Below are 56,639 nucleotides of genomic sequence, written 5' to 3'. Positions count from 1 at the left end.
CGCCAGCACCATAATCACGATATACGGCACGCCGCACAGCGCGCCGGTGAGCTGCCACTTCGGCACGTCCAGAAGCGATGTCGCATGCGGCGGCTCAAAAAAGAAAATCAGCAGCGCGCAGACCAGCGCCCCCACCGAGAATGTCAGAAAGGCGCAGCGGAACACGCCGACTTTGCCGCCGAGCTGGCCGTTGATCGCCGCCTGAATACTCAGCAGCGCGCCGCCAAGAATGGCGAGAATAATCATGATTGTCGTCATTATGGTTCCTTAGCTTTGCGCGACCAGCGCCAGGGCGGCGAGAATAAACACCAGCGCCAGCAGGCGCAGTTTATCTATCGGGCGGCGCTCAACGCCGAACAGCCCGAAATGGTCGATAATCAGACTCTTGAAGACCTGCCCCGCCAGAATGCCAATCATGGTCATGGCGATGCCGATAACCGGCGTGGCGACGGTAAGAATGACCACATACCCCGCGCCAAGCAGGCCGCCGGTAAGCTGCCAGCCGGGCTGGGCGAAAAACGACGGGCTGTTGCGCGGGCTGTAAAACAGCATCAGCAGAAAGGTAAGCGCCGCGCCGACGCCGAAAATGCTGAACGCCGCCCAGAAATCGCCGACTTCACCGCCAAGCGGCCCCAGCAGGCCCGCCTCAACCGAAAGCCCCATCCCGCCCGCAATCACGAGCGCAATTAATAAAAGCTGCATGATAATCCTTAAAAAAATGCCAGGCGGCGCAGTGTAGTGGAGCGCGGTGCGTTAAAAAACGCTACGATCGACGAAACACCTTTGCAGGAATCGCACAAATGAACGAGAGCGGGGCAGTGAATATCCGCGCACTTCAGCTTTTTATCAGCGTCTTTGACGGGCAGAGTTTTTCGGCGGTGGCGCGCCGGGAGGGCGTGTCGGCGTCGATGATTTCGCGCACCGTCCGCCAGCTTGAAGAGGCGCTTGGCCAGCAGCTTTTCTACCGCAACACCCGCGCGGTGATCCCAACCGAAGCAGGGCGGCTGTTCGCGCAGTACGCGCGCGGCATTACCGAGCAGTTCAGCGAGGCGCGGCGCGAGCTTCAGGACCGCTCGCTTGAGCCGTCCGGGCTGCTGCGCATCAACGCGCCGGTGTTCTTCGGGCAACGGCATATCGCGCCCTGGCTGACCGGGCTTGCGGAGCGCTACCCGCGCCTGCAACTGGCATTAACCCAGACGGACGATTACGTCGACCCGCACCGCGACGCCACCGATCTTATCGTGCGTATCGGCACGCTCACCGATTCGAGCTTTCACGCCCGCGTGTTCTGCGAGCAGCGCTACTACTTCGCCGCCGCGCCGCGCTATCTGGCGCGTTACGGCGCGCCCGCCTCGCCCGAGGAGCTTCAAGCGCACCAGTGCCTGGTGTACAGCGGCTCCTCGGGGCCGAACCGCTGGCTGGCGCGCAAACCCGGCGAGCCGTGGGTGCATTACCCGGTGAACGCGCGGCTGGTGTCAAACAACGCCCATTCGCTGCTGACCGCTGCGCTCGACGGCATGGGGCTGGTGCTGTTCCCGGACTGGATGACAGGCGAGTGGCTGGCGCAGGGGAAACTGGTGAAAGTGCTGCCGGAGTATGAGGCGGCGATCAACACCGAGGCGCAGCACATCGCGGCCATCTACCCGAACGCGCGTCACCCGCCGCTCAACGTGCGCGCGGCGATCGACTACTTTGTGGAGGTGTTCGGCAAGCCTGTCTACTGGCAGCGCGACTGACTCGCGCCCATAAAAAAGGCCGCGCGGGGCGGCCTTTTGATGTTTACGCGCGGTTACGGCAGCGCGTAGGCAATCACGTAATCCCCGCGATCCGGCGACTGGCGCGCGCCGCCTGCGGAGATAAGCACATACTGCTTGCCGGTTTTCGGCGAAACATAGCTCATCGGGCCGCCCTGGCTGCCGACCGGCAGACGCGCTTTCCACACCTCTTTACCGGTCGAGGAATCAAAGGCGCGCAGGTAGTAATCCTGAGTACCGGCGATAAACACCAGTCCGCCCTGCGTCGCCAGCGTACCGCCAAGCGTCGGCATGCCCACCGGCATCGGCGCGCGCATTTTGATCCCGAACGGGCCGGTATCCTGCACGGTGCCGACCGGCACCTGCCAGACGATTTTCTGTGTTTTCAGGTCGATGGCCGAGAGCGTGCCAAACGGCGGTGCCTGGCATGGGATGCCGAGCGGCGACATAAAGCGGTTTTTATTTACCGCGTACGGGGTGCCTTTGAGCGGCACCGCGCCCATGCCGGTATTGATCGCCTCGCCGCCGTTGCTGCCGCGATCGATGGCATCGGTATTCGCCGGGATCATCTGCACCCACAGGCCAAGACGCATGTCGTTGACGAAGAGGTAATGATTATTCGGGTCGGTGGAGAGGCTGCCCCAGTTCATCCCGCCGAGCGATCCGGGGAAGCTCAGGGATTTATCGGTGCCAGGCACGGTAAACAGGCCGTCGTAACGCATACCTTTGAAGGCGATGCGGCAGGCGAGCTGATCGAACGGCGTCGCACCCCACATATCTGATTCCGTCAGGGTCTGCGCGCCAATCTGCGGCATACCGACCGAATGCGGCTGCGTTTTGGTGTACTGCTCATTCGGGATATCGCCAGGCTTCATGGGCAGCTCTTTGACTTCTGTCAGCGGCTTGCCGGTCAGGCGATCGAGAACGAAAATCTGCCCCGCTTTGGTGCCGAACACCACGGCAGGCGTGGTTTTACCGTCTTTTTGCGGGAAATCCACCAGGCTCGGTTGCATCGGGATGTCGAAATCCCACAGATCGTTATGGACGGTCTGATACACCCATTTCTCTTTGCCGGTGGTGGCGTCCAGCGCCAGCACCGACGCGCCATATTTATGATCGAGCGGCGTGCGGTTCGCGCCCCACAGATCCACCGAGGAGCTGCCCATCGGGATAAACACGGTGTTCATCGCCGGATCGTATGACATCGGCGCCCACGAGTTCGGCGTGCTGCGCGCATAGTGCTGGCCCGGTTGCAGGCGGGCGTTCGGATCCTCATTACCCGGATCGAACGCCCAGCGCATCTCGCCTGTGATCACATCAAAACCGCGCAGTACGCCGCCTGGCATATCAGTCTGCACGTTATCCGCCACGCGGCCACCGACAACCACCGTCGTCCCGGCCATCGTCGGGGCGGAGGTGAGCTGATATTTCGGATCCTGCGCCTCGCCAAGCCCCGCTTTCAGATCCACCACGCCGTGGTTGCCGAAGCCTTCACAGAATTCGCCGTTATCGGCATTAAGCGCAATCAGGCGCGCGTCGATGGTATTCATCAGAATGCGACGCTGGCAGGCGGCACCCGCGGCAAGCGAAGGCGCTGGCACCGGTGTGGCACCCGGCAGGGTGGGTTGCACGACAGGTTTAGTCGCGTCGAAATACGCAAGGCCACGGCAGCGGTTCCAGACTTCCGCTTTGGCGTTGATTTCGCGCTTCCAGATCTGCTTACCGCTGTCTGCCTCTACCGCAATGACGTTGTTGTGCGGCGTGCAGAGATAAAGCGTATTGCCGATTTGCAGCGGCGTCTGCTGATCTTCCGCGCCGTTGCCGGTCGGGCTGTCGGGAATATCGCCGGTGTGGAACGTCCAGGCGACTTTCAAATCTTTAACGTTATCGCGGTTAATCTGATCCAGCGCGACGAAGCGGCTGCCGCCCGGCGTATTGCCGTAATTCGTCCAGTCTTTTTGAGCATTCTCTTTATCGACCGGTTTTAGCGGTAGCGGCTCGCCTTTAAACGCGACCGTCGGGTGCGGCTGGAACATCTGGATAAGCGTCACCACCATGCCGACGGCAATAACGGCGCTGAACGCGTAAGAGAGTTTCGCCAGCGGCGCTTTGCCTTCGCGACGGCGCAAAGAAGGCCAGGTGAGAAACGCCAACAGCATCATGCCCGCAGGCACCATCAGGCGCGACACCAGCCCCCAGAACGACAGGCCCGTGTCATACAGCGCCCAGATAAGTGTGCCGACAAACACCAGAATAAACAGCGGCACGGCGGAGGCGCGACGGCGCAAAAACTGAATGGCCGACAGCAGTGTGACTACCCCGGCAATCAGAAAGTAGGCGCTGCCGCCAAGCGACACCAGCTTGCCGCCGCCGATAACAAAAAAGAGGCCGATAGCAAGCAATACCAGCCCCAGTAATACAGACCAGATGGCCAGCCCCTTAGAGCCGCCGGTCTTGTTTTCCGTCATACCATTACTCTCCCGAAAAGATGCAAACCCGCGCGTGGCGGGTACAAAAACGCATCATACAGAATATATGATGCGTAAAATTCGCACAAAAAAGCCTTTCGAGTGTAACATCGGACAGCTTTGAATGGGGCGTTAATGCCGCCCCGGTGTTCTAAACCGCACTTTTTTCAAACTCTTCAGGCGGTTTCATCCTCGCTTTTTTCAGGCAACGCGCGCGTGCGTCCTGGCCCTGCGGAGAACGTGTTCCAGCAGGTAACAAAGAGCGCGGCGATAAGCGGGCCGACCACAAAGCCGTTAATGCCGTAGACTTCCAGCCCGCCGAGTGTCGAGAGCAGAATCAGCCAGTCGGGCATACGGATATCTTTACCCACCAGCAGCGGGCGCAGCAGGTTATCGGCAAGGCCCACCACCACCACGAAAAAGGCGGTCAGCAGAACGGCTTTAATAATCGCCCCGGTGGTGAAAAGATAAATCACCGCCGGCACCCAGATAAGCGCGGCGCCGACTGCAGGCACCAGTGACAGAAATGCCATCAGCGAGCCCCAGAGAATGCTCGCGCCTATCCCCGCGAAGTAAAACGCCACGCCGCCCAGAATGCCCTGGACCACCGCCACCACGACGGTGCCTTTCACGGTGGCGCGCGCCACGGCGGCAAAGCGGCGGAACAGCCGCTGTTTGACTTTATCCGAGAGCGGCACCGCGCTCAGCACCACCGATACCAGCCGTGAGCCATCCTTCAGCAGGAAAAACAGCAGGTAAAGCATGATGCCGAAGCCAATCACCACGCTGAACGTGTTGCGGCTGATAAGGAAAATACTGCCCGCCACATACTGGCTGCCCTTGAGCGCCACGCCGGAGATTTTCTGCTGAATGGCGGCCGCGTTATCGAGCTGGTTTTCCGCCAGCATCCGTTGCGCCCAGTCCGGCAGGATACGCACCACATCGGCCAGCAGCGTGGGAAGCGTGGTGTTATTGGCCTGCACATCGCTGTAAACGGCGTTGAACTCGCTCACCAGTGACGACGCCACCACGGCCAGCGGCACGAAGACCAGCAGGCAGATAAGCACCACGGTTAAAAGCGAGGCGATGTTGTTGCGCCCGTTCATCATGTGGCAAAGCCTGCGCTTTATCGGATAGAAGATGACGGCCAGGATCACCGCCCACAGCACGGCGGAGAGATACGGTTTTACCAGGTTAAAAAAGAGGATCGAAACGATAAACAGGATCAGGATAAAAAAGGCCCTGGACATCTCTTTCGAGTTCATGATGCGTCCTTATTGTCATTAAAAGCAGCCGGATACTACAGCGTCGCGGCATCGGCTTCATCCCGGAGAGTCTTATAAACGTAGCTGAAGGGCGCAAAAAGTGGCGAAGAGGAAGGGCGGGGGCCGGCAAAAAGGCCCCCGGCAGGGTCAGGTCACCGGCCACTGCGTGAGGCGGATGCCGCGCTGCGGCGCATTCTGCGCAAAGTCGCTCAGGACGGCTTTCACATCCGGGTCGAAGTAGTCGGCGTTGTCATGCTCGGCAATCACCACGCTCTTCTCCGGGATTTTATCCAGCAGCGCCTGTAAGCGCGGGTTATGCATAAACGTCAGGTTCTGGTGGATGCGCAGCACATAGTGATCGTCATAGCGCGCCAGTTGCAGTGCGTTGCGGTGGCTGTGCCACAGGCTCAGCGCTATCTGGGCGATAAGCCCGATGCCGATCCCGGCGAGCATGCCGAACGCGATAATCCCGATAATGGTGGCGAGAAACGGCACATATTGCTGCGCGCCCGCGCGGAACTGCTCGACGAACAGGCGCGGCGTGGCGAGTTTATAGCCGGTGTAGAGCAGCACCGCCGCGAGGCTCGCCAGTGGGATCGTCATCAGCACGTCGCGAAACCACAGCACGCAGATAAGCAGCAGCGCGCCGTGAATGAAAATCGAGAGCTTGGTCTGCGCGCCGGTACTGACGTTCACTGAACTCCTGACAATCACCGCCGTGATCGGCATCGCCCCCACGAGACCGGCCAGCAAATTGCCCGCGCCCTGCGCCAGCATTTCACGGTTCGGCGACGGTGGCGGGTTTTGCGGGCGCAGCTTTTTCAGCGCCTCCTGGCTCAGCAGCGTTTCCAGGCTCGCCACCAGCGCCAGCGTGACGGCGACGATATAGACCGACGGATTGGTAAACGCCTGCCAGGCGGGGGATTCCAGCTCAGAGACCAGCGCGCCCAGGCTTGCGAACTCCGGCAGCGTGATAAGCGGCAGGCGTTCAAGCTGGGCGGGCGACATGCGGCTTAGCACAAGCGTCGTGACGCAACCCACCAGCACCGCCACCAGCGGGCCGGGCATCCACGCGAGGCTTTTCACGCGCCGGATGGCGGGCGAGCCCCAGAGCGCCATCAGCAGCAGCCCGGCGGCGGCCACCGCGATGGAGACCGGTGAAAACGTGAAGCCCTCGCGAAAGACCGCCAGCAGGCTGTTTTCATCTGCCGAACCCAGCGCCACCGGGATCTGCTGCATAATCAGCAGCAGGCCGATCGCCGCCAGCATCCCTTTAATGACGCTGCCCGGCACCAGCGAAATAAACCGTCCGGCGCGGATAAGCCCGAGCACGATTTGCAGGACGCCCGCCAGCACCAGCGCCAGTAGAAACGCGGAAAACGAGCCGAGCGTTTCAATGGAGGCCACCACAATGGTCACGAGACCCGCGGCCGGGCCGCTGACCGCGAAGCGCGACGGACTTAAGGCCGTGACCAGCAGCCCGCCGATAATACCCGTCAGCAGGCCGACAAAGGGCGGCAGGCCGCTCGCCTGGGCGATGCCGAGGCAGAGCGGCAGCGCCACGAGAAAGACAACCACCCCCGCCAGGCTATCCTGGCGCAGCGTATTCATATTCATACGGCTTCCTCCCCGGTTTGTTCCGTCAGCATTTCAAGATGGCCGGACGCCAGGTCATAGACGCAGCCGTAGACATTCAGCTCCTGGCCGCTGCGCCAGATATTGCGCACCGTGCGGGTCTGCACCAGGCGGTTAAACTGCGCGATGACGTTGGCTTCCACCAGTTGATTGAGCGTTTGCGCATCCGGCGGCGACGCGTCGCGCCCGGCGATGTGCTCTGAGAGCGCCTCGCGCAGGTGGCTGATGCGCCGCGCGAGCGATGAGGATTCCTGCGCGAGCGACATCTGCGGCAGCGTCAGCGCCGCCTGCACGCCGCCGCAGCCGTAATGGCCGCACACCACGATGCGTTTCACCTTCAGGTAATGGAGCGCGTATTGCAGCACGCTCATAAAATTGTCGTCGTCGGGGTCAATCATATTGGCGATATTGCGATGCACGAACAGCTCGCCAGGGTGGGAGCCTGTCAGCACCTCTGCCGGAACGCGGCTGTCGGAGCAGCCAATCCATAGCGAGTGCGGCTGCTGCTGGTCAAGGTGTTTGCCAAAGTAATCCGGGTCCCGTTGAAGACGCTGTTGCGCCCAGCTACGGTTTTTGGCCAGAAGAGGTTTTAAGGTGGTCAAAATGCGGTCTCCATGAGGGATCCAACGAGCCAAATATTGACTGCCGGTAAAGGCGTTTTCCGTGGACTCGTTACGACGAAATTAATAAGTAGCACTCTTCGGCGATATTTATGCCTCAGGAAAATCCTATAAGATAAATTAAAGTTTAAAGGTTTATCAGCTTTGTAAAGTTTTAAAAATTATGGGTAAGTAAATGCGAGTGGCGATAATAGAAACAGAAAGATAATAAAGAATGAAATGATTAGCGCGATGATAATTATTGCTGGTAACACATTGTTTTAAATCGGATAACAATAAAAAGGCGTATTGATCTTCTCATAAACGCTATGGCGCACGCTGACGATGATTCGCTCTTTTTATCCCGGCAGAGTGAGCACTCCGAATAATCACATTTGCTTATATTTAAACGGCCGAAAACATTTTTTCTCATGAGTCGCCGTGGAGTGACTGGTCTTAGGCTTCCATGACATCACGCGGTGAATATGCGAAGGTAGACAGATAAATTACGGTGAAACAGGGACAATACCGATGGCAGGGAATCTCCTCCTCTGGCTGATATCATCAGCAATGCTGCTGGCCTATTTCTGGTTTGTGACGCTCAGAAAACCGTTTAAAACGGTGAGTAGGCACTTTCTTATTCTGCTCGGCGTCCATGTGGCGCTCAGTATCGCCGCCATTCAGTTAAAAAAATCAGGTCATTTTTTGCCGGATGAATATCGCACCGCGGGGCTGTGGTTTATCAAAGGCTATATGGCGGTGATTGTGGTGTTAATGATTAACTTTTTCGCGGCGCTGGTCGAGCGTGGTGTTGCGAAAATGGCCGGATTTCATGAAAAATATAATGCGGCGAATCTGCACCGCCAGCCGCTGCGCGCGTTTATGCGCCATCAGTCCGCTGTCGTCTGGGGCTACCGGGTGCTCCTTCTCACGGGCGGTATCTACATGCTCTGGGCGATGTGCTTTCGGATGGGACTGTAGGCCGGGAGCGAACCCGCTTAAATTTCGCGGGTTCTCAGCGCATTTTTTTAAGAAATTAAAATAAAAGTTTATTACCACTAAAAAAGATCGTAGCGAAAGTAACCGATTATTTTGGCAAGTTGAATGAAAAAGCGGCGATATCTGCCGCTCACTGCGCTGACCAGAATCCCTGAATAAGATAAAACTTAACCATCATCATAATTTTTCATAAAATCCGCGCTAAAAATGTCTGCGTGCCGTGAGGTTCAGCGTAAACTGCGTTTTCGCCAGGGATGCTACGTAAATACCAGACTGGAGGTGAATATGTATTCCTTTATCGCCAGGCAGCCCATCTTTGACGCCGCGCTAAATACTGTCGCGTATGAGCTGCTTTATCGCAATGGACTGACTAATACGTTTCCGCTGGTGACGGAAGAATACGCCACCAACCATCTGCTGGCGGAGCAGTTCCTTGTCACCCCGCTGCAGCGCCTGGTGGGACAACATACGTCGTATATTAATTTTCCGCATGAGATGATCGTCAACGGCCTGGCGCAAACGCTGCCGGCGGAAAAAGTCGTCATCGAAATTCACCAGAATGCGGCCCCGGAACCTGAGCTGTTAAAAATGGTGCGGGAGATGTACTACAAAGGGTTTCGTTTCGCGCTGGATAACTTTCGCCTTAGCGACGCGTGGGCCAATTTCCTGCCCTATGTGACGGTCATTAAGTTCGATATTCAGGCGTCAACACCACAGGAAATTGCCGCCTTTATCCGCGCGAATAATATCAGCCAGCGGAAATTACTGGCGGAAAAAGTCGAAACTCGCGAGCAGTTTACTCTCTACAAAGAGATGGGGTTCCAGCGTTTCCAGGGCTATTTTTATGGCGAACCGGAAATGATTAAAACCCGAAAACTGCCGGAGCAGCAGATGTTTATTCTGCAACTGCTCAATGAAGTGGTCTCGGCTGACCCGGATATGCGCAAAATAGAAGAGTTGATCAGCCGCGATGTGGCGATTACGTATAAGTTGATGCGCTATGTTAATAACATCAAATATAAGATAAATCACCACGCCAACGCGGATGTACTGCCGTTTCGCAGTATTCTCTATTTCTTAGGCTTAAGCGAGCTGCGCCGGTTTATCGCGATACTGGCGGTCACTCACAGCAGCGAACCGGCCGTGACGGAGCTGTTTAACTACAGCCTCGCCTGTGGGCGCTTCTGCGAAAAAGCCGTGGCGCACACGGGGGCCGATATTAATGAAAACGATGCCTTTATTGCCGGGCTGTTTTCGCGGCTGGATATTATCCTCGGCGTACCGATGGCGGTACTGATTGAGCAAATCACCGTGCCTGCGGTGGTGCGCGAGGCGCTCTTAAACCGCGGTGGCACGCTCGGCGCGCTGCTGAATCTTTATGAAGGCTATGAGCAGAACCACTGGCAGGGGGTTTCGCAGGGCATGAAGCAGCTTAATTTGAGCGAAGCGCAGGTGACGAAACTCTTCCTCGATGCGGTGGAGTGGGGCGATCGGATAATCTAACGCTGGCACCGCTGCCGGTTTTTGCCCGGTTGTGGTGCCAGATGTGCAATATCGTGCATTATCCCTGCGGTACGTCCGCCAGCGAAAAGTAAACCTCAAGCCCGTGCTCGCGGGCGATTTCCACATCACGGTCAGCCTCCGAGAACGCGCCCGGCAGACGCAGCACCGCGTCGCATTTCGCCACCAGACGGTGCGCGACCGGGTATAAAAAACGCTCGCTTATCGCATCGCCCGGCTTTTCGCTGCCCGCGGCCTGGGCGAGCGGCAGCGCAAGCCATTCGCCAATCACCGGCACGTGGCCGCGCTCAAACAGGGCGAGCGCCGCCTGCTCAAGCCGCGTCAGGTTCTGGCGCATCAGGGTTTCATCGCCGTTGGTGCCGCTGCGCCACGGGCCCGCGACCAGGATCATTTTGCTCATGGTTTTCTCCTTACACTATCGCGTTCAGCGCCGCGTATTGCAGCAGCATGATGGTTTTGGCATCGACAATCTCGCCGTCACGCACCGCGCGCAGGGCGTCATCGATGGGCATTTTGACCACTTCGATATCTTCGCCTTCTTGCGCGACGCCGCCGCCCGCGCCGCGCCGCCGCGCCGGATCGTATTCGCCGATGAAGAAATAGAGTTTTTCGGTGACGGAGCCGGGGCTCATATAGGCTTCAAACACTTTCTCGACGTTATCCACCAGATAACCGGTCTCTTCTTCGGCTTCGGACCGAATACGCACTTCCGGTTCCGCTTCATCCAGCAGGCCCGCCGCCGTTTCGGTCAGTACGTTGTCGTAGCCGTTAAGAAAGACCGGCAGGCGAAACTGGCGGGTAAGAATGACGCAGCGCTCGGCGCGGTTATAGAGCAGAATCGTCGCGCCGTTGCCGCGGTCGTAGGCTTCGCGGCTCTGGCGCTGCCACTGGCCGTCTCGGCGCAGATAATCAAAGGTATATTTTTTCAGCACATACCAGTCGTCAGACAGGGTTTGCGTTTCGACAATGCGTACTTTTTCACGAACAGATGGCATGATGACGTCTCCACAGGTAGAATTGGCAACATAGCGTGCATATTCGTGCATGGTCAAGAAAATTCGTGCAACAGGAAACCGGTATGCTGACGTCACAACGTAAGAAGCTCATTCTGGAAAAGCTTGCGGCGGAAGGGCAGGTGCAGTCCCGCGCGCTCAGCGAGTGGTTTAACGTCTCCGAAGATACGATCCGCCGCGATCTGCGCGAGCTTTCTGCCGAAGGCCGCCTGCAGCGCGTCCACGGCGGGGCGTTGCCCGCTTCGGCGGCGGTGGTGGATTACGCCGGGCGCAGCCAGCTTTCGATAGACTCCAAGCGGGCGGTCGCGCGCCGCGCCGCCGCGCTGATTGAACCGGGGCAGATCGTGATGCTCGATGGCGGCACCACGACGGGCGAGCTGGTGAAATGCCTGCCGCCGGACCTCGCCATTACGGTGATCACCCACAGCCCCGGCATCGCGCTGCAACTGGTGGAGCATCCGCGCATTGAGGTGATCCTCATCGGCGGGCGGCTGTTTAAACATTCCATAGTCTCGGTGGGGGCGGCGGCCATTGAAGCCATGAGCCATCTGCGCGCCGACCTGTTCTTTTTGGGTGTCACCGGCGTACACGCCGAAGCGGGCCTCAGCACCGGCGATTACGAAGAGGCGTGCGTGAAGCGCGCGCTGGCCTCGCGCGCGGCGGAAACGGTCGTGATGGCCTCGCGGGAAAAGCTGAACGCCGCCTCGGCGTTCTGCATTGGCGATATGTCGCTGGTAAACACGCTGGTTGTCGAGGGCGATACTGCTGACAGCCTGCTCGCGCCTTTTGAAAACCTGGGCGTGACGGTTGTCAGGGCGTAGCCCGTCGGCGTCACCAGAACGAACCCGACGGAAACTGCGCATGATCGGCCAAAGCTGTCTATCCTGAGAATATGAGCATATGAAAACGGTTATGCGGATAATTTCAGGAGGGGTAGTATGAAGTTTTTCTATTTCATTTCACTTATCGCTGCGGCCAGTTATCTGTTTGCCTTTTTACCGAGGGCAAAAAGTGACCGCGAGCCGCTCGCGTACTGGGGGTGCTGGATTTATCTGGGCGCCTCTGCGATTTACTGGGCGATTTATGGTTTAAAGCACTACTTTTAATCAAACTCAACGCGCGCCGGGAAATAATACCCGGCGGTAAGGAATATTTCGTTTAAAAAGTAAATAGCGACAGTAATAATCCTAAAAAGTTTCTTTTTACCTTACCTCCATAATTCCATCGCATTCTTTACAAAATTACGCTATCTTTCCGCGCGCAAAAGCCTCACTCTGATGCTTAGCCTCATTACTGTGGTTAAAACTACCCGGATCAACGCCGTGTTGTGTGAATAATTGCATTAAACACAAGGTAATGCAGGATTCTGGTTGCAGACTCATCTGATGGCCGGAACGAATTTTCGTTAATGAAGGCTGTTATTATTAGTGGGATAATCTTTTTAATGACAGCGTTATGGCGCTGTTGTTGTCAGGAAATGTCGAATAATACGACGGAATGTTTCAGCGTTTATGGAAAGACCACTTTTTATTCACATCCTGAAACGGCTGTAATTAAAACCGAAAGCCTCACCGGCACGGGTTTATTTTTTTCCTCCATATTATTAGGTAGCAGGAAGGCTGTATCCCTGCTGAATGATTGTCTGTCTGGTTTGTACCGCTTACGGAACGGCTTCTTTATGCGATACATCTCTGTGCATAAAGGGGCTTTATGAATCACGTCACGCCTTTTTCCCGTGCGCTGCTGCATCCGCGCTACTGGTTTACCTGGTTTGGTCTTGGCCTGCTGTGGCTGCTGGTACAAATGCCGCACCCGCTGCTGATGCGCCTTGGCGCATTCCTTGGCCGCAACTCGCGCCGCTTTCTGAAGCGTCGTGAGAAAATCCTGCGCCGCAATCTCGAACTCTGTTTCCCGAATTTCAGCGAGGCGCAAAAAGAGCAGCTGATTCAGGAAAACTTCCTGTCGCTCGGCATGGCTTTGCTGGAAACCGGCATGGCCTGGTTCTGGTCGGACGCGCGCATTAAAAAATGGTTTAACGTCGAAGGGCTGCATCACCTGCATCAGGCGAGCGCGCAGGGGCGCGGCGTTATCGTGATTGGCGTGCACTTTATGTCGCTGGAGCTTGGCGGGCGCGTGATGGGCCTGTGCAAGCCGATGATGGCGATGTACCGACCGCACAACAATAAAGCGATGGAGTGGGCGCAGACCAAAGGGCGTATGCGCTCTAACAAAGCGATGATTGACCGTAAAGATCTCAAAGGCATGGTCAACGCGCTGAAGCAGGGCGAAGCGGTCTGGTTTGCGCCGGACCAGGATTACGGCCCGCGCGGCAGCACCTTCGCGCCGCTGTTTGCGGTAAACGACGCCGCCACCACGCGCGGAACGTATGTGCTCTCACGCCTGAGCAACGCGGCGATGCTGACCATTGTGATGATCCGCAACCCCGATGCCAGCGGCTATAAACTGATTATTCAGCCGGAGCTTCAGGGCTACCCGCGTGAAGATGAAGCCGCCGCGGCGTGCTACATGAACAAAGTGATTGAGCGCGAAATCCTGCGCGCGCCGGAGCAGTATCTCTGGATACACCGCCGCTTCAAAACCCGCCCGGCGGGCGAAGCGTCGCTCTATACCTGATACGCGTTTCTACAGAAAGCCCCGCGCCGTGCGGGGCTTTTTTTTGCGTATCTTTATGAGATTGTGCGGCGTTTTTTGAAAAAACACGCGGAGTGTGGGTTAATAACATTTTGTTTACATATGGAGCTGCCGCGATGGCCCGGATTGCCGCCCCTTTTTCGTTTCGCGAAACCATGCAAATGCTGGCACAGCGAAAAGCGCTGCGCCTTGATGGCGACCAGACGCGGCTTATCAGCGAGCTCGATAGCCTCGCCGCGCCGCTGCTGGCGGGCCACGCGCGGTTTGCCGGGTTGTATGTCTGGGGCAGGCCGGGGCGTGGCAAAAGCTTTATTGTCGATAACTTCTTTGCCTCGCTGCCGCTCGCGGCGAAAAAACGCGCGCACTTCCATGATTTCTTTCGCGAACTCCATCAGCGCATGGTGGATAAATCGCTGGAGCAGGCGCTGCGCGCGCAGTTAGGCGACGCGCGGTTGCTCTGCTTTGACGAATTCCACCTGCACGATCCGGGCGATGCGATGCTCGCCAAAAAGCTTTTAGAGGTGGCGCAGGCGATGAATATCACGCTGATCCTGACCTCCAATTATTCGCCGCGAGAGTTGCTTTCACACCCGCTCTACCATGAGCTGTTTGTGCCTTCCATCGCGCTTATCGAGCGAGAGATGACGATTTTCGCCCTTAACGGCGAGCGCGATTACCGCCTTGAGGCGGGCAGCGACGCCGGGCTGTTCAGCAAGGGCGCGTGGCTGCAGCCAGGCACGCCTGACCAGCGTGCGGCGCACGGGCTTGCGGTGGCGCACGGTGAATTTGCGGTCACGGCCGGTTATCACACCTTTTATGCCGCATCACCGCCGGGCCATCTGCTGCATTTCACCTTTGCGGGAATATGTGAAGCGCCGACGGCGGTCATGGATTATTTAACGCTGTGTGAAACGTATTCCTGCTGGCTTATCGATAATGTGCCGCGGCTTTCCCGCGTCAGCCCGGCGGCGGCGCAGCGGTTTATTAATCTTATTGATGTGCTTTATGATAAGCAGCGGCAGTTATTTATTTCGAGCACGTATTCGGTCGCTGAAATTACGGATGCCGTTGGGCTTGACGATATTGGACGCACCGCCAGCCGTCTGGCGCAATTACGGGTAATACAAGATCCTGTTACCGGCTAATAGAATTAATACGCGTCAGTAAATAATAAATAAGGGTGCCTGAAGGCATAAATCCGCCAGTCAAATCGCGGGGATGGCTCCCCGCGTCAGACGCTTACTCTCTGGGTTTACAAGCCAGTGAAGCGACAATCTCCATCCCCGCGCCCCGCAAGCGCAGCTCGCAAAGCGTTTCCCGTGAAAGGGTGGTGAACATTATTACCGTCACACAAACAATAATAATGCACCAGATAAAAGTATTGTCCTTCATAGCCATTCTCCTTGCCGAAAGGCGAGTAAGAGGCTAACATATGAACTGTTCGGGTTCATGTGTCGGCCTCGGGTTAAGGTAATTAACTCGGGGCCTTCATCTTTCCAGAACCTGCATAATGCCTGAAACCAGAAAGCCTCAGGCACCCGCCGCGAATAATACGCTTCTTTTACATCCGTAAAATCTTTTCTTTTTCGCTGTTTATTAAAATGAGCCAAAGTGAATATTCACTTCTTTTGTTTGCCGCGACAATTCTCATTAATGCTTCCTGTTATTCTTTTTCTTATTTATGCCGCCGGGAATGGCGCTCCTCTTCCCGCGCGGCGTGGATCTTGCCGCGAAACACCCAGAACCCCCAGCTGTTATAGATAAGCGTGATGGGCACAAAGACGCCAAAAGCGATAAGCATCAGCTTCTGCGTGGCGGGCGGCGCTGCAGCCTGAATAAGCAACAGATTCGGCGGCAGAATAAACGGAAAAACGGCCAGCAGCATCCCACCGAACGCCGTGATAAACAGTAAGAGTGTCATCGCGAGCGGCAGGAAATCGCGCCGCTGGCGCAGCGTCAGTATCACGCCCAAAAACGCCAGCAAACCCACCGCCACCAGCGGCCCGCTCCAGCGCCACAGTTGCAGATGCAGCCGGTAGGTCTCATTGAGCTGCACCGTCCAGACCAGCAGGCCGGCCAGCAGCGCGGCGGTGAGAAGGGCAAGCCACATGGCCTGACGCCGCGCCCACGCGTTGAGTTCCCCTTCGCAGCGCCAGATAAGCCAGCACGCGCCGAGCAGCGCATAGCCGACGCTGAGCGCCATCGCGCAGAAGACCGAAAAGGGCGACAACCAGTCCATCGGGCCGCCGGTAAATGTCGCGCCGTTATGGGTAATGCCTTCAACCCACGCGCCCATCGTCGCGCCCTGGCTTAACGACGTCAGCCAGGAGCCTGCGATAAACAGCGCGTCGAACAGTCGCGGGCGCAGGTGACGGTACTCAATCGCCACGCCGCGCACAATCATCGCCAGCAGCATGATATAGACCGGCAGGTAGAGCGCGCTGTAGAGAATGCTGAAGGCGACGGGGAACATCGCCAGCAGCGCGCCTGCGGTCAGCACCAGCCAGGTTTCGTTGCCGTCCCAGACCGGCAGCAGCGAAATGTTCATCTGCTGGCGCGCCTGCGGCGACTGAAACGGCGCGAGCAGCCCCACGCCGAGATCCGCGCCGTCGAGCAACACGTAAATCAACACGCCTGCGGCGAGCGCCCCGGCGCAGAGCAGCGTTAACAGCGGCAGAGAAAGCAGTAGTTCAGTCATCTGAATGCCCCCGCAGGCTGTGCGGCGTCACGCCGCTGCCGGTTTGCGCCGCCACGGACGGGTTGGCATCCGGCGTGTCGTCGCCCGGTGGTTTCGCGAGCAGGCGCAGCATAAAGCCCATGCCGAGTGCGAAAATCAGCAGATAGACCACCACAATCGCGACAAACGAGCCGAGCACCAGCGAGGGCGCGATGGGCGAGGCGCTCTCGCGGGTCAGCAGCTGCCCGTAGACGGTCCACGGCTGGCGGCCCGTCTCGGTGACGACCCAGCCCGCGAGCATCGCGATAACGCCCGCCGGTGCCATCGCCACCATGCCGCGCTGCAGCCAGCGTGCCTTCCACAACCGACCACGCAGCCGCACCACCAGCCCGGCGACGCCAACGAAAATCATCAGAAAGCCGAGCCCGACCATTGCGCGAAACGCGAAGAAGACGCCGGGCACCCAGGGCAGTTCGTCCGGCGGATACTGATTCAGGCTATGAATGGTGCCGGTGAGGTTATGGCGCAGATAGAGCGAGCCGACGGACGGGATCGCCACTTCAACGTGGTTGCGCCGCGCCTCCATATCCGGGATCGCGAACAGCCGCAGCGGCTCGCCTTCGCCGGGCGGCGGCGGGTTCCAGCTGCCTTCCATCGCCGCCAGTTTAACCGGCTGGTGGTCACGGGTGTTTTCGCCATGCAGATCGCCCACCACCGCCTGAAGGGGCGCAAGCGCGAGCAATACCCACAGCCCCCAGGAGAACATTCGCCGCGCGCCCGGCTGTTGCGGATGCTTGAGCAGGTGCCACGCGCCGACCGCCGCCACCAGGCACGCGGTGGCGAGCAGCGCGGCGATGGACATATGTATCAGCCGGTACGGAAAGGACGGGTTGAAAATCACCGCCCACCAGTCAACGGGCTGAAAGCGGCCATCGGGCCCGATGATGAAGCCCGCGGGCGTCTGCATCCAGGAGTTCGCCGACAATATCCAGAAGGCGCTGAACAGCGAGCCTGCCGCCACCACGCAGGTGGCGACAAAATGCACCCATGGACGCACTTTGCCCATGCCGAACAGCACCACGCCCATAAAGCCCGCTTCGAGGAAAAACGCCACCAGCACTTCCATGTACATCAGCGGCCCCATCACGGCGCCAGCGCGGCTGGAAAGCTCGCCCCAGTTGGCACCGAACTGGAATTCCATCAGCACGCCGGTGACGACGCCGACTGCGACGTTCAGGGCAAAGATCTTGCTCCAGTATTTATAGAGATCGAGATAAATGCGCTGCCTGCGCCACAGCCACAAGCCCTCCAGCAGCATCAGCCACTGCGCGAGGCCTATCGTCAGCGCCGCCAGCACGATGTGAAACCCGATGGTGAAGGCGAACTGGCTGCGCGCCAAAAGCAGCGCGGTTTCCGGGCTAATCATTATCAGGCGTCGCTCGGCTTGCCGGTAAACGAGGAGATGGGTTTATCCACCTCCTCTTCCATCCGGCGGGAGAAGGCTTTCAAACCGTTCAGCAGCGGCGTCAAAGAGCGCCACAGCTCATCGTCATGCAGCATTTTCCATGCCCCGCGCGCGCCTGGCGCGTCGGCCTGTTCGCTTTCCGGGCGCGCTTCTTCGCGGCTCAGTTCCGCGGCGAAATCACGCACGCCGAAGGCGAGCTTATACATCCGCTCCGGCGGAATGGTGGAGAGCGCCATCAGCAGCACAGAGATATTCTGGATAACGTTCAGCGAACCTTTGCGGCTCAGGCCGTCGATGATGACCTTGATCCACTCGTTGTTAGACGCCACCAGATCGTTGGTCAGGCGCAACACGCCATGCTCATGCAGCGTCTGGAGCAGGCGTTGCAGCTCTTCGTCCGCCGTCGGGCCGATACGTGGCGGCTCGGGCTGATAGTCAATCGCTTTAGCCATTAAAATTTCTCCGGGTGAGGTTCCTGTTCGGGCGGCAGACGGTAATCGTCACGCTGCCATTTCTCTTCGACCGGCACGCCCGCCATCGGCGTGCGGGCACCATAGCGGAAGTTGTGCCGCGGCAGCGGGGACGGGTGCGGCGCGCGGGAGAGTTTCTCCAGTTTTACCGCGAGCTCTTTATACGCTGGCGTGTTGACGTCAGGGTCGTGGTGCTCGCCGGTGAGCGCGTTAATGCCGGGTTTGCCCTGATGAATAGAGATAAAGAGCGACTGGCCCGCCACGCGATCGGTGATGACCACCGGCACCTCCAGCGAGCTGCGTCGCGAGGTGAGTTTCACCCAGTCGCCCTCTAAAAGCCCACGCTCAGCGGCAAGCTGCGGGCTGATTTCCACAAACCAGTCGGGCGACAGCGACATTGTACGCCCGCCGCGTCCGCTCTGGTTGGTCGACTGGAAATGCTCCAGCATGCGCCCGTTATTGAGCGCCAGATCGTATTCGTCATCCGGCGCTTCGGCGGGCGGTTGCCACTTCAGCGGGTAGAGCACGGCGCGGCCATCCGGGAAGTTAAACCCGTCGGTGTAGAGCAGCGGCGTGCTTTCGCCGTCAGGCTTCACCGGCCAGAGCTGGGAGTTCCAGCCTTCAAGACGCTCATAGCTGACGCCCGCGAACAGCATGGCGATACTCGCCGCCTCCGCCATGATTTGCGAGGGGTGCGTGTAGCCCCAGTCGTGGCCCATGCGTGCGGCAAGCTCGGTCAGAATGCGCCAGTCCGGGCGGCTGTCACCGAGCGGCGGCATGGCTTCATAGAAGCGCTGAATGCGTCGCTCGGTATTCACATAGGTGCCGTCTTTTTCAATGCTCGGGCAGGCGGGCAGCACCACATCGGCGAACTGCGCGGTGCGGCTTAAGAAGAGATCCTGCACCACCAGAAAATCGAGATCGGTAAAGCCCTCGTGCACGTTAGTGCTGTCAGCGTCGGAAAACGCCGTCTCTTCGCCAATGACATACATGGCGCGAATCTGTTTCGTGCGCGCGTGCTCCACCATCTCGAAGTTATCCGAGCCTGTCTCCAGAGACAGTTTTTCCGGCGCCACGCCCCAGGCTTTCGCCCATTTGGCGCGCACGGTTTCATCGCTCACCGATTCATAGCCGGGGTAGTAGTTTTTCAGGCAGCCGAAATCGCTCGCGCCCTGCACGTTATTATGCCCGCGCATCGGGTAGCCGCCTGTGCCGGGGCGACCGTAGTTGCCGGTGACCAGCAGCAGGTTGGAGAGCGCGGTACTGGTGTCCGCGCCGTGGCTGTGCTGGGTCACGCCCATCGCCCAGACGATGCAGACGGACGGCGCGTTGCCGATAAGCTCGGCGGCGGCGGTCAGCTCCTCCACCGTAAGCCCGGTCATGTCGGCGGCGAAGTCCAGCGTGAACGGCGCGAGCGACTGGCGGTATTCGTCCACCTGGTTGACGTGCGCTGCGAGAAACGCCTCGTCGGCGTAGCCGTGGTCAAACATATAGCGCGCCATCGCCGAGGCCCAGACCATATCGGTGCCGGGGCGAATGCGCAGGTAACGGTCGGCGCGCTCGGCCATTTCGTGACGGCGCGGATCCACCACCAGAAGCTGCTGCCCGTGATGTTTTTTCGCGGCTTTCATGCGCGCGGCGATCACCGGATGGTTCTCCGCGGTGTTGCTGCCGACAATCACAATCAGCGACGCCTTATGCAGATCCTCAATGGTGCCCGCGTCGCCGCCGTAACCGACGGTGCGGAACAGTCCTTTGGTGGCCGGGTTCTGGCAGTAGCGCGATGAGTTATCGACGCTGTTGGTGCCAATAATAAGACGCGCGATTTTCTGCGTCAGGTAGGCCTCTTCGTTGCTGCCCTTGCTGGAGCCGATAAAACCGATGGCCTGCGGCCCGTACTGATCGCGGATCGCCAGCAGACGGCGCGCCACCAGTTCCAGCGCCTCGTCCCAGCTCGCTTCACGGAAGCGGTCGTTCTCGCGGATAAGCGGTGTGGTGAGGCGTGCTTTATCGTTAAGGAAATCCCAGGCAAATTTGCCCTTCACGCAGGTGGAGATGCCGTTGGCAGGCGCGTCGGCGACAGGCTGCACTTTCAGCACGTGGCGGTCGCGCGTCCAGATCTCGAAGCTGCACCCGACGCCGCAGTAGGTACAGACCGTTTTGGTGCGTTTGATTTCCGGCTGCCGCCAGTGCATGTCCATCACCGAAATGCCGGTAATGATCTCAGCGCCCGTGGTGTTTTCGATGGCTTTCACCAGATCTATCATCGGGCGCTTGAGCGTCTGCTTCATGCTGGTAAATGGCCCGGCGTCCGGCTGCATGGTTTTCTCAAGCAGCGCGTTGCAGGGACAGACGGTGACGCAATGCCCACAGCTCACGCAGCTGGAGCCGGCGATAGTCTCGCCGCCGTCCCAGAGTACGCGCGGGTGGGCCATGGTGTAATCGATGCTCAGCGTCTCGTTGACCTCGACGTTCTGGCACGCCTCCACGCAGCGCCCGCACAGAATGCACTGGTCCGGATCGTAGGTGTAAAACGGGTTGGAGTGGTCTTTAACGTAGGGTTTGCGCTGGTATTCGTAGCGCTGAATCGGAATATGCATATCCGCCACGGCATTATGCAGCGTGCAGTCGCCGGTGTTGTGTTCGCAGACGGTACAGTAGAGTTCATGTTTGGCGAGCAGCCTGTCCATGCCTTCGTGCTGCGCCGCCTGCGCCTCAGGCGTGCGGCTGGCAATTTCCATGCCCTGCGCGCTTTTCAGCGTACAGCCGCGCACCAGCTCGCCCTGATACTCCACCCAGCAGACATCGCAGGTTTGCATCGGCTCAAGCGCGGGGTGGTAACAGACGTGCGGGAGCTTGACATCGCAGGCCGTCAGAAAATCGATAAGCGGGATATTCGCGGGGCCAGTCAGCGGCCTCCCGTCATAAAACAGGGTACAGAGCGACTCTTGCATAGTGCTTCCTCAAACGTGCCTTGCCAGTGCCGCGAACGTGCGCCGCAGCGAAGAAGAGCGGCTTCTCCGCGGGGAGGCGCTCTCGTTATAGTGACTTAAAGGTAGTAACCGACCCCTGGCTTCGCCAGCGAAGGGTGTTGCGAAGTATGTATGCGGTGAATAATCAGGCGAGGGCAGTTGCGCATAAGTGGCTGAGCGCACGACGGCTTTTGCATTTCGCACCGCTTCCCGGTATAACGTTCAGTTATGGATGTTTAGACGTCTGAACGTATAGAAGGGTTTATGCAGGAATCGCAGCAGCTACAACGCACCATGAAGGCCCGTCATCTGGTGATGCTCTCACTGGGGGGCGTTATCGGCACCGGGCTGTTCTTTAATACCGGCTATATTATTTCCACGACCGGGGCGGCGGGCACGCTGCTGGCGTATCTTATCGGCGCGCTGGTGGTCTGGCTGGTGATGCAGTGCCTCGGCGAGCTGGCCGTCGCCATGCCGGAAACCGGCGCGTTTCACGTCTACGCGGCGCGCTATCTGGGCCCGGCGACCGGCTATACCGTCGCCTGGCTCTACTGGCTCACCTGGACCGTGGCGCTCGGCTCAAGCTTTACCGCCGCCGGGTTCTGTATGCAGTACTGGTTTCCGCAGGTGCCGGTGTGGGTCTGGTGTCTGGTCTTCTGCGTGGTGATTTTCGGGCTGAATGTTTTCTCCACGCGGCTGTTCGCCGAGGGAGAATTCTGGTTTTCGCTTATCAAAGTCATCACTATCGTGGCGTTTATCGTGCTGGGCGGGGCGGCGATGTTCGGCATTCTGCCGATGAAAGATGGCTCGCCCGCGCCGCTGTTCCATAACCTGACCGCCGCGGGCTGGTTCCCCGCCGGAACGCTGCCGATCCTGATGACGATGGTGGCGGTGAACTTCGCGTTTTCCGGCACCGAGCTTATCGGCATCGCGGCCGGTGAAACCGAAAACCCGCAGCAGGTGGTGCCGGTTGCGATTCGCACGACCATCGTGCGGCTGGTGATTTTCTTCCTTGGCACCGTGCTGGTGCTGGCGGCGCTGATCCCGATGGATCAGGCGGGCGTGGTGAAAAGCCCGTTCGTGCTGGTGTTTGAGAAAATCGGCATTCCGTACGCCGCCGATATCATTAACTTCGTGATCCTCACCGCGATTTTGTCCGCGGCGAATTCGGGGCTTTACGCCTCCGGGCGGATGCTCTGGTCGCTTGCCAACGAGCGCACGCTGCCGCGCGGTTTTTCGCGCCTCACGCGTCGCGGCGTGCCGCTGACGGCGCTGTCGGTGAGTATGCTGGGCGGCGTGCTGGCGCTGTTTTCCAGCATCGTGGCGCCGGATACGGTCTTTGTGGCGCTCTCGGCGATTTCCGGTTTCGCGGTGGTGGCGGTTTGGCTCAGCATTTGCGCCGCGCATTTTATGTTCCGTCGCCGTCATCTGGCCGAGGGCCGGGCGCTCAACGAATTACATTACCGCGCGCCCTGGTACCCGCTGACGCCGGTGCTGGGCTTCGCGCTCTGTTTTATCGCCTGCGTCGGGCTGGCGTTCGATCCGGGCCAGCGCATCGCGCTCTGGTGCGGGCTGCCGTTTGTGGCGTTCTGCTACGGCGCGTATTATCTGACGCAATTTTTCCGCACGCGCCGCACCGAGGAGCCTCGCCATGTTGCTGAATAACCCGTTAACCCCGCTCTTAAGCCAGCAGCCGTTTGTGGTGCTGGACGGCGCGCTCGCAACCGAACTGGAAGCGCGCGGCTGTAATCTCGCTGACAGTTTATGGTCGGCGAAAGTCCTGATGGAGCAGCCGGAGCTGATTTACGCGGTGCATCTTGATTACTTCCGCGCCGGGGCGCAGTGCGCCATTACCGCCAGCTACCAGGCGACGCCAGCCGGTTTTGCCGCGCGCGGGCTGGATGAGGCGCAGTCACGGGCGCTGATTGCGCGAAGCGTCGAACTGGCGCGTCAGGCGCGTGACGATTATTACCACGAACAGCCGGATGCCGGACCGCTGCTGGTGGCAGGCTCCGTCGGGCCGTATGGCGCGTACCTGGCGGACGGCTCGGAATACCGCGGCGACTATGCGCTTTCGGCGGCGGAGTTTGCGGATTTCCATCGTCCGCGCGTGGAGGCGCTCCTTGAGGCGGGCGTGGATCTGCTGGCCTGCGAAACGCTGCCGTCGCTCCCGGAAGCGCTGGCGCTCGCCGCGCTGCTGGAAAGCTACCCGCAGGCGCGCGCGTGGTTTACCTTTACGCTTCGCGACAGCGACCACATCAGCGACGGCACGCCGCTTAGTGATGTGGCGGCCGCGCTCGCGCCGTATACGCAGATTGTGGCGCTCGGCATCAACTGCGTGGCGCTGGAGAAAACCACTGCCGCGCTGGCGCGTCTGCATGACGCCACCCGGCTGCCGCTGGTAGTGTACCCGAACTCCGGCGAGCAGTATGACGCGGTGAGCAAAACCTGGCGTCACGACGGGCACGCCTGCCAGACGCTGGCGCATTATCTGGGGGAGTGGCGCGCGGCGGGCGCGGCGCTGATTGGCGGTTGTTGCCGCACCACGCCTGCGGATATCGCGGCGCTGCGCGCGCAGCGTTAAGGGAAATGCCGGGTGCGCTTCGCTTACCCGGCCTACATAACCTGGGCATCTATTTTGTAGGGCGGGTAAGCGAAGCCGCACCCGCCGTTTTTTTTACCAGAAGATGACCTGAATTGTAGGGCGGGTAAGCGAAGCGCACCCGCCAGTTAGGGAGCGGGGCGCATAGGGAAGGCCGGTGAAATCGTTCCGTTCGCCATCACGTCATTTCCCTCTGTGCCGTTCTCTCACGCGAACGTGCAAAGGGGGCTCGCCGCCGACCCCTTTGCAATCCCGGCTCCCGGCGGAAATCGGCCCGGAGGGCCGATTTTTTTAGCCGGAGTAAAACCATCCACCTTGCCGTCCGCGTTGTGGCCGGGCGGAAAAACGGTGGGTGCGCTTCGCTTACTCACCCTACGATGAAATGGGAGAGCGCCACGCACCCGGCATCCCAATCCTCACTCCTGCACCTCTTCCCATCGCACAAAATTAACTAATCTTTGCCGGTTTTTTTCTAAAAACGATTCGGTATTAGCGATGCTTTTTTATTCCTTCAACTGATGTCCCGCAGCGGAAATACTGCCCGTATAACAAGAGACTACAGGGGCAGACAGTATGGCAATCACATCGCGTATTACGCTCATCGGCGCGCTGGCGCTGTGGGCATTTCAGGCGCAGGCGGTAAATGTCACCGTCGCGTATCAGACCTCCGCCGAACCCGCCAAAGTGGCGCAGGCGGATAACACCTTCGCTAAAGAGAGCGGCGCGACGGTCGAGTGGCGTAAATTCGACAGCGGGGCCAGCGTGGTGCGCGCGCTCGCCTCGGGCGACGTGCAGATAGGCAATATCGGCTCCAGCCCGCTCGCCGTCGCGGCAAGCCAGAATGTCCCCATTGAAGTGTTTCTGCTCGCCTCACAGCTTGGCAACTCCGAGGCGCTGGTGGTGAAAAAATCGATTCGCACACCGCAGGATCTCATCGGCAAACGCATCGCGGTGCCGTTTATCTCCACCACCCACTACAGCCTGCTGGCGGCGCTGAAACACTGGGGCATTCGACCGGATCAACTGAGCATCGTTAACCTTCAGCCGCCGGCGATCATCGCCGCCTGGCAGCGGGGCGATATCGACGGCGCTTACGTCTGGGCACCGGCCGTTAACGCGCTGGAAAAAGAGGGTACGGTGCTGACCGACTCCTCGCAGGTGGGGAAGTGGGGCTCGCCGACGCTGGATGTCTGGGTGGTGCGTAAAGACTTCGCCGAAAAACACCCGGAAGTGGTCACCGCCTTTGCCCGCAGCGCGCTGGCGGCCCAGCGCGGGTATCTCGACAACCCCGACGGCTGGCTTACGCAGCCGGATCATCTTGAGAAGCTCGCGCGCTTAAGCGGCGTGCCGCAGGGCGATGTGCCGGGGCTGGTGAAGGGCAATACCTATCTTCCCGCCAGCCAGCAGGTGGAGCAGCTTAACGGGCCGGTTAATCAGGCGATTGTCGACACCGCCGCGTTTTTAAAAGCGCAGGGCAAAGTGGCGCAGGCCGGGCAGGATTACCGCGCGTTCGTCACCGATCGCTTTGTGAAGCCGCTGGCTCAGCCGTAAGGGGGCGCGATGCTACAGGTCTCTCACCTTCACGCGAGTTTCGACGGCAAGCCCGCGCTTGCCGATATCAGCCTGACGCTTAATGACGGCGAGCTGCTGGTGGTGCTCGGCCCGTCCGGCTGCGGCAAAACCACGCTGCTGAATCTCATCGCGGGTTTTTTACCGGTGGAAACGGGCAACATTACGCTCGATGGCCGCGCCGTCACCGGGCCAGGCGCCGATCGCGGCGTGGTGTTTCAGCATGAGGGGCTGCTGCCGTGGCGCAGCGTGCTCGATAACGTCGCGTTCGGGTTACAGCTTCAGGGCGTCGGTCGTGAAGAACGCCGCGCGCTGGCGCGCCAGATGCTTGCGAAAGTAGGGCTTGAGGGCGCGGAAAACCGCTTTATCTGGCAGCTTTCCGGTGGGCAGCGGCAGCGTGTCGGCATCGCCCGCGCGCTGGCGGCCGACCCGCAACTGCTGCTGCTGGATGAACCCTTCGGCGCGCTGGACGCCTTTACCCGCGAGCAGATGCAGACGCTGCTGCTGCGCCTGTGGGCGATAAGCGGCAAAAAGGTTCTGCTCATTACCCATGACATCGAAGAAGCCGTGTTTATGGCGACCGATCTCGTGCTGCTGTCGCCGGGGCCAGGGCGCGTGCAGGAGCGGCTGAGCCTTGATTTTGCGAGGCGGTTTGTCGCGGGCGAACCGGCGCGCGCCATTAAATCCGATCCGGCATTTATCGCCCGTCGCGAATATGTTCTGAGCCGGGTCTTTGAATTACGGGAGAGCGTCTATGAGCGTACTGATTAACGATAACGCGGCGCGCACGCCGGTGCGCCGCCGCCGTGTGGCCGTACGCCCGGTGACGATAAGCCTCGCCACGCTCGGCGCGCTGCTGGCGCTCTGGTGGGCGGCGACGGCGCTGCAACTGGTGAGCCCGCTGTTTCTGCCCGCGCCGCAGCAGGTGCTGCGCCAGCTCATTACCATTGCCGGGCCGCAGGGCTTTATGGACGCCACGCTCTGGGCGCATCTGGGCGCGAGCCTGGGCCGCATGCTGACCGCGCTGCTGGCCGCGGCGCTTATCGGCATTCCGGTGGGCATCGCCATGGGGCTTAACCCGACGCTGCGCGCCATTCTCGACCCGCTGATTGAACTGTACCGGCCCATTCCGCCGCTCGCCTATCTGCCGCTAATGGTTATCTGGTTCGGCATCGGCGAAACCTCCAAAGTGTTGCTGATCTATCTGGCGATTTTCGCGCCGGTGGCGATGTCGGCGCTGGCGGGCGTGAAGAGCGCGCAGCAGGTGCGTATCCGCGCGGCGCAGTCCTTAGGCGCGAGCCGCTGGCAGCTGCTGTGGCATGTGATTCTGCCCGGCGCGCTGCCGGAGATTTTAACCGGCCTGCGCATCGGGCTTGGGGTCGGCTGGTCGACGCTGGTCGCCGCCGAGCTTATCGCCGCCACGCGCGGGCTTGGGTTTATGGTGCAGTCCGCCGGTGAGTTCCTGGCGACAGATGTCGTGCTGGCGGGCATCGCGGTGATAGCCCTGGTGGCTTTTATTTTAGAACTGGGGCTGCGCGCGCTGACGCGCCGTCTGACGCCCTGGCATGGAGAAACGCAATGAGCGAACGCATAACCATCACGCCGCTGGGGCCGTATATCGGCGCCCTGGTTTCCGATATCAACCTGGCGCGACCGCTGAGCGACAGTCAGTTCGAGCAGCTGTATCACGCGCTCATCCGCCATCAGGTGTTGTTCGTGCGCGATCAGCCGATTACCCCGCAGCAGCAGCGGGCGCTGGCGATGCGCTTTGGCGATCTGCATATCCACCCGGTCTACCCGCATGCGGAAGGCGTGGAGGAGATTATCGTGCTGGATACGCATAACGATAACCCGCCGGATAACGATAACTGGCATACCGACGTGACCTTTATCGACACGCCGCCCGCGGGCGCAATCCTGGCGGCGAAAGCGCTGCCGCCCACCGGCGGCGATACGCTCTGGACGAGCGGCATCGCGGCGTTTGAGGCGCTCTCCGCCCCGTTTCAGCAGTTGTTAAGCGGCCTGCGCGCCGAGCACGATTTCCGTAAGTCGTTCCCGGAGTGGAAGCATACGAAAACAGAGGAAGAGCATCAGCGCTGGATCACGGCGGTGGAGAAAAACCCGCCGCTGCTGCACCCGGTGGTGCGCACGCATCCGGTGAGCGGCAAGCAGGCGCTGTTTGTGAACGAAGGCTTTACGACGCGCATTGTCGATGTGTCGCCCAAAGAGAGCGATGCGCTGCTGAATTTTCTTTTCGCGCATATTACAAAGCCGGAATTCCAGGTGCGCTGGCGCTGGCAGGAAAACGACGTGGCGCTGTGGGATAACCGCGTGACGCAGCACTACGCCAACGCCGATTATCTCCCCGCCCGGCGCGTGATGCACCGCGCGACTATCCTTGGCGACAAGCCCTTTTACCGGGCCGGTTAAACCGAGGGCGCTGCGGCGCCCTTTCTTTTGCGTAGCGCTTGTACATTCGGTTACACGCCGATACCAATCACTCACTGAAGCGGCGGCACGGGTTCTCTATAGTGATTTCCAGAGCCCCGACGCGGGGTAACTAAAAGCCAATTCGAGGGTATAGAGATGAAAAAAGTATTAGCGCTGGTTGTTGCCGCCACTATGGGTCTGTCTGCTGCTGCGTTCGCTGCTGATAACACTGCTGCACCGGCTCCGGCTGCTGCTGCAACCACTACCACCACTGCTGCACCGGCTAAAGCGCCTGCTGCAAAAACGCATCACAAAAAATCGCATAAAAAAGCCGTAGAGCAGAAAGCTCAGGCTGCGAAAAAGCACCACAAGAAAGCCGCTGAGCAGAAACCGGCTGCTGAGCAGAAAGCTCAGGCTGCCAAAAAGCACCACAAAAAAGCAGCCGCTCAGAAACCGGCTGTAGAGCAGAAAGCTCAGGCTGCGAAAAAGCACCACAAAAAAGCAGTGAAACACGATGCTGCTAAACCGGCTGCCCAGCCTGCTGCATAAGTTTTACGATTCCCCCAGTAAATCAAACCCCCGGCTTGCCGGGGGTTTTTTTATGGGCGGCGTGCGGGCTGAATGGTGGGTGCGCTTTGCTTACCCACCCTACGATGAGAATGGTGTTGTTTGTAGGGCGGGTAAGCGAAGCGCACCCGCCGTTCGGGGTTTCTCGATCTCGTTCAGAAAGAGCGTCGGTATGAGGGAATATATACCAGGGCGGTGAATAGGTTCCGTTCGCCATAAAGTCGCCTTCATGTGGGCGCTTTGCTCACGCGAACGTGCAAAGGGGGCTCGCCGCCGCCCCCTTTGCAATCCCGGCTCCCGGCGGAAATCGGCCCTGAGGGGCCGATTTTTTTTAGCCGGAGCAAAACCATCCACCTTACCAACCGATTAACGCCCGGGCGGAAAAAAGGTGGGTGCGCTTCGCTTACCCACCCTACGATTAGCGTAACGTAACGTGATTTGTAGGGCGGGTAAGCGAAGCGCACCCGCCAACAACACCGATTAGGGTGATTCAACCGCCGGCGCGGGCGTGCCGATATATCGCTCACGACGTGACGCTTTAAGGCGCGTTAAATCCACTAACACCAGCCCGTCCACACAATCATTAAACGCCGGATCGCTGCCAAAATCGATAAACTGCACGCCGCCCGGCTCGCACAACTCTGAATATTGCTTGTAAAGCGGCGGAATACCGCAACCCAGATTCCCCAGCAGCGACTTCAGACGCGTTAAATCTTCCTGATAACTTTCGCCGCCAAACTGCGCCAGCGCCTCCGGCAGTGACACCGGGTAAGGGCGACGCGAGGCGGCGAGTGGGTGCTGCGCCGGGAACCAGAGCCGGTAAAACGCGACCAGCAGATCCCGCGCGGCAGGCGGCAGGCCGCCGGAGATAGACACCGGCCCGAAGAGATAACGGTATTGCGGGTAGCGCGCCAGATACGCGCCGATGCCCGACCATAAATAATCAAGCCCGCGGCGTCCCCAGTATTGCGGCTGGATAAAGCTGCGGCCAAGCTCAATCCCCTGGCTTAAAATATCTTCCATCCGCTCGTCGTAATGAAACAGACTGTAGCTGTAAAGCCCCTGCGGGCCACGCTGCGCCACCTGTTGCGCTGTCGGGATAAACCGGTACGCGCCGACAATCTCCAGCGCCGCGTCGTCCCATAACACCAGATGCCAGTAGTCGTCGTCGTAGGCGTCGGTATCGCGCCGCTTGCCGCTGCCTTCGCCCACGGCGCGAAAGGCGATTTCACGAAGCCGCCCCAGCTCGCGCAGCACCGGCGCTTCTTCCATCCCGTTGCGTCGCCACAGATAAATGGTTTTGCCGTCCGGCGTCTCGCCCAGCGTCTCCGCCTGGGCCAGCGCCCGGCGCAGCACGGCCCGGTCTTCCGGGCGCGCGATGCCGCATTCGGTTTTAAAGCAGCCCGGCTGTCCTTTGCCCAGCCGTGAAACATGCTGGCGAAAACGCGCCGCCGCGTCACGCGGATGTGCGTTTGCATCATGCCAGGCGCTCCACGGGATACGCTCGCCAATATTGACTGGCAGCGTCGTGCCGCGCTTGCGAAACATTTCGCGAATAAGCATCAGCATGGCGAGCGGCGGGGCGACCAGCGCCGCGCCGTAAAACGCGAGACTGTTGCGCCCGGCGATATGCACCGGCAGCACCGGCGCGCGGTATCGGCTTGCGAGCTTCACAAAACCGGCGTTCCAGACGCCGTCCTGGATACCGTCAGGGCCAGGGCGCGACACCTCGCCTGCGGGAAAGAAAATCAGCGCGCCGCCGCGTTCAAGATGCGCCTCCATCTCTTTAATGGCGGTTTTGCGGGTGCGGTTGCCGATGTTATCCACGGCGATAAAGAGCGACGACAGCGGCTCCAGATGGCTCAGCATCCGGTTCGCCACCACGCGCACGTCGCGCCGCACGCGGGAAATGGCGTAGAGCAGCGCCAGCCCGTCGGCGGTGCCGGTCGGGTGGTTGGCGACAATCACCAGCGGCCCGTTATCCGGGATCTGCTCAAGCGAGCGGGCTGGCAGATCGCAGCGAATATCGAGATGCTCCAGCACCTGCTCGACCATATCGAGCCCTTTGAGATGGCGATGGCGGGCGGCGAATTGCTGAAACTCTTGTTCATACAGCAGGCGTTTGAGCGTTTTTTTCAGCCACGGGGCGGGGGTTTTCTGGGGGTAAAGATCGTCAAGAACGTTGTCGATGCTGAACACGGTTGTGTCTCCTCGGGAACCGTCTGCGAACAGTGATAGACCCGGAAGATGACGGCCGCATGTCAGGGGCGTGAAGGAACGGTCACAGCGTGTTAAGAAGGAGAAAACGCGGCGGACAGAACGCCCGCCGCGACAGGTCAGAGGATGTTTTTCTCGGCCAGATCGAGCGCGAAGTAGCTGAAGATAAGATCCGCGCCCGCGCGCTTGATAGCGCCGAGGCTTTCCAGGATCACTTTCTCTTCGTCAATCGCGCCCGCCTGGGCGGCGAATTTGATCATCGCGTATTCGCCGCTCACCTGATAAGCGCCAAGCGGCAGGCTGGTGCGCTCGCGCACGTCGCGCAGGATGTCGAGATAAGCGCCCGCCGGTTTGACCATCAGCGCGTCCGCGCCTTCGGCTTCATCCAGCAGCGATTCGCGGATCGCTTCGCGGCGGTTCATCGGGCTCATCTGATAAGTTTTACGATCGCCTTTCAGCGCGGTGCCCGCCGCTTCGCGGAACGGGCCGTAGAACGACGACGCGAATTTTGTGGAGTAGGAGAAGATAGCCGTATCCGTGAAGCCCGCGGCGTCGAGCGCCTGACGGATGGCTTTCACCTGGCCGTCCATCGCGGCGGAAGGCGCGATAAAATCGGCACCTGCAGCGGCAGCAACCACTGCCTGACGGCCCAGGTTGACCAGGGTCGCGTCGTTGTCCACGCCGTGTTCGCACAGCACGCCGCAGTGGCCGTGGCTGGTATATTCGCAAAAGCAGGTGTCAGACATCACGACCATTTCCGGCACGGCGTCTTTGGCGATACGCGACATACGCGCCACCAGACCGTTTTCATTCCAGGTGTCGCTACCGCACTCATCGGTGTGGTGCGAAATCCCGAAGGTCATCACGGAGCGGATGCCCGCTTTCGCAATACGCTCAATTTCACGGGCGAGGTATCTTTCCGGGATGCGCATTACGCCCGGCATGGCGGCGATCGGTTTGTAGTCGTCCAGCTCTTCCTCAACGAAAATCGGCAGTACCAGATCGTTGCGGCTTAACGAGGTTTCTTCAAACATGGCGCGCAGCGAGGCGTTCTGACGCAGGCGGCGCGGGCGGGAACTCAATGAAAAATCGGCCATAATTGCTTCTTATCAGAGAAATGGGACAGGCTTTATTTTAACCCGAAACAGGAAGGGATGTTTGACGATTGTGGGCGCTAAATCACGCGCGCCCGCAACGGACAAGGCCTGCCGGGGCGTTTTCACGGCAGACCCTGGCGCGCGCATTATGAAACGCGTTCTTTAAGCAGTTCAATAAGGCGCTCCAGCGCGAAGACCGCCGCCTGATCGATAACGGTTTTCGGATCGCCATTGAAATGACGCTTTTCCGCTACGGTTTCCTCGCCCGGCATGCCCCAGCCAAACCACACGGTGCCTGGCGGCGTGCCGTCTTCACCGCCGGATGGCCCGGCATAACCACTCACCGCGAGGCTGACATCCTCGCCCGAACGCTCGCGGGCGCCCGCCGCCATCTCATGCACCGTCTGTTCGCTGACGGCGGTATAGAGGCGCAGCGTCTCTTCTTTCACGCCTAACATGCGCTGCTTGGCTTCATTGGTGTAAGTGATAAAACCGCTCGAATAAAAGGCGGTGGTGTCTTCGGTGGCGCACAGGGTGTACGTAATAAGCCCACCGGTACAGGATTCGGCCGTCGCCAGTCGTAGCCCGTGTTGATTCAGCCAGATACCGGCCTGTTTTGCGGCGTGCTGAAGTTTTTCATTCATTAGATTCACTTTCTCCATGCCATTAAGATATTCATATTATAGATGAGTATCGTCAGGGGAAGCGTAAAAGCCCGGGCAACGAAACGGCAGGGAAGTGTTATAACTGAGGGCTATTTTATTTTTAAAGCCAATATTCCAGGAGTGGATATTTAAATAAACAATATTTTGGCGATAATCAAAATGAAGGGTTTTTCGTCTGATAAGGTATAAAGGGATAACGAGAGAGAAACCGGTTTTATTCCTAAATAATAAAAGAGTGCGGATTCGTACAATTGGTAAAGAAGAATTGAACCTTTAATTTTTCAGCGTGCATAATTTTATCGTTAATACATCACGCTTGTATTACGGCAAACCATTTGATGGACCAACTTTGTGACGTCCCTGAGGAGGGATGATAAATGCACTCCTGGAAAAAGAAACTTGTAGTCTCACAATTAGCCGTGGCCTGCACGATGGCTATCGCTTCTCAGGCCTCCGCTGCCACGGATATTTCAGGCAAAAGCTACGACACGTTTTATTATGACGGCGGTATTATGTATCAGGGCTATGTCGGTTACGATTACGGCTCTGATTATTATAATGGCAATATTTATCCGCAAATTTCCGGCGCGCATGTCGATGGCGTTATTTCCACCTGGTATCTTGATGAGGGCACCAGTAATAATACCAACCCTAACGCGCTGACCATTAAAGACAGCACTATCCACGGGATGATTACCTCACAATGCATGACGGAAAACTGCGATAACCGCACCGGGGATTATCTCTATAACCGTCTCGCATTAACCGTCGATAATTCCACTATTGACGATGACTTTGAGCACTATACCTATTATAACGCCGATGATAAAACGACGGCGTCTATGGATGTTTTTGATCTCGGCACGGCAATTACGCTCGATCAGGAAACCGATCTGGTTATTCAAAATAATTCTCATGTTGCGGGTATTACGCTGACGCAGGGATATGAATGGGAAGATAATCAGGATGTGACATCGCCGACTGGCTCAAATAGCGGTGAAATTTTTAATAACAGCATTGTGGTAAAAGATTCTGTGCTGAGCTCCGGCTCATGGACGGATGAAGGCACCAGTGGTTTTTATGGCCACACGGGTAAAGCCAGTGATTACGATAACGCCATTACTGCGGATGATATCGCGCTTGCGGTGATTGCTAATCCGGCTGCTGATAACTCAATGCAGACGACGGCCTCTTTCGACAGATCAACCATTAACGGCGACATCTATTTCGAAAGCTCCTTTGATGAAAACTTTGGCGGGTATGACCGCGTTACGCTGGATCAAGACGGCAACCCGGTCATCACGCACGTTGATGCCTATGACGTGAACGGCGACGGTACGCTGGATTCTAACGGCTGGGATAATACCGACCGCCTGGACGTGACGCTCACCAACGGCAGCAAATGGGTGGGTGCGGCGATTTCTAATGTCGAAGCGACCGCCGAGCTGTATGACTATCAGCCAAACAGCATCTGGCCTGGCTCCACGTATGGCATCGAAAACAGCGATACCGCGTTTAACGAAGCGGGCCACGTGACGGGCAATGAAGTCTATCAGAGCGGTATTTTCAACGTGACGCTGACAAACGGCTCCGAATGGGATACCCGTAAAGTGTCTAATATCGACGCGCTGGTGGTGGATAATCATTCACAGGTTAACGTTGAAAGCTCATCGCTGCTGGCGGATTCCATCACGCTGACCAATGCTTCGACGCTGAACATCGGCGATGATGGCGCGGTGGCGACCGATTCCCTGACGCTGGACAGCGGTAGTCAGGCGACGCTCACGGAAGAAACCGCGTCGCTGTACGCCAACACGCTCACCGTTGCTAACGGCGCGCAGCTTAATCTGGGCCTCGGTCAGGTGGATGCGGATAACGTCGTGCTGACCGACGACGGCGTGCTTAACGTCGCAAGCCGTGACTATGTGCTTGATGCATCACTGAATAACGCGCGTTACGTCACCAACGATCCGCATCAGAAAGACTATGACGAGGGCGTGATTGCGCTCAACTCAGATGGTCATCTGGCGGTAAACGGCGATGTGGCGGGCAACTACCGGGTGCGTATCGATAACGCCACTGGCGCGGGCTCGATTGCTGATTATAAAGGCAACGAAGTGATACGGGTGTATGACGATAACGACGCGACATCCGCGCGCTTTACCGCCGCCAACAAAGCGGATCTGGGCGCGTACACCTACGAGGCGCAGCAGCAGGGCGACACCGTAGTGTTGAAACAGCGTGAGCTGACCGACTACGCCAACATGGCGCTGAGCATTCCTTCCGCCAATACCAATATCTGGAATCTGGAACAGGATGTGCTGAGCACGCGTCTTGCGCAGGGCCGTCATACGCCAGGGGATAACGGTGGCGCATGGGTGACCTACTTTGGCGGTAACTTCAACGGCGATAACGGCGAGCTGAGCTACAACCAGGATGTCAACGGCCTGATGGTTGGTCTCGATAAACTGGTGGAAGGCAACTACGCCAAATGGATGATCGGCGCGGCAGCGGGCTTTGCGAAAGGGGATATGGACGATCACAGCGGCAGCGTTGATCAGGACAGCCAGTCCGCGCGTCTCTATTCTTCCGCGCAGTTCGCCAACAATGTCTTCCTGGATACCACCCTGAGCTACAGCCATTACAGCAACGATTTGAGCGCCGTGATGAGCAACGGCCAGGCGGTCTCCGGTGATGCGTCCTCCGATGCCTGGGGCTTTGGCCTGAAACTGGGCTATGACTGGCAGTTCAATACGCAGGGTTATCTGACCCCGTACGCCAGCATCTCTGGCCTGTTCCAGGATGGCGACGGCTATCAGCTGAGCAACGATATGCGCGTCAACAGCCAGTCTTACGACAGCCTGCGTTATGAACTGGGCGCAGATCTGGGTTACACCTTCAACTACGGCAACGATCAGTCCTTCACGCCGTATGCCAAACTGGCCTATGTCTATGACGATGCCAGCGGTAACGACGCCGATGTCAACGGCGACAATATCGATAACGGCATGGAAGGCTCCGCAGTACGCGCAGGGCTTGGCGGTAAGTTCAGCTTCACCAAAAACTTCAGCGCCTATGCCGATGCGAACTACCTCGGCGGTGGCGATGTGGACCAGGACTGGGCCGCGAACGTTGGCGTCAAATACACCTGGTAATTTCTGCAGTTAGCGTCAAAAGCTGCCTGTCCCATGTGGACAGGCAGTTCCTCCCCAACACACCTGAAATGGATATCTCGCGTGTTAGATCTGGTAAAACCCCTACATCATCTCGACGCTCTTCAGCGTCATCTGGCCCCATCAGGAACGCCGTTTGATATTGACGCCCATTGCGAACTCTCGTTTATCAACGAGCAGGGCGAGCAACAGTGCTGGTTTTTTAAGGAAGGGAGCCTCAATGTCTGGCGTGAAGAGAACCATATTCACGTCGATTTAATGACTTCGCCGCTCTATTTAAGCTTTTCTGATGCGGTGATCCCGGAGCCGCTTCGCTATACCCTGATAACGGAAACCCCCTGTCGCGGCTTTCGAATGCCGGTTCGCCGGGCAATTGAAATCATCGAACATCGCCAGCTGTGGAAGTCATTCTGTCACTGGCAGACCTGGCTGATGCGCTGGTTTGAGTGGCGCGACGCGCACTTTATCGGCACGACGACCTATTCACAGATCCGTTCCACGCTGTTAACGATGGCGGCCTGGAGCCCCGAAGTGCGCGCGCAGGTGGGCGTTATTCACCATATTCAGAACCATACCCATATTTCCCGTTCGGTCATCGCTGAGATACTCGCGGAGTTGCGAAAAGGCAAATACATTGAAATGCAGAAAGGCAAGCTGGTGGCGGTCAACAAACTGCCGCTCAACTACTGAAACATAACGGCGCCGCACAGGCGCCGTTATTGCTTTACAGGGCAGGCGTTTGGAGCGGTTTGTTGCCGCTCAGTTCCGTCACCAGATCGTTTATCCCGTCGCTCATATTAGTAAAGCGCGTCAGCGGCGAGCGGGTCACTACCACGAAAGCGCCAATATTGCTCTGCGGGATCATCGCCATGTAGGTGATAAAGCCGCCGCCGCCCCCGGTTTTCTGAATGATGCCAGGACGCCCGTCTTTCGGTGCCATGTACACCCAGCCGAGCCCCAGCGCGTCCGCTTTACCCGGCACGTCCATGCCGACGACGCGGGTTAACTGCGTACGTTGATAAATCAGCGTCTGCATCCGGTCCGCCTGCGAGCTGCGGCGATGGAAATCGGATGCCAGGAACTGCTGCATCCAACGCATCATGTCGTCCGGCGTGGAGTAAACGCCGCCGCTGCCGATGGCCGCCAGCGTGTTGTTGCACGGGCTCGCGCCTTTTTCCGCGATCATCAGGCGTTTGCACTGATCCGGCGACGGCGTGAAGGTGGTGTCTTTCATGCCAAGCGGGCGGGTTATCTGCTCTTCAAAGAGTTGGGTATAAGGCTTGCCCGCGGCGTTGGCCAGCGCATCGGCCAGCAGATCGAACGCGAGGTTGGAATAAGACGCCGTGGCGCCAGGTGCCGCTTTTAACGATGCGGTGGAGAGCCACTGCCAGCGCTGCTCGCGCGTGGGCCAGACAAACACCGGGCGCTTCGCCGCGCCGCCGGGCTGCTCGCGGGGCAGGCCGCTCGTATGCGTGGCGAGATTCACCAGTCGAATTGGCTCGCCCTGATAGGTCGGCACGCGCGCACCGGGCGGCGCGTAGCGGCTCAGCGGATCGTTAAGCTTCACCACGCCCTGATCGAGCATTTTCACCAGCATTTCGCTGGTCATCAGTTTGGTGAGCGAGGCGATGCGGATAACCGAGTCGAGCTGCGGGCGCACGTTATTGCCGGGGCGCGTTTCGCCGAAGCTTCGGAACACGCGCTGATTGCCATCAATCACGACAATCGCCATGCCGGTGGCGCCGCTGCCGTAGAAAATATGGTTGGCGTAACGGTCAACGATATCAGACGCGAAGACCGGGTCAGGCGAGGTTTGCGCGGCCTGGGCCGCAGAAAAAGCTGCGCTTATCAGCAGGGCGCAGGAGAGCAGACAACGTTTCAACGAAGCAATCCATTCAGTGAGCGGGAACAGAGGGTATTTATACTACTGCGCGCGGATCTGCAAAGGCCCGAAAAGCGTGCCAGCCCCTGAAAAAACGTAACGATGCGTAACAGCTCGTTTTTTTTGCGCAAAATTTTTCCGACGGTGCCGCGTGCGTTGCCTGTGATAATCTCCTGCTTTCCCTGAGAAGGAGTGCATGATGTCTGTACCACGGGTTGTGATGGTTATCGATATGCAAAACGGCGTTTTCGCCACGCCGCGTTTTGACCGCGACGGGCGCGTCGCCCGCATTAACCAACTGATGGCGGGCGCGGAGCAGGTCATCATCATTCAGCATACGGAGCCAGGCGGGCTGGAAGAAGACTCGCCAGGGTTCGCGTTTCTGCCGGAGCTCAACGTGCCGCAAAACGCCCTGCGCGTGACCAAAACCGCCTGCGACGCCTTTTACCGCACGCCGCTTGAGGCGCTGCTGCGCGAGCATCACATTGACGCGTTCGTGGTATGCGGCTGCGCCAGCGATTACTGCGTCGATACCACGCTCAAACAGGCGGCGAGCCGCGGGTTTCAGGTGACGGTCGCAGGCGACGCCCATACCACCGCCGATCGCCGCGCGGCTGCCGCCCCGGTGCTTATCGATCACTACAACGACGTGTGGAGCACGCTGACCGTACCCGGTAACCCGCTGCGCGTACTGAATACGGATGTGATTCTGGACGCCTGGCAGGCGAACTAAACGGCGCGGGGTTTGTCTCATGACGGCGCGGGTAACTGGCGCGCCGTTACACTTTTGGAAACACGCCGGGCGGCGTAGCCGTTGCCTGCCGCGTTACACTCAGTACCCCCTGCCGCACGCGCAGGGCACAGGCTATACAGCAACAGCAAAAACAAAAATATTTGCAGGAGCGATTGATGTTTAAATCCTTTTTCCCTCGTCCCGGCGCTTTTTTTCTTTCGGCGCTGATCTGGGCGATGCTGGCCTTCGTCGTCTGGCAGATGGGCGGCGGCTGGCTTGCCGAACGGTTCGGCGTGGCGGGCGAACTGCCCATCAGCGCGGCCCGTTTCTGGTCAGGCAACTTTATTCTTTTCTATGCCTACTACGCGCTTTGCGTGGGGCTGTTCGCCGCCTTCTGGCGCGTCTATTGCCCGCACCGCTGGCAGCGCTGGTCGGTGCTGGGTTCGGCGCTGCTGATTTTCGTCACCTGGTTTATGGTGGAACTTACGGTCACCATTAACGCCTGGTATGCGCCGTTCTTTGACCTGATCCAGACCGCGCTCGGCGCGCCCAACAAAGTCAAAATCGGCCAGTTTTACAGCGGGCTCATGGTGTTCCTAGGCATTGCGCTTATCTACGTCACCGTGGGCGTGTTGAACTATTTTTTCATCAGCCACTACATCTTCCGCTGGCGTACCGCCATGAACGAATATTACATGGAACACTGGCCGCGGCTGCGCCATATCGAAGGCGCCGCGCAGCGTGTGCAGGAAGACACCATGCGTTTCGCCTCCACGGTTGAAGATATGGGCGTGTCGCTGTTGAAAGCCGTGATGACGCTGATTGCCTTTCTGCCGGTGCTGGTGGCGCTCTCGCCGCACGTGAAAGAACTGCCGGTAGTGGGCGAGGTGCCTTACGGGCTGGTTATCGCCGCAATCGTCTGGGCGCTGATGGGCACCGGTCTGCTGGCGCTGGTCGGCATTAAGCTGCCGGGCCTGGAGTTTCGCAATCAGCGCGTTGAGGCGGCCTATCGTAAAGAGCTGGTTTATGGCGAAGACGATCCGACGCGCGCCGATCCGCAAACGGTGCAAGCGCTGTTCAGCAACGTGCGCTTTAACTATTTCCGGCTCTATTTCCACTACACCTATTTCAACATCGTCCGCATTCTCTACCTCCAGGTGGATGCGATTTTCGGTCTGTTCCTGATGTTCCCGTCCATTGCGGCAGGGTCGATTACGCTTGGGCTGATGACGCAGATAAGCAACGTGTTTGGCGAAGTGCGCGGCGCGTTCCAGTATCTGATTAGCTCCTGGACCACGCTTGTTGAGCTGATGTCTATCTACAAACGTCTGCGCAGCTTTGAGCGCACGCTGAACGATAAACCCGACCCCGAACCCGAGGCGCAGGAAGCGCTGTAAGGACGGTTTGCCGCTGCGTCTTCGGAGCGATCCGCTTTTCGCGGCGGCAAAAACGTGGCAGGGTAAACGCCCTGAACCCAGCCAGACAGGATTATCATGGCCGCCACGTTTGCCTTGCCCACCCGTTTTCGTCTTCTGACGCTTACCGCGCTGCTCACGCTTGCGGGGTGTACCAGCCAGACCACGACCACTGAAAAGGGCGCGAAACCGCTCGACGTGCGCGCCGTAGTGAAGCAAAAAATGCCGGCGAGTGTGAAAGATCGCGACGGCTGGGCGCGCGACATCGCCCGCGCGTTTGAGACGCAGAAAATCCCGGCAACCGAAGAGAACATCTGTTCGGTGCTGGCGGTGGCGGAGCAGGAGTCCAATTATCAGGCTGACCCTCAGGTGCCGGGGCTTGGCAAGATAGCCTGGAAGGAGATCGAGCGCCGCGCCGGTAAGCTGCACATTCCCGCCTTTGTGGTGCACACCGCGCTGCTTATCAAATCCCCGAACGGTAAAAGCTACAGCGAGCGGCTCGATAACGTGAAATCCGAGCGCGAACTGAGCGCCATTTTTGATGATTTCATCGGCATGGTGCCGCTTGGACAGACGCTGTTCGGCAACTTAAACCCGGTGCACACCGGCGGGCCGATGCAGGTCAGCATTGCGTTCGCCGAACAGCACGCGCGCGGCTATCCGTATGACATCGACGGCACGCTGCGCCAGGAGGTCTTTACCCGTCGAGGCGGGCTGTGGTTTGGTATTTATCATCTGCTGAACTATCCGGTGGACTATTCACGTCCGCTCTATCGCTTCGCGGATTTCAACGCGGGCTGGTATGCGAGCCGCAATGCGGCGTTCCAGAATGCCGTCAGTAAGGCGAGTGGTGTGAAACTGGCGCTTGACGGCGATCTTATTCGCTATGACAACAGCGAGCCGGGTGCGACCGAAAACGCGGTGCGCAAACTGGCCGGCCAGCTTGATATGAGCGATAGCGAGATCCATCGGGCGCTGGCGAAAGGGGATAGCGAGGATTTCAGCGACAGCGAAATTTATAAGAAGGTTTTCGCGCTCGCGGATAAACGCGCGGGCCGAACGCTGCCACGAGAAATACTGCCTGGCATTCAACTGGAAAGCCCGAAGATCACGCGTCAGCTCACCACGGCGTGGTTTGCGAAGCGTGTGGACGACCGTCGGGCACGCTGTATGAGTAAAGGTTAAAAGCGACGACGTCGCAGGCGGAAGAAAAACGCCATGACCATCGCAAAGACGCAGCCTGCGAGAAACGGCACCAGCGCAAAGATGGTGCCGACAGCCAGCCCCATTTTGATTTGCGGACGGCCGCTCTCCTGCATCTGCATGAGATTATCCAGAACGCCCGGTGCATGTACCACGACATTCAGGAGTTGCGCGCCAACCCAGAAAGAGAACAGCACAAACAGCGCGTAAGCAATGTTGCCAAGCGCGGTGGATCTTCCTGGTTTCCCGGCGATTATGGGTTTGGGTAACGATATCTCAGCCATACAGACCTCCGGGGTTTTACCTTCGTACTGACGTAACGCCAGGGTGCTACAGGGGGAAGTTTGGCAGGAGATTTTATTTGTCAATATCGGATTCGTGGTAATTTGGCGGGCAGATTACTCCTGAATGTCAAAATTATGTCGATTCTCACATTTCTGTAACTGCGTTAATAATTGGTTAACATTCAGACTTTTCTTGCCTGATAACGGGCAATTACCGCTGCGCTGACAAGCGTTTTTTGACGCTTTTAAACGTCTTTACGCGTAACCGTAACGCGCGTCACACCGCGCGACGCGGGCCACAGACAGCCATGACGCGATGTGCGAAGATGCTTTTTTTGACGCTTTCGGAGCAACCATGCAACTCTCTGCCAAAATTCGCCGTGACTGGCACTTTTATGCGGTCGCACTGGGCCTGATTTTTATTATGAACGGCGTGATTGGCCTGCTGGGATTTGAGGCGAAAGGGTGGCAAACCTATGCGGTGGGGCTGGTGACGTGGATTATCTGTTTCTGGATTGCGGGTTTTATTATCCGCCGTCGCCCGGAAGAATCGAACGCGGCGGAAGAGTAACGCTTACGGCTTAGCCGGTGATGGAGCTTTTCAGCGCCGCATCGGCCTGGTGGCGCTCCAGCGCCAGTTCAATCAGGCGGGTAATCAATTCCTGGTAACCAATGCCGCTCGCCTGCCACAGCTTCGGATACATGCTGATATTGGTAAAGCCTGGCAGGGTGTTGATCTCATTGATGATCACTTCGTTGTCCGGCGTCAGGAACACGTCAACACGCGCGAGCCCGGCGCACTCCAGCGCCTGAAACGCGCGAATCGCGATAGCGCGGATCTTCTCATTCACGTCAGGCGCAATATCCGCAGGCACCACCACGCGGGCGGCCTGATCGTCGATGTATTTGATGTCGTAAGAGTAAAACTCGCTGCTCACCACGATTTCGCCGCAGGTGCTCGCTTGCGGTGAATCATTGCCGAGCACCGCGCACTCGATCTCACGGCCTTTGATGCCGGTTTCCACCACCACTTTATGGTCGAATTCAAATGCCAGCGCGACGGCGGCGTGATACTGCGCTTCGTCATTCACTTTACTGACGCCGACGGAAGATCCCTGGTTCGCGGGCTTCACGAACAGCGGCAGGCCGAGCTGCGCTTTCACGTCTTCAAAAGTGATGCGCTGGCGGTTGGCGCGGGTCAGCGTGATAAAAGGCGCGACCGCAAGACCGGCATCGCGCAGCAGGCGTTTGGCGACGTCTTTATCCATGCTCACCGCCGAGCCGAGCACGCCGGAGCCGACAAACGGAATGTTCGCCATGCGCAGCATGCCCTGCAGCGAGCCGTCTTCGCCGAGCGTGCCGTGAACAATCGGGAAAATCACATCCAGCTGCGGCAGCGCCTGGCGGTTGTCTGATTCGATGAGTTGCTGCTCGCTGAGCCCTGGGATCAGCGCGACATTTTTCTCGGAGCGGTGCAGGGCGATGCGCGCCGGATCTTCCGCGTTCAGCAGATAACGGGACGCGTCGTTCACATGCCACTGGCCCTGTTTATCAATGCCCAGCAGCACGACGTCGAATTTTTCTTTATCAATCGCATCGACGATATTCTTCGCCGACTGAAGCGACACCTCGTGCTCCGCTGATTTTCCGCCAAACACAATGCCCACGCGCAGTTTTGCCATTTTTACAACCCATCCTTAAAGCAGACGAAAGTCCACAACATAGCACGCCCGGCAGGCGGATTCATGTGGTTCGTGGCGGGCAACGGCGTCGTGCGGCGCACAGCGGTTATACTTTGATTTTGTGTCTGGTTTTCTGGCGGTGGCATGGCGAAAAAAGGGATAGCGATGGTGACAACCCTGGCGTTAACGGCGCTCGCAGGCGTCTGGCTTTATGACTCTCTGCCGGCCTGGTATAACCCGTTCGCGCCGCTCTCGCCGCTTGACCCGCCGACGATGGTGACGCGCTATAAACTGCGCCAGATGGCGAATAACCCGCAGGCGTGTCTGGCGCTGCTCGATGAAGCCCGTAAGCGGGACATGATCCAGTACCGCGTCCAGACGCCCACCCAGGGCGACTGCCCGCTGGCGGCCCCCGTGCGGGTGCTACGCTTCGGCGAGGTTAAACTCAGCAGTTCGTTTCTTGCCAGCTGCCCGCTGGCGCTCAGCAGCGCCATGTATGTGCAGCAGCAGGCGAAACCGATTAGCGCGTCGATGATGGGCAGCCCGCTGGTGCGCATCGATCACTATGGCAGTTACGCCTGCCGCAATATTTATCACCGCGCCAATGCGCGCTTAAGCGAGCACGCGACGGCGGACGCGCTGGACGTCAGCGCGTTTCGCTTCGCCAACGGCCAGCAGATAAGCGTGCTGAAAGGCTGGAAGGAGAGCGGCACGCGCGGCGAGACGCTGCGCGCGCTGTTTGGTCAGAGCTGTCTTTACTTTGGTAATGCGCTCGGGCCGGACTACAACGCCGCTCACGCCAACCATTTTCACTTAGGGATGCGCGGTTTTGGCATTTGCCGCTAAGGAGAATCGTCGGCGCAGGACGCGCTTTGGTGTGATAAATGTCACAAATGATTTTATATTAATAATAAGCGTCCAAAATATTACAGGCCGCACGCTTATGCACTAACACCGCGGCATATCCTGATACCCTGAGACATCATTGACTTAGACATAGCGCGCGTATGGAATCCTGGAAGGTTAACCTTATCTCCGTCTGGTTTGGCTGCTTTTTCACGGGCCTGGCTATCAGCCAAATCCTTCCGTTTCTGCCGCTTTATGTCGCTGAACTCGGTGTGCAGTCGCACGAGGCGCTGTCGCTCTGGTCGGGCCTTACCTTCAGCGTCACTTTCCTGGTTTCCGCTATCGTCTCGCCGCTCTGGGGCAGCCTTGCCGACCGCAAAGGCCGCAAGCTGATGCTGCTGCGTGCCTCACTCGGTATGGCGGTGGCGATTTTATTGCAGGCGTTTGCCACCAGCGTCTGGCAGCTTTTCGCGCTGCGCGCGCTGATGGGGCTGACCTCCGGCTATATTCCCAACGCGATGGCGCTGGTCGCCTCGCAGGTGCCGCGCGATCGCAGCGGCTGGGCGCTCAGCACGCTCTCTACCGCGCAGATAAGCGGCGTGATCCTGGGGCCGCTGATGGGCGGTTTTCTCGCCGACAGCGTCGGGCTGCGCCCGGTATTTTTGATTACCGCGCTGCTGCTGATGATAAGTTTCGCGGTCACGCTGTTTCTGATTAAAGAGGGCGTGCGGCCCGCGCTTGCCAGAGGTGAACAATTGAGCGGCAAAGCGGTGTTCGCAAGCCTGCCAGCGCCGTGGCTGGTGCTGAGCCTGTTTATCACGACGATGGTTATCCAGCTCTCTAACGGTTCCATCAGCCCGATTCTGGCGCTGTTTATTAAGGAACTGACGCCCGACAGCAGCAATATCGCGTTTTTAAGCGGCATGATCGCGGCGGTGCCGGGCGTGTCGGCATTGCTGAGTGCGCCACGCCTCGGGCGCCTGGGCGATCGCATTGGCACCGCGCGGGTGTTGATGGCAACGCTCATTCTGGCGGTGGTGCTGTTTTTCGCGATGTCGTTTGTCACCTCGCCGATGCAGCTCGCGGTGCTGCGCTTTTTGCTCGGTTTCGCCGATGGCGCGATGTTCCCGGCGGTGCAGACGCTGCTGGTGAAATACTCCTCGGATAACGTCACCGGGCGTATCTTTGGCTATAACCAGTCGTTTATGTATCTCGGTAACGTGCTGGGGCCGCTGATGGGGGCCGGGATCTCCGCCGCGGCGGGCTATCGCTGGGTATTTATCGCCACGGCGCTGGTACTGTTAATTAACGTCTGGCAATTCGGTACGGCATTAAGGAAAAACGCACGCCGTTAATAATAACGTGGCTGTTATCAGCGTCATTAATTCCTGTTATCGCGGCGGCCAGCGATTATTCTCTGGGCCGCCGCTTTATTTTGCTGGTAAAACGTTTCGCTGACGGCGATTTTTTGTCGCGCCGCACAAATCCGCGATGACAGAAAAAAAAGCGCGGGCGAGCACTAGGCAACCTCAAAAGGGAATGATAACGTCGTGGCAACAACTTCACGGGAAGACAGTTATGAAAAATCTTATAGCTGAACTACTGGTCAAGCTTGCTGAAAAGGAAGAAGAATCCAAAGAGTTAGTGGCCCAGGTCGAGGCGCTGGAAATCGTCGTGACCGCGTTACTGCGTCATCTGGATCCCAATACCCAGCAGACGCTGATTGCCAGTGTGGAAGGGGCGCTCGAAGGCGTTCAGCCTGAAAGCAACGTGCCGCAACGTGACACCGAATTGCTTCAGCAATACGTAAAGAAGCTGCTGCGGCACCCCAGAACCTGAGCGTATAACGGGCGCGCCGCGTTATTATTCTGTTATCTGATTTCTTAACACTGACGCTCTGTCTCATCCGCAGGCACTTTTTTCGGCACCGCTGACGTTTTACTGCCGGAATAAACGCAATGCCTGCGGATATTCCTGTTTTTATTCTTCCGTCGCTACACCAGCCCGCAGATAATACGTTTTGCCTGACCTCATTCGAGCGTAATACTTTTTCCTTATTTCATCGTTACGTTATTCCCGCCTTTTTTAACGCAGAGTACGAATATATTCTCCTGAGTACGCTAAGCGTATTTTGGGGCCAGTTCCGCGCTGCCTGAAATAACGCGCTACGCTTTTTCCTCATCCGCGCCCTGAGCCTGCACGATTTACCTGCCTGACACCGGTGACACAGACAGAAAGCTCTCTGATTGTCCATGAGATAAACGGTGGACAAAACGTCTGCTGTTCAAATTTTATCGTGTTACGTCACATTAATTCCCGTCATGCGGGGTTATCGCGCGAGGTGAAGCGATTTTTCGGTTTTATAACCTGCATCACAAAACGGACTGCCACAGCAAATTTATCCATATCTTCGCCGTTTCCCGCCTGACGGTTTACCGGCGTTACCACTACCGTTATGGCAATGGCCGATTGCCTTTAACGGGAGAGAAAAGATGTCCTCGGTAAGTGAAGTCACGCCTGCTGTCAGCGCTCAGGAACGCAAAGCGCGTCGCATGAATCTGTTTGTTTCGGTTTCCGCCGCCGTCGCGGGTTTACTCTTTGGTCTCGATATCGGCGTCATCGCCGGGGCGCTGCCCTTTATCACCGATCACTTCAGCTTAAGCAGTCGCGCCCAGGAGTGGGTGGTGAGCAGCATGATGCTCGGTGCCGCGCTGGGTGCGCTGTTTAACGGCTGGCTCTCGTCGCGGCTTGGGCGTAAATACAGCCTGCTGGCGGGCGCGGCGCTGTTTATTATCGGGTCACTCGGCTCGGCGTTCGCCCATTCGCTGGAAATATTGCTGGCTGCCCGCGTGATCTTAGGCGTGGCGGTCGGGATCGCCTCCTACACCGCGCCGCTCTATCTCTCAGAGATGGCCTCCGAGAAAGTGCGCGGCAAAATGATTAGCCTTTATCAATTGATGGTGACGCTCGGCATTCTGCTGGCGTTTCTTTCCGATACCGCGCTGAGCTACAGCGGCAACTGGCGCGCCATGCTCGGCGTACTGGCGCTGCCCGCCGTCATTCTGCTGGTGATGGTGGTGTTTTTGCCCAACAGCCCGCGCTGGCTTGCGGCCAAAGGCATGAACATCGAGGCAGAACGCGTGCTGCGCATGCTGCGCGATACTTCGGAAAAAGCGCGTGAGGAGCTCAATGAAATCCGTGACAGCCTGAAGGTGAAGCAGGGCGGCTGGGCGCTTTTTACCGCCAACCGCAACGTGCGCCGCGCCGTGTTTCTCGGCATGCTGCTCCAGGCGATGCAGCAGTTCACCGGCATGAACATCATCATGTATTACGCGCCGAAAATCTTCCAGATGGCGGGGTTCGCCAGCACCGAAGAGCAGATGATCGCAACGGTCGTGGTGGGGCTGACCTTTATGCTGGCCACCTTCATCGCGGTGTTTACGGTGGATAAAGCGGGCCGCAAACCGGCGCTGAAAATCGGCTTTAGCGTCATGGCGCTTGGCACGCTGGTGCTCGGCTACTGCCTGATGAAAGTTGACCACGGGGAAATCTCCACCGGCATCTCCTGGCTTTCCGTCGGCATGACCATGATGTGTATCGCGGGTTACGCCATGAGCGCCGCGCCGGTGGTCTGGATCCTGTGCTCGGAAATCCAGCCGCTGAAATGCCGCGATTTCGGCGTCACCTGTTCGACCACCACCAACTGGGTGTCGAATATGATTATCGGCGCGACATTCCTGACGCTTATCGACCATATCGGCGCGGCGGGCACCTTCTGGCTCTATACCGCGCTGAATCTGGTGTTTGTCGGCGTGACGTTCTGGCTTATCCCGGAGACCAAAAACGTGACGCTGGAGCATATCGAAAAGAACCTGATGGCGGGCAAAAAGCTGCGCGATATCGGGCAGTGAAGCAAATAAAAAGGGCTACCGACGTAGCCCTTTCTTTTTAGCCCTTGCTGAGCTTCTCCGATTTGGCCATACACTGGGCCATCGCTTCAATCACCGCCGCGCGCATGCCGCGCTCCTCCAGCACCCGCACCGCTTCGATGGTGGTGCCGCCCGGCGAGCAGACCATATCTTTCAGCTCGCCCGGATGTTTGCCGGTTTCCAGCACCATTTTGGCTGAGCCCATCACCGCCTGGGCAGCGAATTTATACGCCTGCGCGCGCGGCATACCGCCGAGCACGGCGGCATCGGCCATCGCTTCGATAAACATAAAGACATACGCAGGGGCCGAGCCGCTGACGCCCACCACCGGGTGAATCAGATATTCCGCCACCACTTCCGCCTCGCCGAAGCTTCGGAACATCGCGAGCACATCCCGGATATCTTCCTCGCTGACCAGGGCGTTCGGCGTGATGGAGGTCATCCCGGCCTGCACCAGCGACGGTGTGTTCGGCATGGTGCGGATGATTTTACGATCGTGCCCCAGCACGGTTGCCAGCTGATCCAGCGTGATCCCGGCGGCGATGGAAACCACCAGCGAGTCTTTATTCAGGCTGGAGGCGATATCGCTCATGACTTTCAGCATGATGTTAGGCTTCACCGCGCCAAAGACGATATCCGTCGCCTGGGCCACTTCCTGCGCGCTGGAGGCGGTATTCACGCCAAACTCCTGCTTCAGCGCCTGTTGGCTCTCTTCTGATGGCGTATAGACCCAGACGTTTTCCGCCCGCGCCTGGCCGCTGGTCAGCAGGCCGCTGAGAATGGCCTTGCCCATATTGCCGCAACCGATAAAGCCTGTTTTCTTTTCCACAGCATCTCTCCGTTTTATCGCGTCCAGATTCATATGGGCTATAGCTTAACGCGCTTTCCGGCAATCCGTTAAGGCTTCGGCTACGCTTATCCTGAAACCGGGAGGTGGGGAATGGACAAAATCGTTTCTGACGAAAGCGCCAGCCGCGACGTGCCGGTGCGTGAGCATATGCATGCCCAGCGCATAGAGTGGCGCATTCAGCAGGGCGGCAACTGGCTGCTGTTTGCAATCGTGTTGATTGCGCTACTGGGCGGTTTTTCCGATGGCTGGTTGAGCGAAACCTCAGCGACCAATCCGGAGAAAAGCCTGACGGTGGAGTATCAGCGTTTTCTGCGCGCCGAGAGCGATGAGCCTTTCGCGCTGCGCATTCAGGGGCCGAAAAATCAGCCGGTGACAGTCGCGTTCGGTGGCGATTTCCCCGATCGCTTCGTGCTGCAAACGCTCCAGCCACAGCCGGTAGTGACCCATACCGGACAGCATTCACTGACGCTCACTTTTGCGCCGACGCCGGATGGCGCTCACGCCGTCTGGATAGTGACGCAGCCGCAGTCGGCAGGGCGCGTTACCTCTACCGTGACGCTTGAAGACGCATCGCCGGTCCATCTGAATCAGTGGGTTTATCCGTAGGAGAACATCATGGATAGCGTATTACGCGCCGCAGGCATGTATTTTTTGTTGCTGGTGGTGCTGAAAATCGCCGGTCGCCGCACGTTGCTGGAGATGAACTCGTTTGATTTCGTGCTGCTGTTAATCATCAGTGAAGCCACCCAGCAGGCGCTGCTCGGTAACGACTTCTCGTTTACCGGTGCGGCGATCACCATCATTACGCTGATTGTGCTCGATATTCTGCTGAGCTATGTGAAAAACGCGTTTCCGCGACTCGATCTGCTGCTCGACGGCTCGCCGCTCATCCTGGTGGAAAATGGCCGCCTGCTGACGGCGCGCATGAAAAAAGCGGGGATCTCGCGGGAGGATATTTTAAGCTCGGCCCGCACCAGCCAGGGGATCGAGCGGCTGGAAGAGATAAAATTCGCCATCCTTGAGAAAAATGGCAAAATCTCCATTATTCCCGCCGACAATCAGGAGTCGTAATGCCAGTCTGGGTGGATGCCGATGCGTGTCCGAAAGTGATTAAAGAAGTGCTGTTCCGCGCCGCCGAGCGCACCGAAACGCCGGTGATTCTGGTGGCGAACCAGCCGCTGCGCGTGCCGCCGTCAAAGTTCATCCGCGCCCGCCAGGTGCCCGCCGGTTTTGACGTGGCGGATAACGAAATTGTGCGCTGCTGCGAGCCAGGCGATCTGGTGGTCACGGCGGATATTCCGCTGGCGGCGGAAGTGATAGCCAAAGGCGCGGTGGCGCTAAACCCACGCGGCGAGCGCTACAGCGAGGCCACCATTCGTGAGCGCCTGACGATGCGCGATTTTATGGATACGCTGCGCGCCAGCGGCATCCAGACCGGCGGCCCGGATGCCTTAAGCCAGCGCGACCGCCAGCAATTCGCTGCTGAACTCGATAAGTGGCTCAGCGGCAGAAAACGCCAGGCTTAAACCCAGTTATCGTCATCACCACCGAAATCGTCGCCGCCAAAGTCATCGCCCGCGAAATCGTTATTCCAGTCTTCATCGCTGCTGGCAGGCACGTAGTCGTTGGCGTTGTCCTGCTGCAGCCCGGCGTCCTGGTTCAGGAACTGGCTGTCATCCGCCTGGTTATAATCTTCAACGGCGTTGACCGGGCTATTATCCGCCGGTTGCGCGGGTTCGTTGATGATATTGACGATCTCCTCCGGCTGGTGGTGGCTGAACATGCTGGTCAGCATATTGCCGAGCACCACGCCACCCGCCACACCGGCGGCGGTTTGCAGTGCGCCCGCCATAAAGCCGCCACCGCGTGGGGCGTTATTGTAATACTGGGGGGCTGCCTGCTGTGGCGCGTAGCCTGCCTGCGGTGCGCTCTGGTACTGCTGCGCGCCGGGGATGGGATCGGAGCCGCGCGACGTGGCCTGCGGGCGCGGGGCTTCCGGCTCGCTCTTGTTGCCGCCAAAGAGGCCAGCCAGGAAACCGCCGCTGCTCTGCTGGCGGCTCGCCGACTGCTTAAGCTGCGCCACTTCCGCTTCGAGCGCCTGAATACGGCCATTGAGCTGTTTCATGGCCGCTTCCTGGATAAGAATGGTTTGCGCCATGTAATAGGCGGCACCCGGCTGGTTGCGCATATGCTGCTCAATCCAGCGCTCAGCGTCCGCATCGCGCGGCGCGCTGTTTTCACCGGCGGCTTTGAGTCGGTCAAAAAGCCCGTCAATCAGACGTTGCTCTTCAGATTGCATGATTCATCCCTCTGTCATTGAACGCGTCAATAGTTAAGTCTGGAGAAAAATCGGCGCTTGTAAATATCCGGCGCGTAAAGGAAATAAGAAATATGTAACCGGGTGCGGCGGATAGCGGGGTTGTGTTCAGTGGGCGCTTTCAAGTATGGTGGGCGCGCCTGACGAACGCCCGTCAGTGGTATCGTGGCTTTACACCCTTAAAACGGAAGAAGGGTTGTCCTGCGCGGGATGTCGCTGTGTCCGGACTCTTTTGTAAGTTTAAATTTACGCCTGTCTTATGTACTAGTTTGTTGTTAAACTCACGGCTTACGGCCTGCTGTCTAACCCTTTCGCCGCAGGCGGAAGGCGAGGTAATCCATCCATGAATCAACCCATTTATTTAATCGGCGCGCGCGGCTGCGGAAAAACCACCACCGGCGAGGCGCTGGCACGCGCGCTGGCGTACGGCTTTGCCGATACCGATCGCTGGCTGCGGGAACATACGCAGATGACGGTCGCTGAAGTGGTGGAGAAAGAGGGCTGGCCGGGTTTTCGCGCCCGTGAAAGCGAAGCGTTACAGGCGGTCACCGCGCCCGCGACGGTCGTGGCGACCGGCGGCGGCATGGTGCTGCGTGATGAGAACCGCGAGTTTATGCGCGCGCATGGCGTGGTGATTTATCTCAACGTACCGGTTGAGGTACTGGCGCAGCGGCTTGAAGCCTTCCCGGAAGCGGGGCAGCGCCCGACGCTTACCGGCAAGCCGGTGACGGAAGAAATCGCTGATGTGCTGGCGGTGCGCGATGCGCTCTATCGCGAGTGCGCTCACCATGTGATTGACGCCGCCGACGCGCCCGCGGTTATCGTCTCTCGCATTATTGACGCACTGCAGGTTGCCCACGCCAGCTAACTGACGGGATTGTCTATACTTAACGCTTCTGACCGATAAACAAGGAAGCGCTATGCCGACCAGACCTCCTTATCCGCGCGAAGCGCGCGTGGTTCCCGTTGAAAAAGGCGTGCCGGGCAAAACCGTCACCAGTTATCAGCTCCGTGCCGATCACCCCGAGCCGGATTCGCTCATTAGTGAACACCCTACCGAGCAGGAAGCGCTGGACGCCAAGCGCCGTTACGAAGACCCGGACAAATCCTGACCCCGACCAGCGGAAAGCGCGTGCGTTACGCTGCGCTTTCCGCCACTCCGAAAATGAGTCGTTACCGCTTTGCATCACACCTTTCATCCAAACCTAATGTTAACGATACGTTATGATTATTGTTAAGCGGCAGAGGGCTTTTTTCTCCGGATAAGGCCCGGAAGCTGCTACGCTTTGTGATCCATCTTTCGCTTGCGCTCAAGTTCCGGGCGAAAGGTGTCGTTAACTGTTTGAGAAGCTGTAAATCAAGGCGATAAAAATGCGTGCGACTCTGGCCATACTTACCATCGGCGTAGTGCCCGTCAGTGAGATCCTCCCGCTGTTAACCGAACATATCGATGAACAGCACATCACCCATATCAGCCTGATGGGGAAACTGTCGCGCGCCGAGGCGATGGACGATTATGGCGCGTCGGGCCATGAAGAGACGATAATCACCATGCTCGCCGATGGTGAAAAAGCGACGGTATCGAAAGCCAAAACCGAAAGGGCGCTGCAAAGCGTGATTGAAGTGCTCGATAACCAGGGTTATGACGTCATTTTACTGATGAGTACGCAGCGTTTTTCGGGGCTTCGCGCGCGCAACGCGATACTGCTGGAGCCCGAACGTATTATTCCGCCGCTGGTCGCTTCCATTGTCGACGGGCACCAGGTAGGCGTGATTGTGCCGATCCCGGAGCTTATGGATATCCAGGCGCAGAAATGGCAGGTGCTGGAAAACCCGCCGCTGTACGCGCTGGCGAACCCGTTTTACGGTACAGAAGATGAGCTGGTTGGTGCCGGGCGCGATCTGCTCGCGCGTGGCGCGGATGTATTGCTGCTCGACTGCCTCGGCTTTCATCAAAAACACCGCGATCTGCTGCAAAAAGCGCTGGATGTGCCGGTATTACTCAGTAATGTCCTGGTGGCGCGTCTCGCTTCCGAACTGCTTATCTGAGCCGTTGTCACAATTTGCGTGACAGCGCTCCGGCTGGCCCTCTATATTGTTTTTCCAACCATTTTTTCAGTAAGGGCCTGCTTATGCTTCAGAGTAACGAATACTTTTCCGGTAAAGTGAAATCTATCGGCTTCACCAGCAGCAGCACGGGCCGCGCCAGTGTCGGCGTGATGGCGGAAGGGGAGTACACTTTTAGCACGGCCCAGCCGGAAGAGATGACGGTGGTCAGCGGCGCGCTGCATGTGCTGCTGCCGGGCGAAACCGAATGGAAAACGTATGAAGCGGGGCAGGTGTTTCACGTGCCTGGGCACAGCGAGTTTCATCTGCAGGTGGCCGAGCCGACATCCTATCTCTGCCGCTACCTGTAAGCGCGCCGCCCCGGGCGGGGCGACGCGAGCGTCTTAACGCTGGGCTTCGCCGCCCAGCGCTTCCACTAAGTTCTGGATCAGCGCCGCCAGTTCGCCGGTCATCAGCGTGAAATCGGCGTCAAAGCGTTGCGCCACATCTTCACGGGCGATGTCGTCGTTCTGATCGCGAAGCTCATCGGCAAATTTCAGGCGTTTCAGCGAGCCGTCGTCGCACAGCATAAACTGCACGCGCTGTTGCCAGTCGAGCGCCAGTTTGGTGACCACTTTCCCTGCTTCGATATGCACCGCGATTTCGTCGCTCACCAGCTCCTGCTTTTTACAGCGGATCACGCCGCCATCTTCCAGAATGGCCTTAAGCTCCGCTTCGTCCAGCAGCTGAAAACCCTGCGGCACGTTATTGGCGCGCACCCATTCGGTGAGCGTCAGCTCAATCGGGTTTTCCAGCGTCAGCGGCACCACCGGCAGCGAGCCGAGGCTTTTACGCAGCAGCGCCAGCGTATCTTCCGCTTTTTTGGCGCTGGCGCAGTCCACCACGATAAGCCCGCTGGTGGTATCGATCCACATCATGGTCTGGCTGAAGCGGCTGAAGGCGCGCGGCAGCAGCGAATGCAGCACTTCATCTTTCAGCGAATCTTTTTCCGTCTTTTTAAGCTTGCGGCCCTGATCGGCCTCCAGACGGGCGATTTTCGCCTCCAGCGCCTGTTTGATGACCGGCGCTGGCAGAATTTTCTCTTCTTTGCGCGCGCAAATCACAATCTGGCCGTTGGCGGCGTGGGTAAGCGCGTCGCTGCCGCCGCCCATTGGCGGCACCCAGCCGGTTTTCGCCATATCCTGGCTGCCGCACGGGGTGAAGGTAAACGCAGCTAACTGTTTTTCCATCTCATCCGCACGCAGCGCGGCGTCGCGGTTTAAACGGTAAACCATTAAATTTTTGAACCACAGCATGTTAATTTCCACGGCCTGGTAGTTAAACGCAGCGGGCATGATAACGAATCAGCCGCGGCGTTTCATTGCCTTTCACGGGCAGGTTATCTACTCTCCTGGTAAGTCATTGAATATGAGGAAGCAGACGTGCGTATTGGGATCGATTTAGGCGGCACCAAAACCGAAGTGATTGCGCTTGGCGATGACGGCGAGCAGCGCTTTCGCCACCGCGTGCCGACGCCGCGTGACGACTACCCGCAAACCATCGAGACGATAGCCGGTCTCGTGGAGCTTGCCGAAAAAGAGACCGGCGAGCGCGGCACTGTCGGCGTCGGCATTCCGGGTACGCTCTCGCCGTATACGGGCGTCGTTAAAAACGCCAACTCCACGTGGCTGAACGGTCAGGCGCTGGATAAAGACCTCAGCGCGCGGCTTTCTCGTGAGGTGCGGCTCGCCAACGATGCTAACTGCTTTGCCGTGTCGGAGGCGGTCGATGGCGCGGCGAAGGGCGCGCAGACGGTCTTTGCGGTTATCATCGGCACCGGCTGCGGCTCCGGCATCGCGCTTGGCGGCATGAGCCATATAGGGGCCAACGGCAACGCGGGCGAGTGGGGCCATAATCCGCTGCCGTGGATGGATGAAGACGAACTGCGCTACCGGGAAGAAGTACCGTGCTACTGCGGCAAGCAGGGCTGTATCGAAACCTTTATTTCCGGCACGGGCTTTGCGACCGACTATCATCGCTTAAGCGGTCAGCCGCTCAGGGGCAGCGAAATCATCCGGCTGGTGGAGGCGCAGGACGCGCTGGCGGAGCTTGCGCTCAGCCGCTACGAGATGCGGCTTGCGAAATCGCTGGCGCATATCGTCAATATTCTCGACCCGGATGTGATTGTGCTGGGAGGTGGCATGAGCAACGTCGACCGACTCTATAAAACCGTGCCGCCGCTGATGAAACACTGGGTGTTTGGCGGCGAGTGCGAAACGCCGGTGCGCAAAGCGGTGCATGGCGATTCCAGCGGCGTGCGCGGTGCGGCGTGGCTCTGGCCGGTGGTGCGTTAATATAAAAAGAAAGGGGCGCAACGCCCCTTTTTATCGGCCTTAATCGACCTGATATTCGCGCGCCAGGCGGCTCACGCCAAGGCCGTTAATTTTTCTGACCTTGATCTGCACCGGGATACGCTCTTTCATCGCCTCCACATGGCTGATGACGCCGATGGTTTTGCCGCTGGCGTTCAGCGCGTCAAGGGCATCCAGCGCCGTATCAAGCGTCTGGGCGTCCAGCGTGCCGAAGCCCTCATCCAGAAACAGCGAATCGATGCGGGTTTTATGGCTCACCAGATCCGAGAGCGCCAGCGCCAGCGCGAGGCTTACCAGGAAGCTTTCGCCGCCGGAAAGCGTGCGGGTGTCGCGCACCGCGTCCGCCTGCCAGGTGTCGACGACTTCCAGTTCCAGATCCTCACTCAGCTTGCGTTTAAGCAGGTAGCGGCCATGCAGGCGCGTCAGCTGGTTATTGGCGAGCCATACCAGATTATCCAGCGTCAGCCCTTGTGCGAACTTACGGAATTTATCGCCTTTCTGCGAGCCGACCAGATGGTTGAGCTGGCCCCATTCGTCGGCCTCGCGCCTGGCCTCGTCAATCTGCCCAAGAAGCGCTGCCAGTTGCGTACGGCTCTCTTCGTCCTGGCGTAACTGCTGGCGCAGTTCCCCCTGGCGCGTGGTGTTATCGCGCAGTTGCTCCGTGACCGCCGCGAGCGCGGCTTCGCTCTGCTGAGCGTCAGCCTGTTCTTCCAACGATTCCGGGCGCGCGCTCAGGTGGCGCTCCAGCGCCTGCTGCGCCTGCGCAAGCAGCGTGTGCTGCGTTTCGCGCTCGCGCTCCAGCCGCTGTTTTTGCGCTTCGAGCTGGCTGCGGGCGGCGTCGTCCAGCAGGGCGGCGAGAAACGCTGCTTTATCCGCAAACGGGCTTGCGGCGAGCGCCGCCTCAAACGCCTGCAGGGCGCTCTGGTAGCGCGCGCGCTCCTGCAGAAGCTGCGCGCCAAGTGTCTGCCACTGCGCCTCCAGCGATAAACAGCGCGTATGGATCTCCTGGCCCGCGCGCGGCAGGTCGTCTGCAGCGAGCGACGCCGCCTGCGCATCACCCTCCTGCGGCAGCAGGGTCAGCAGCGCTTCACAGGCGGCAAGCTGTTCACGCAGACGCTGCTGGCGCTCGTGATTTTGCTGCCAGCGGCGCGCCTCTTCTTCACGTTCGGCGAACCACGGCGCGGGGTTGTCGTTATCCGGGGCGGGCAGGGCGAAGGCGTCAAGCTGGTCGCGCAGCGCCGCCTGCTGCGTCTGCCAGGCCGCTTCCAGC

Annotated in this window: 55 protein-coding genes (2 of these 55 cut by a window edge); 32 read left to right on the top strand and 23 right to left on the bottom strand. The window is 58.7% G+C overall.

Going from position 1 to position 56,639, the window contains the following annotated elements; translation table 11 throughout:
* Both G6041_RS10880 and G6041_RS10875 read right to left on the bottom strand, forming a co-directional pair.
* Positions 1-258, bottom strand: partial view of a DMT family transporter gene (locus G6041_RS10880; RefSeq protein ID WP_007701287.1) — the 5' portion only. 210 nt of this gene lie to the left of the window's left edge; 258 of the gene's 468 nt are visible here — the first part of the coding sequence; it begins with the start codon at positions 256-258; the stop codon falls past the left edge of the window.
* A gap of 9 nt (positions 259-267) precedes the next feature.
* Positions 268-702, bottom strand: coding sequence for a DMT family transporter (locus G6041_RS10875; protein ID WP_004387051.1), 435 nt, complete (start codon positions 700-702; stop codon positions 268-270).
* A gap of 98 nt (positions 703-800) precedes the next feature.
* Here G6041_RS10875 and G6041_RS10870 point away from each other — a divergent pair, with 98 nt between their 5' ends.
* Positions 801-1,736, top strand: a complete 936-nt coding sequence (locus tag G6041_RS10870) for a LysR family transcriptional regulator (RefSeq protein ID WP_012125552.1) — start codon at positions 801-803, stop codon at positions 1,734-1,736.
* A 53-nt stretch (positions 1,737-1,789) separates the two neighbouring features.
* Here the strand turns inward: G6041_RS10870 and G6041_RS10865 are convergent, their stop codons facing one another.
* The 4 genes from G6041_RS10865 to G6041_RS10850 all read right to left on the bottom strand — a co-directional run bounded on the left by G6041_RS10865 (position 1,790) and on the right by G6041_RS10850 (position 7,724).
* Entirely contained in the window at positions 1,790-4,222 is a 2,433-nt protein-coding gene (locus G6041_RS10865; protein ID WP_012125551.1) for a glucose/quinate/shikimate family membrane-bound PQQ-dependent dehydrogenase, read from the bottom strand.
* Positions 4,223-4,398: 176 nt separating this feature from the next.
* Positions 4,399-5,487 (bottom strand): AI-2E family transporter, encoded by a 1,089-nt coding sequence (locus G6041_RS10860; RefSeq protein WP_012125550.1) that lies wholly within the window; start codon positions 5,485-5,487, stop codon positions 4,399-4,401.
* A gap of 147 nt (positions 5,488-5,634) precedes the next feature.
* A complete protein-coding gene (locus G6041_RS10855; RefSeq protein WP_094301152.1) occupies positions 5,635-7,098 on the bottom strand; it encodes a SulP family inorganic anion transporter in 1,464 nt (487 codons plus the stop codon).
* A gap of 2 nt (positions 7,099-7,100) precedes the next feature.
* The gene (locus tag G6041_RS10850; protein ID WP_004385706.1) at positions 7,101-7,724 is read right to left on the bottom strand and encodes a carbonic anhydrase; all 624 of its coding nucleotides are present in this window, start codon (positions 7,722-7,724) and stop codon (positions 7,101-7,103) included.
* 528 nt (positions 7,725-8,252) lie between these two features.
* On the opposite strand from G6041_RS10850, the gene G6041_RS10845 reads away from it, so the two are divergent.
* Positions 8,253-8,702, top strand: coding sequence for a hypothetical protein (locus G6041_RS10845; RefSeq protein ID WP_012125547.1), 450 nt, complete (start codon positions 8,253-8,255; stop codon positions 8,700-8,702).
* 303 nt (positions 8,703-9,005) lie between these two features.
* Positions 9,006-10,223 carry an EAL and HDOD domain-containing protein gene (locus G6041_RS10840; protein WP_012125546.1) on the top strand — a complete coding sequence of 406 codons (1,218 nt, stop codon included), beginning with the start codon at positions 9,006-9,008 and terminating at the stop codon, positions 10,221-10,223.
* 58 nt (positions 10,224-10,281) lie between these two features.
* Here G6041_RS10840 and G6041_RS10835 read toward each other — a convergent pair whose 3' ends face one another.
* Both G6041_RS10835 and G6041_RS10830 read right to left on the bottom strand, forming a co-directional pair.
* Positions 10,282-10,641: a hypothetical protein gene (locus G6041_RS10835; protein ID WP_012125545.1), complete on the bottom strand. Its 360-nt coding sequence runs from the start codon at positions 10,639-10,641 to the stop codon at positions 10,282-10,284.
* A gap of 10 nt (positions 10,642-10,651) precedes the next feature.
* On the bottom strand, positions 10,652-11,236 hold the full coding sequence (locus G6041_RS10830; RefSeq protein WP_004385702.1) for an NUDIX domain-containing protein: 585 nt from the start codon (positions 11,234-11,236) through the stop codon (positions 10,652-10,654).
* Between the two features lie 83 nt (positions 11,237-11,319).
* Between G6041_RS10830 and G6041_RS10825 the strand changes: the two genes are divergently transcribed.
* The 4 genes from G6041_RS10825 to zapE all read left to right on the top strand — a co-directional run bounded on the left by G6041_RS10825 (position 11,320) and on the right by zapE (position 15,051).
* On the top strand, positions 11,320-12,075 hold the full coding sequence (locus G6041_RS10825) for a DeoR/GlpR family DNA-binding transcription regulator (RefSeq protein ID WP_012125543.1): 756 nt from the start codon (positions 11,320-11,322) through the stop codon (positions 12,073-12,075).
* 117 nt (positions 12,076-12,192) lie between these two features.
* Positions 12,193-12,360, top strand: coding sequence for a hypothetical protein (locus G6041_RS10820; RefSeq protein ID WP_004385700.1), 168 nt, complete (start codon positions 12,193-12,195; stop codon positions 12,358-12,360).
* A 604-nt stretch (positions 12,361-12,964) separates the two neighbouring features.
* Positions 12,965-13,888, top strand: a complete 924-nt coding sequence (gene lpxP, locus G6041_RS10815; RefSeq protein ID WP_012125542.1) for a kdo(2)-lipid IV(A) palmitoleoyltransferase — start codon at positions 12,965-12,967, stop codon at positions 13,886-13,888.
* A 134-nt stretch (positions 13,889-14,022) separates the two neighbouring features.
* Positions 14,023-15,051: a cell division protein ZapE gene (gene zapE, locus G6041_RS10810; RefSeq protein ID WP_012125541.1), complete on the top strand. Its 1,029-nt coding sequence runs from the start codon at positions 14,023-14,025 to the stop codon at positions 15,049-15,051.
* 94 nt (positions 15,052-15,145) lie between these two features.
* On the opposite strand, the gene G6041_RS10805 is transcribed toward zapE, so the two are convergent.
* The 5 genes from G6041_RS10805 to fdhF all read right to left on the bottom strand — a co-directional run bounded on the left by G6041_RS10805 (position 15,146) and on the right by fdhF (position 21,472).
* Positions 15,146-15,298, bottom strand: a complete 153-nt coding sequence (locus G6041_RS10805) for a Hok/Gef family protein (protein ID WP_029039065.1) — start codon at positions 15,296-15,298, stop codon at positions 15,146-15,148.
* Positions 15,299-15,581: 283 nt separating this feature from the next.
* Positions 15,582-16,604: a cytochrome d ubiquinol oxidase subunit II gene (locus G6041_RS10800; protein ID WP_012125539.1), complete on the bottom strand. Its 1,023-nt coding sequence runs from the start codon at positions 16,602-16,604 to the stop codon at positions 15,582-15,584.
* Entirely contained in the window at positions 16,597-18,009 is a 1,413-nt protein-coding gene (locus G6041_RS10795) for a cytochrome ubiquinol oxidase subunit I (RefSeq protein WP_012125538.1), read from the bottom strand. Before G6041_RS10795 ends, G6041_RS10800 begins: the two co-directional genes overlap by 8 nt.
* A 2-nt stretch (positions 18,010-18,011) precedes the next feature.
* Complete coding sequence (locus tag G6041_RS10790) at positions 18,012-18,500, bottom strand: DUF1641 domain-containing protein (RefSeq protein ID WP_004386808.1); 489 nt, start codon at positions 18,498-18,500, stop codon at positions 18,012-18,014.
* A complete protein-coding gene (fdhF, locus tag G6041_RS10785; protein WP_054628515.1) occupies positions 18,500-21,472 on the bottom strand; it encodes a formate dehydrogenase subunit alpha in 2,973 nt (990 codons plus the stop codon). The genes G6041_RS10790 and fdhF overlap by 1 nt, the downstream gene beginning before the upstream one ends.
* A gap of 282 nt (positions 21,473-21,754) precedes the next feature.
* On the opposite strand from fdhF, the gene mmuP reads away from it, so the two are divergent.
* The 7 genes from mmuP to asr all read left to right on the top strand — a co-directional run bounded on the left by mmuP (position 21,755) and on the right by asr (position 28,640).
* Positions 21,755-23,155 (top strand): S-methylmethionine permease, encoded by a 1,401-nt coding sequence (gene mmuP / locus G6041_RS10780; protein ID WP_007865064.1) that lies wholly within the window; start codon positions 21,755-21,757, stop codon positions 23,153-23,155.
* Positions 23,142-24,074 carry a homocysteine S-methyltransferase gene (gene mmuM / locus G6041_RS10775; RefSeq protein ID WP_012125536.1) on the top strand — a complete coding sequence of 311 codons (933 nt, stop codon included), beginning with the start codon at positions 23,142-23,144 and terminating at the stop codon, positions 24,072-24,074. The genes mmuP and mmuM overlap by 14 nt, the downstream gene beginning before the upstream one ends.
* Positions 24,075-24,665: 591 nt before the next feature.
* Complete coding sequence (gene tauA / locus G6041_RS10770) at positions 24,666-25,643, top strand: taurine ABC transporter substrate-binding protein (protein WP_012125535.1); 978 nt, start codon at positions 24,666-24,668, stop codon at positions 25,641-25,643.
* Between the two features lie 9 nt (positions 25,644-25,652).
* Positions 25,653-26,432: a taurine ABC transporter ATP-binding subunit gene (gene tauB / locus G6041_RS10765; protein WP_012125534.1), complete on the top strand. Its 780-nt coding sequence runs from the start codon at positions 25,653-25,655 to the stop codon at positions 26,430-26,432.
* Positions 26,416-27,243: a taurine ABC transporter permease TauC gene (tauC, locus tag G6041_RS10760; protein WP_004386805.1), complete on the top strand. Its 828-nt coding sequence runs from the start codon at positions 26,416-26,418 to the stop codon at positions 27,241-27,243. The genes tauB and tauC overlap by 17 nt, the downstream gene beginning before the upstream one ends.
* On the top strand, positions 27,240-28,091 hold the full coding sequence (gene tauD, locus G6041_RS10755) for a taurine dioxygenase (protein ID WP_012125533.1): 852 nt from the start codon (positions 27,240-27,242) through the stop codon (positions 28,089-28,091). The genes tauC and tauD overlap by 4 nt, the downstream gene beginning before the upstream one ends.
* A 156-nt stretch (positions 28,092-28,247) precedes the next feature.
* Positions 28,248-28,640, top strand: coding sequence for an acid resistance repetitive basic protein Asr (gene asr, locus G6041_RS10750; RefSeq protein ID WP_007781213.1), 393 nt, complete (start codon positions 28,248-28,250; stop codon positions 28,638-28,640).
* Between the two features lie 498 nt (positions 28,641-29,138).
* Here the strand turns inward: asr and G6041_RS10745 are convergent, their stop codons facing one another.
* The 3 genes from G6041_RS10745 to G6041_RS10735 all read right to left on the bottom strand — a co-directional run bounded on the left by G6041_RS10745 (position 29,139) and on the right by G6041_RS10735 (position 32,616).
* Positions 29,139-30,857, bottom strand: coding sequence for a lysophospholipid acyltransferase family protein (locus G6041_RS10745; RefSeq protein ID WP_012125532.1), 1,719 nt, complete (start codon positions 30,855-30,857; stop codon positions 29,139-29,141).
* 137 nt (positions 30,858-30,994) lie between these two features.
* Positions 30,995-31,972 carry a porphobilinogen synthase gene (gene hemB / locus G6041_RS10740; RefSeq protein WP_004386863.1) on the bottom strand — a complete coding sequence of 326 codons (978 nt, stop codon included), beginning with the start codon at positions 31,970-31,972 and terminating at the stop codon, positions 30,995-30,997.
* A 146-nt stretch (positions 31,973-32,118) separates the two neighbouring features.
* Positions 32,119-32,616 (bottom strand): CinA family protein, encoded by a 498-nt coding sequence (locus G6041_RS10735; RefSeq protein WP_041460593.1) that lies wholly within the window; start codon positions 32,614-32,616, stop codon positions 32,119-32,121.
* 398 nt (positions 32,617-33,014) lie between these two features.
* Between G6041_RS10735 and G6041_RS10730 the strand changes: the two genes are divergently transcribed.
* Both G6041_RS10730 and G6041_RS10725 read left to right on the top strand, forming a co-directional pair.
* Positions 33,015-35,792 (top strand): autotransporter outer membrane beta-barrel domain-containing protein, encoded by a 2,778-nt coding sequence (locus tag G6041_RS10730; protein ID WP_012125529.1) that lies wholly within the window; start codon positions 33,015-33,017, stop codon positions 35,790-35,792.
* 81 nt (positions 35,793-35,873) lie between these two features.
* A complete protein-coding gene (locus tag G6041_RS10725) occupies positions 35,874-36,500 on the top strand; it encodes a helix-turn-helix domain-containing protein (protein ID WP_004386860.1) in 627 nt (208 codons plus the stop codon).
* Positions 36,501-36,534: 34 nt separating this feature from the next.
* Here the strand turns inward: G6041_RS10725 and ampH are convergent, their stop codons facing one another.
* Positions 36,535-37,692, bottom strand: a complete 1,158-nt coding sequence (gene ampH / locus G6041_RS10720) for a D-alanyl-D-alanine-carboxypeptidase/endopeptidase AmpH (protein WP_012125528.1) — start codon at positions 37,690-37,692, stop codon at positions 36,535-36,537.
* Positions 37,693-37,891: 199 nt separating this feature from the next.
* Here ampH and G6041_RS10715 point away from each other — a divergent pair, with 199 nt between their 5' ends.
* The 3 genes from G6041_RS10715 (at position 37,892) to G6041_RS10705 (ending at position 41,025) form a co-directional block, all read left to right on the top strand.
* Positions 37,892-38,425 carry an isochorismatase family protein gene (locus G6041_RS10715; protein WP_041460592.1) on the top strand — a complete coding sequence of 178 codons (534 nt, stop codon included), beginning with the start codon at positions 37,892-37,894 and terminating at the stop codon, positions 38,423-38,425.
* Positions 38,426-38,601: 176 nt separating this feature from the next.
* Positions 38,602-39,822, top strand: a complete 1,221-nt coding sequence (gene sbmA / locus G6041_RS10710) for a peptide antibiotic transporter SbmA (protein WP_012125526.1) — start codon at positions 38,602-38,604, stop codon at positions 39,820-39,822.
* Between the two features lie 96 nt (positions 39,823-39,918).
* A complete protein-coding gene (locus tag G6041_RS10705) occupies positions 39,919-41,025 on the top strand; it encodes a DUF1615 domain-containing protein (protein ID WP_012125525.1) in 1,107 nt (368 codons plus the stop codon).
* On the opposite strand, the gene G6041_RS10700 is transcribed toward G6041_RS10705, so the two are convergent.
* Positions 41,022-41,327 (bottom strand): DUF2755 family protein, encoded by a 306-nt coding sequence (locus G6041_RS10700; RefSeq protein WP_004386855.1) that lies wholly within the window; start codon positions 41,325-41,327, stop codon positions 41,022-41,024. The genes G6041_RS10705 and G6041_RS10700 overlap by 4 nt on opposite strands.
* A 355-nt stretch (positions 41,328-41,682) precedes the next feature.
* On the opposite strand from G6041_RS10700, the gene G6041_RS10695 reads away from it, so the two are divergent.
* Positions 41,683-41,898 carry a DUF2754 family protein gene (locus G6041_RS10695; protein ID WP_041460733.1) on the top strand — a complete coding sequence of 72 codons (216 nt, stop codon included), beginning with the start codon at positions 41,683-41,685 and terminating at the stop codon, positions 41,896-41,898.
* Positions 41,899-41,908: 10 nt separating this feature from the next.
* On the opposite strand, the gene ddlA is transcribed toward G6041_RS10695, so the two are convergent.
* A complete protein-coding gene (gene ddlA / locus G6041_RS10690; protein WP_012125523.1) occupies positions 41,909-43,009 on the bottom strand; it encodes a D-alanine--D-alanine ligase in 1,101 nt (366 codons plus the stop codon).
* 144 nt (positions 43,010-43,153) lie between these two features.
* Here ddlA and G6041_RS10685 point away from each other — a divergent pair, with 144 nt between their 5' ends.
* The 4 genes from G6041_RS10685 (at position 43,154) to G6041_RS10670 (ending at position 47,766) form a co-directional block, all read left to right on the top strand.
* Positions 43,154-43,855 carry an extensin-like domain-containing protein gene (locus G6041_RS10685; RefSeq protein WP_004386852.1) on the top strand — a complete coding sequence of 234 codons (702 nt, stop codon included), beginning with the start codon at positions 43,154-43,156 and terminating at the stop codon, positions 43,853-43,855.
* A 161-nt stretch (positions 43,856-44,016) separates the two neighbouring features.
* The gene (locus G6041_RS10680; protein WP_004386851.1) at positions 44,017-45,210 is read left to right on the top strand and encodes a multidrug efflux MFS transporter; all 1,194 of its coding nucleotides are present in this window, start codon (positions 44,017-44,019) and stop codon (positions 45,208-45,210) included.
* A 223-nt stretch (positions 45,211-45,433) separates the two neighbouring features.
* A complete protein-coding gene (gene iraP / locus G6041_RS10675; RefSeq protein WP_004386850.1) occupies positions 45,434-45,694 on the top strand; it encodes an anti-adapter protein IraP in 261 nt (86 codons plus the stop codon).
* A 653-nt stretch (positions 45,695-46,347) separates the two neighbouring features.
* A complete protein-coding gene (locus G6041_RS10670) occupies positions 46,348-47,766 on the top strand; it encodes a sugar porter family MFS transporter (protein ID WP_012125520.1) in 1,419 nt (472 codons plus the stop codon).
* A gap of 37 nt (positions 47,767-47,803) precedes the next feature.
* Here G6041_RS10670 and proC read toward each other — a convergent pair whose 3' ends face one another.
* Positions 47,804-48,613, bottom strand: a complete 810-nt coding sequence (gene proC / locus G6041_RS10665; RefSeq protein WP_004386847.1) for a pyrroline-5-carboxylate reductase — start codon at positions 48,611-48,613, stop codon at positions 47,804-47,806.
* Between the two features lie 111 nt (positions 48,614-48,724).
* Here proC and G6041_RS10660 point away from each other — a divergent pair, with 111 nt between their 5' ends.
* The 3 genes from G6041_RS10660 to G6041_RS10650 are packed head-to-tail and all read left to right on the top strand — an operon-like array spanning position 48,725 to position 50,160.
* Positions 48,725-49,240: a hypothetical protein gene (locus G6041_RS10660; RefSeq protein WP_012125518.1), complete on the top strand. Its 516-nt coding sequence runs from the start codon at positions 48,725-48,727 to the stop codon at positions 49,238-49,240.
* Between the two features lie 9 nt (positions 49,241-49,249).
* A complete protein-coding gene (locus tag G6041_RS10655) occupies positions 49,250-49,705 on the top strand; it encodes a DUF421 domain-containing protein (protein WP_004386845.1) in 456 nt (151 codons plus the stop codon).
* Positions 49,705-50,160, top strand: coding sequence for a YaiI/YqxD family protein (locus G6041_RS10650; RefSeq protein WP_012125517.1), 456 nt, complete (start codon positions 49,705-49,707; stop codon positions 50,158-50,160). Before G6041_RS10655 ends, G6041_RS10650 begins: the two co-directional genes overlap by 1 nt.
* Here G6041_RS10650 and G6041_RS10645 read toward each other — a convergent pair.
* Positions 50,157-50,933: a DUF2076 domain-containing protein gene (locus tag G6041_RS10645; RefSeq protein ID WP_012125516.1), complete on the bottom strand. Its 777-nt coding sequence runs from the start codon at positions 50,931-50,933 to the stop codon at positions 50,157-50,159. The genes G6041_RS10650 and G6041_RS10645 overlap by 4 nt on opposite strands.
* Positions 50,934-51,294: 361 nt before the next feature.
* Here G6041_RS10645 and aroL point away from each other — a divergent pair, with 361 nt between their 5' ends.
* The 4 genes from aroL (at position 51,295) to ppnP (ending at position 53,368) form a co-directional block, all read left to right on the top strand.
* Complete coding sequence (aroL, locus tag G6041_RS10640) at positions 51,295-51,819, top strand: shikimate kinase AroL (protein WP_007902263.1); 525 nt, start codon at positions 51,295-51,297, stop codon at positions 51,817-51,819.
* Positions 51,820-51,871: 52 nt separating this feature from the next.
* A complete protein-coding gene (yaiA, locus tag G6041_RS10635; RefSeq protein WP_004386841.1) occupies positions 51,872-52,063 on the top strand; it encodes a protein YaiA in 192 nt (63 codons plus the stop codon).
* A gap of 259 nt (positions 52,064-52,322) precedes the next feature.
* Complete coding sequence (locus G6041_RS10630) at positions 52,323-53,000, top strand: AroM family protein (RefSeq protein ID WP_007865143.1); 678 nt, start codon at positions 52,323-52,325, stop codon at positions 52,998-53,000.
* 83 nt (positions 53,001-53,083) lie between these two features.
* Positions 53,084-53,368: a pyrimidine/purine nucleoside phosphorylase gene (ppnP, locus tag G6041_RS10625; protein ID WP_004386838.1), complete on the top strand. Its 285-nt coding sequence runs from the start codon at positions 53,084-53,086 to the stop codon at positions 53,366-53,368.
* Between the two features lie 33 nt (positions 53,369-53,401).
* Here ppnP and rdgC read toward each other — a convergent pair whose 3' ends face one another.
* Positions 53,402-54,313, bottom strand: a complete 912-nt coding sequence (gene rdgC, locus G6041_RS10620) for a recombination-associated protein RdgC (RefSeq protein ID WP_004386837.1) — start codon at positions 54,311-54,313, stop codon at positions 53,402-53,404.
* A gap of 126 nt (positions 54,314-54,439) precedes the next feature.
* Between rdgC and mak the strand changes: the two genes are divergently transcribed.
* Positions 54,440-55,351, top strand: a complete 912-nt coding sequence (gene mak, locus G6041_RS10615; RefSeq protein WP_012125513.1) for a fructokinase — start codon at positions 54,440-54,442, stop codon at positions 55,349-55,351.
* Between the two features lie 39 nt (positions 55,352-55,390).
* Here the strand turns inward: mak and sbcC are convergent, their stop codons facing one another.
* Positions 55,391-56,639 carry the final stretch of an exonuclease subunit SbcC gene (gene sbcC / locus G6041_RS10610; protein ID WP_012125512.1) on the bottom strand. Its footprint extends 1,901 nt past the window's final position, so 1,249 of the gene's 3,150 nt are visible here — the last part of the coding sequence; its start codon lies beyond the right edge, outside the window — the gene reads right to left on this strand; it ends in the stop codon at positions 55,391-55,393.

It is taken from the genome of Cronobacter sp. HA18003 (genome assembly GCF_011605905.1).
Taxonomy (GTDB): domain Bacteria; phylum Pseudomonadota; class Gammaproteobacteria; order Enterobacterales; family Enterobacteriaceae; genus Cronobacter; species Cronobacter sakazakii.
This window is presented reverse-complemented; position numbering and strand designations above follow the sequence as displayed.

Bases quoted from the DNA above. Each gene is read 5' to 3' on its own strand.
- G6041_RS10875 (WP_004387051.1), bottom strand. From the start codon at position 702: ATGCAGCTTTTATTAATTGCGCTCGTGATTGCGGGCGGGATGGGGCTT.
- G6041_RS10870 (WP_012125552.1), top strand. From the start codon at position 801: ATGAACGAGAGCGGGGCAGTGAATATCCGCGCACTTCAGCTTTTTATC.
- G6041_RS10865 (WP_012125551.1), bottom strand. From the start codon at position 4,222: ATGACGGAAAACAAGACCGGCGGCTCTAAGGGGCTGGCCATCTGGTCT.
- G6041_RS10860 (WP_012125550.1), bottom strand. From the start codon at position 5,487: ATGAACTCGAAAGAGATGTCCAGGGCCTTTTTTATCCTGATCCTGTTT.
- G6041_RS10855 (WP_094301152.1), bottom strand. From the start codon at position 7,098: ATGAATACGCTGCGCCAGGATAGCCTGGCGGGGGTGGTTGTCTTTCTC.
- G6041_RS10845 (WP_012125547.1), top strand. From the start codon at position 8,253: ATGGCAGGGAATCTCCTCCTCTGGCTGATATCATCAGCAATGCTGCTG.
- G6041_RS10840 (WP_012125546.1), top strand. From the start codon at position 9,006: ATGTATTCCTTTATCGCCAGGCAGCCCATCTTTGACGCCGCGCTAAAT.
- G6041_RS10835 (WP_012125545.1), bottom strand. From the start codon at position 10,641: ATGAGCAAAATGATCCTGGTCGCGGGCCCGTGGCGCAGCGGCACCAAC.
- G6041_RS10830 (WP_004385702.1), bottom strand. From the start codon at position 11,236: ATGCCATCTGTTCGTGAAAAAGTACGCATTGTCGAAACGCAAACCCTG.
- G6041_RS10825 (WP_012125543.1), top strand. From the start codon at position 11,320: ATGCTGACGTCACAACGTAAGAAGCTCATTCTGGAAAAGCTTGCGGCG.
- G6041_RS10820 (WP_004385700.1), top strand. From the start codon at position 12,193: ATGAAGTTTTTCTATTTCATTTCACTTATCGCTGCGGCCAGTTATCTG.
- lpxP (WP_012125542.1), top strand. From the start codon at position 12,965: ATGAATCACGTCACGCCTTTTTCCCGTGCGCTGCTGCATCCGCGCTAC.
- zapE (WP_012125541.1), top strand. From the start codon at position 14,023: ATGGCCCGGATTGCCGCCCCTTTTTCGTTTCGCGAAACCATGCAAATG.
- G6041_RS10805 (WP_029039065.1), bottom strand. From the start codon at position 15,298: ATGAAGGACAATACTTTTATCTGGTGCATTATTATTGTTTGTGTGACG.
- G6041_RS10800 (WP_012125539.1), bottom strand. From the start codon at position 16,604: ATGACTGAACTACTGCTTTCTCTGCCGCTGTTAACGCTGCTCTGCGCC.
- G6041_RS10795 (WP_012125538.1), bottom strand. From the start codon at position 18,009: ATGATTAGCCCGGAAACCGCGCTGCTTTTGGCGCGCAGCCAGTTCGCC.
- G6041_RS10790 (WP_004386808.1), bottom strand. From the start codon at position 18,500: ATGGCTAAAGCGATTGACTATCAGCCCGAGCCGCCACGTATCGGCCCG.
- fdhF (WP_054628515.1), bottom strand. From the start codon at position 21,472: ATGCAAGAGTCGCTCTGTACCCTGTTTTATGACGGGAGGCCGCTGACT.
- mmuP (WP_007865064.1), top strand. From the start codon at position 21,755: ATGCAGGAATCGCAGCAGCTACAACGCACCATGAAGGCCCGTCATCTG.
- mmuM (WP_012125536.1), top strand. From the start codon at position 23,142: ATGTTGCTGAATAACCCGTTAACCCCGCTCTTAAGCCAGCAGCCGTTT.
- tauA (WP_012125535.1), top strand. From the start codon at position 24,666: ATGGCAATCACATCGCGTATTACGCTCATCGGCGCGCTGGCGCTGTGG.
- tauB (WP_012125534.1), top strand. From the start codon at position 25,653: ATGCTACAGGTCTCTCACCTTCACGCGAGTTTCGACGGCAAGCCCGCG.
- tauC (WP_004386805.1), top strand. From the start codon at position 26,416: ATGAGCGTACTGATTAACGATAACGCGGCGCGCACGCCGGTGCGCCGC.
- tauD (WP_012125533.1), top strand. From the start codon at position 27,240: ATGAGCGAACGCATAACCATCACGCCGCTGGGGCCGTATATCGGCGCC.
- asr (WP_007781213.1), top strand. From the start codon at position 28,248: ATGAAAAAAGTATTAGCGCTGGTTGTTGCCGCCACTATGGGTCTGTCT.
- hemB (WP_004386863.1), bottom strand. From the start codon at position 31,972: ATGGCCGATTTTTCATTGAGTTCCCGCCCGCGCCGCCTGCGTCAGAAC.
- G6041_RS10735 (WP_041460593.1), bottom strand. From the start codon at position 32,616: ATGAATGAAAAACTTCAGCACGCCGCAAAACAGGCCGGTATCTGGCTG.
- G6041_RS10730 (WP_012125529.1), top strand. From the start codon at position 33,015: ATGCACTCCTGGAAAAAGAAACTTGTAGTCTCACAATTAGCCGTGGCC.
- G6041_RS10715 (WP_041460592.1), top strand. From the start codon at position 37,892: ATGTCTGTACCACGGGTTGTGATGGTTATCGATATGCAAAACGGCGTT.
- sbmA (WP_012125526.1), top strand. From the start codon at position 38,602: ATGTTTAAATCCTTTTTCCCTCGTCCCGGCGCTTTTTTTCTTTCGGCG.
- G6041_RS10705 (WP_012125525.1), top strand. From the start codon at position 39,919: ATGGCCGCCACGTTTGCCTTGCCCACCCGTTTTCGTCTTCTGACGCTT.
- G6041_RS10700 (WP_004386855.1), bottom strand. From the start codon at position 41,327: ATGGCTGAGATATCGTTACCCAAACCCATAATCGCCGGGAAACCAGGA.
- G6041_RS10695 (WP_041460733.1), top strand. From the start codon at position 41,683: ATGCAACTCTCTGCCAAAATTCGCCGTGACTGGCACTTTTATGCGGTC.
- ddlA (WP_012125523.1), bottom strand. From the start codon at position 43,009: ATGGCAAAACTGCGCGTGGGCATTGTGTTTGGCGGAAAATCAGCGGAG.
- G6041_RS10685 (WP_004386852.1), top strand. From the start codon at position 43,154: ATGGCGAAAAAAGGGATAGCGATGGTGACAACCCTGGCGTTAACGGCG.
- G6041_RS10680 (WP_004386851.1), top strand. From the start codon at position 44,017: ATGGAATCCTGGAAGGTTAACCTTATCTCCGTCTGGTTTGGCTGCTTT.
- iraP (WP_004386850.1), top strand. From the start codon at position 45,434: ATGAAAAATCTTATAGCTGAACTACTGGTCAAGCTTGCTGAAAAGGAA.
- G6041_RS10670 (WP_012125520.1), top strand. From the start codon at position 46,348: ATGTCCTCGGTAAGTGAAGTCACGCCTGCTGTCAGCGCTCAGGAACGC.
- G6041_RS10660 (WP_012125518.1), top strand. From the start codon at position 48,725: ATGGACAAAATCGTTTCTGACGAAAGCGCCAGCCGCGACGTGCCGGTG.
- G6041_RS10655 (WP_004386845.1), top strand. From the start codon at position 49,250: ATGGATAGCGTATTACGCGCCGCAGGCATGTATTTTTTGTTGCTGGTG.
- G6041_RS10650 (WP_012125517.1), top strand. From the start codon at position 49,705: ATGCCAGTCTGGGTGGATGCCGATGCGTGTCCGAAAGTGATTAAAGAA.
- G6041_RS10645 (WP_012125516.1), bottom strand. From the start codon at position 50,933: ATGCAATCTGAAGAGCAACGTCTGATTGACGGGCTTTTTGACCGACTC.
- aroL (WP_007902263.1), top strand. From the start codon at position 51,295: ATGAATCAACCCATTTATTTAATCGGCGCGCGCGGCTGCGGAAAAACC.
- yaiA (WP_004386841.1), top strand. From the start codon at position 51,872: ATGCCGACCAGACCTCCTTATCCGCGCGAAGCGCGCGTGGTTCCCGTT.
- G6041_RS10630 (WP_007865143.1), top strand. From the start codon at position 52,323: ATGCGTGCGACTCTGGCCATACTTACCATCGGCGTAGTGCCCGTCAGT.
- ppnP (WP_004386838.1), top strand. From the start codon at position 53,084: ATGCTTCAGAGTAACGAATACTTTTCCGGTAAAGTGAAATCTATCGGC.
- rdgC (WP_004386837.1), bottom strand. From the start codon at position 54,313: ATGCTGTGGTTCAAAAATTTAATGGTTTACCGTTTAAACCGCGACGCC.